The 57,671-nt window shown below is 44.4% G+C and carries 48 protein-coding genes (2 of these 48 only partly in view); 35 read left to right on the top strand and 13 right to left on the bottom strand.

From position 1 onward, the window contains the following. The 6 genes from dnaX to ACTD55_RS02620 all read left to right on the top strand — a co-directional run. A protein-coding gene (dnaX, locus tag ACTD55_RS02645; protein ID WP_438862753.1) for a DNA polymerase III subunit gamma/tau crosses the window boundary here: on the top strand, positions 1–1,472 show its 3' portion. It extends 745 nt beyond the left edge of the window; only the last 1,472 of its 2,217 coding nucleotides appear in the window; its start codon lies beyond the left edge, outside the window; it ends in the stop codon at positions 1,470–1,472. Positions 1,473–1,489: 17 nt separating this feature from the next. Then, on the top strand, positions 1,490–1,816 hold the full coding sequence (locus ACTD55_RS02640; protein ID WP_438862752.1) for a YbaB/EbfC family nucleoid-associated protein: 327 nt from the start codon (positions 1,490–1,492) through the stop codon (positions 1,814–1,816). A gap of 41 nt (positions 1,817–1,857) precedes the next feature. Beyond that, positions 1,858–2,457, top strand: coding sequence for a recombination mediator RecR (gene recR, locus ACTD55_RS02635; protein WP_438862751.1), 600 nt, complete (start codon positions 1,858–1,860; stop codon positions 2,455–2,457). Positions 2,458–2,595: 138 nt separating this feature from the next. Then, complete coding sequence (gene htpG, locus ACTD55_RS02630; protein ID WP_438862750.1) at positions 2,596–4,536, top strand: molecular chaperone HtpG; 1,941 nt, start codon at positions 2,596–2,598, stop codon at positions 4,534–4,536. 205 nt (positions 4,537–4,741) lie between these two features. Then, a complete protein-coding gene (adk, locus tag ACTD55_RS02625; protein ID WP_438862749.1) occupies positions 4,742–5,386 on the top strand; it encodes an adenylate kinase in 645 nt (214 codons plus the stop codon). 110 nt (positions 5,387–5,496) lie between these two features. Then, a complete protein-coding gene (locus ACTD55_RS02620; protein ID WP_438862748.1) occupies positions 5,497–6,282 on the top strand; it encodes an alpha/beta fold hydrolase in 786 nt (261 codons plus the stop codon). On the opposite strand, the gene modF is transcribed toward ACTD55_RS02620, so the two are convergent. After that, on the bottom strand, positions 6,279–7,721 hold the full coding sequence (gene modF, locus ACTD55_RS02615) for a molybdate ABC transporter ATP-binding protein ModF (protein ID WP_438862747.1): 1,443 nt from the start codon (positions 7,719–7,721) through the stop codon (positions 6,279–6,281). The two genes, ACTD55_RS02620 and modF, sit on opposite strands and share 4 nt — an antisense overlap. A 165-nt stretch (positions 7,722–7,886) precedes the next feature. On the opposite strand from modF, the gene ahpC reads away from it, so the two are divergent. Both ahpC and ahpF read left to right on the top strand, forming a co-directional pair. Next, positions 7,887–8,456: an alkyl hydroperoxide reductase subunit C gene (ahpC, locus tag ACTD55_RS02610; RefSeq protein WP_438862746.1), complete on the top strand. Its 570-nt coding sequence runs from the start codon at positions 7,887–7,889 to the stop codon at positions 8,454–8,456. Positions 8,457–8,607: 151 nt separating this feature from the next. Next, a complete protein-coding gene (gene ahpF, locus ACTD55_RS02605; RefSeq protein ID WP_438862745.1) occupies positions 8,608–10,191 on the top strand; it encodes an alkyl hydroperoxide reductase subunit F in 1,584 nt (527 codons plus the stop codon). Positions 10,192–10,296: 105 nt separating this feature from the next. Here the strand turns inward: ahpF and ACTD55_RS02600 are convergent, their stop codons facing one another. Beyond that, positions 10,297–10,590, bottom strand: a complete 294-nt coding sequence (locus ACTD55_RS02600; RefSeq protein ID WP_438862744.1) for an excalibur calcium-binding domain-containing protein — start codon at positions 10,588–10,590, stop codon at positions 10,297–10,299. Positions 10,591–11,031: 441 nt separating this feature from the next. Here ACTD55_RS02600 and ACTD55_RS02595 point away from each other — a divergent pair, with 441 nt between their 5' ends. The 4 genes from ACTD55_RS02595 to ACTD55_RS02580 all read left to right on the top strand — a co-directional run bounded on the left by ACTD55_RS02595 (position 11,032) and on the right by ACTD55_RS02580 (position 15,612). Further along, positions 11,032–12,405, top strand: coding sequence for a hypothetical protein (locus ACTD55_RS02595; protein WP_438862743.1), 1,374 nt, complete (start codon positions 11,032–11,034; stop codon positions 12,403–12,405). 422 nt (positions 12,406–12,827) lie between these two features. Further along, positions 12,828–14,198 carry a hypothetical protein gene (locus ACTD55_RS02590; RefSeq protein ID WP_438862742.1) on the top strand — a complete coding sequence of 457 codons (1,371 nt, stop codon included), beginning with the start codon at positions 12,828–12,830 and terminating at the stop codon, positions 14,196–14,198. Between the two features lie 338 nt (positions 14,199–14,536). After that, positions 14,537–14,929, top strand: a complete 393-nt coding sequence (locus ACTD55_RS02585; RefSeq protein WP_438862741.1) for an MbcA/ParS/Xre antitoxin family protein — start codon at positions 14,537–14,539, stop codon at positions 14,927–14,929. Further along, positions 14,929–15,612: an RES family NAD+ phosphorylase gene (locus ACTD55_RS02580; protein WP_438862740.1), complete on the top strand. Its 684-nt coding sequence runs from the start codon at positions 14,929–14,931 to the stop codon at positions 15,610–15,612. Before ACTD55_RS02585 ends, ACTD55_RS02580 begins: the two co-directional genes overlap by 1 nt. Before the next feature lie 310 nt (positions 15,613–15,922). On the opposite strand, the gene ACTD55_RS02575 is transcribed toward ACTD55_RS02580, so the two are convergent. After that, the gene (locus ACTD55_RS02575; protein ID WP_438862739.1) at positions 15,923–16,366 is read right to left on the bottom strand and encodes an acyl-CoA thioesterase; all 444 of its coding nucleotides are present in this window, start codon (positions 16,364–16,366) and stop codon (positions 15,923–15,925) included. 1 nt (position 16,367) lies between these two features. Further along, positions 16,368–17,264, bottom strand: coding sequence for a DNA-binding transcriptional regulator OxyR (gene oxyR / locus ACTD55_RS02570; RefSeq protein ID WP_438862738.1), 897 nt, complete (start codon positions 17,262–17,264; stop codon positions 16,368–16,370). Between the two features lie 215 nt (positions 17,265–17,479). Here oxyR and ndk point away from each other — a divergent pair, with 215 nt between their 5' ends. From ndk to ACTD55_RS02520, 10 genes are all read left to right on the top strand, one after another. Continuing rightward, a complete protein-coding gene (gene ndk / locus ACTD55_RS02565) occupies positions 17,480–17,911 on the top strand; it encodes a nucleoside-diphosphate kinase (RefSeq protein ID WP_438862737.1) in 432 nt (143 codons plus the stop codon). A gap of 101 nt (positions 17,912–18,012) precedes the next feature. After that, complete coding sequence (locus tag ACTD55_RS02560) at positions 18,013–19,137, top strand: bifunctional tRNA (adenosine(37)-C2)-methyltransferase TrmG/ribosomal RNA large subunit methyltransferase RlmN (protein WP_438862736.1); 1,125 nt, start codon at positions 18,013–18,015, stop codon at positions 19,135–19,137. 25 nt (positions 19,138–19,162) lie between these two features. Next, positions 19,163–20,224: a type IV pilus biogenesis/stability protein PilW gene (gene pilW / locus ACTD55_RS02555; RefSeq protein ID WP_438862735.1), complete on the top strand. Its 1,062-nt coding sequence runs from the start codon at positions 19,163–19,165 to the stop codon at positions 20,222–20,224. Then, positions 20,211–21,230, top strand: coding sequence for a RodZ domain-containing protein (locus ACTD55_RS02550; protein ID WP_438862734.1), 1,020 nt, complete (start codon positions 20,211–20,213; stop codon positions 21,228–21,230). The genes pilW and ACTD55_RS02550 overlap by 14 nt, the downstream gene beginning before the upstream one ends. A 2-nt stretch (positions 21,231–21,232) precedes the next feature. After that, positions 21,233–22,351 (top strand): flavodoxin-dependent (E)-4-hydroxy-3-methylbut-2-enyl-diphosphate synthase, encoded by a 1,119-nt coding sequence (ispG, locus tag ACTD55_RS02545; protein ID WP_438862733.1) that lies wholly within the window; start codon positions 21,233–21,235, stop codon positions 22,349–22,351. Positions 22,352–22,404: 53 nt separating this feature from the next. Further along, positions 22,405–23,679, top strand: a complete 1,275-nt coding sequence (hisS, locus tag ACTD55_RS02540) for a histidine--tRNA ligase (protein WP_438862732.1) — start codon at positions 22,405–22,407, stop codon at positions 23,677–23,679. Between the two features lie 9 nt (positions 23,680–23,688). Beyond that, positions 23,689–24,309, top strand: a complete 621-nt coding sequence (locus ACTD55_RS02535; protein ID WP_438862731.1) for a YfgM family protein — start codon at positions 23,689–23,691, stop codon at positions 24,307–24,309. After that, positions 24,302–25,543 carry an outer membrane protein assembly factor BamB gene (bamB, locus tag ACTD55_RS02530; protein WP_438862730.1) on the top strand — a complete coding sequence of 414 codons (1,242 nt, stop codon included), beginning with the start codon at positions 24,302–24,304 and terminating at the stop codon, positions 25,541–25,543. The genes ACTD55_RS02535 and bamB overlap by 8 nt, the downstream gene beginning before the upstream one ends. Positions 25,544–25,615: 72 nt before the next feature. Next, the gene (der, locus tag ACTD55_RS02525) at positions 25,616–27,076 is read left to right on the top strand and encodes a ribosome biogenesis GTPase Der (protein ID WP_438862729.1); all 1,461 of its coding nucleotides are present in this window, start codon (positions 25,616–25,618) and stop codon (positions 27,074–27,076) included. 198 nt (positions 27,077–27,274) lie between these two features. Beyond that, positions 27,275–28,411 (top strand): SixA phosphatase family protein, encoded by a 1,137-nt coding sequence (locus ACTD55_RS02520; protein ID WP_438862728.1) that lies wholly within the window; start codon positions 27,275–27,277, stop codon positions 28,409–28,411. 12 nt (positions 28,412–28,423) lie between these two features. On the opposite strand, the gene ACTD55_RS02515 is transcribed toward ACTD55_RS02520, so the two are convergent. From ACTD55_RS02515 to ACTD55_RS02495, 5 genes are read right to left on the bottom strand one after another with little or no spacing between them, the layout of a single operon-like run. After that, positions 28,424–29,155, bottom strand: a complete 732-nt coding sequence (locus ACTD55_RS02515) for a sulfite exporter TauE/SafE family protein (RefSeq protein WP_438862727.1) — start codon at positions 29,153–29,155, stop codon at positions 28,424–28,426. Continuing rightward, positions 29,155–29,946, bottom strand: a complete 792-nt coding sequence (locus ACTD55_RS02510; RefSeq protein WP_438862726.1) for an SDR family NAD(P)-dependent oxidoreductase — start codon at positions 29,944–29,946, stop codon at positions 29,155–29,157. The genes ACTD55_RS02515 and ACTD55_RS02510 overlap by 1 nt, the downstream gene beginning before the upstream one ends. Beyond that, positions 29,943–30,875 (bottom strand): SDR family oxidoreductase, encoded by a 933-nt coding sequence (locus tag ACTD55_RS02505; RefSeq protein WP_438862725.1) that lies wholly within the window; start codon positions 30,873–30,875, stop codon positions 29,943–29,945. Before ACTD55_RS02505 ends, ACTD55_RS02510 begins: the two co-directional genes overlap by 4 nt. 1 nt (position 30,876) lies before the next feature. Next, positions 30,877–31,746 carry a bile acid:sodium symporter family protein gene (locus ACTD55_RS02500; protein WP_438862724.1) on the bottom strand — a complete coding sequence of 290 codons (870 nt, stop codon included), beginning with the start codon at positions 31,744–31,746 and terminating at the stop codon, positions 30,877–30,879. Between the two features lies 1 nt (position 31,747). Next, positions 31,748–33,064 (bottom strand): flavin-containing monooxygenase, encoded by a 1,317-nt coding sequence (locus ACTD55_RS02495; protein ID WP_438862723.1) that lies wholly within the window; start codon positions 33,062–33,064, stop codon positions 31,748–31,750. 93 nt (positions 33,065–33,157) lie between these two features. Here ACTD55_RS02495 and ACTD55_RS02490 point away from each other — a divergent pair, with 93 nt between their 5' ends. The 8 genes from ACTD55_RS02490 to ACTD55_RS02455 all read left to right on the top strand — a co-directional run bounded on the left by ACTD55_RS02490 (position 33,158) and on the right by ACTD55_RS02455 (position 44,984). Next, a complete protein-coding gene (locus ACTD55_RS02490; protein ID WP_438862722.1) occupies positions 33,158–34,156 on the top strand; it encodes an AraC family transcriptional regulator in 999 nt (332 codons plus the stop codon). A gap of 84 nt (positions 34,157–34,240) precedes the next feature. Further along, complete coding sequence (locus ACTD55_RS02485; protein ID WP_438862721.1) at positions 34,241–36,184, top strand: methyl-accepting chemotaxis protein; 1,944 nt, start codon at positions 34,241–34,243, stop codon at positions 36,182–36,184. 156 nt (positions 36,185–36,340) lie between these two features. After that, complete coding sequence (gene ppk1 / locus ACTD55_RS02480) at positions 36,341–38,413, top strand: polyphosphate kinase 1 (RefSeq protein WP_438862720.1); 2,073 nt, start codon at positions 36,341–36,343, stop codon at positions 38,411–38,413. Position 38,414: 1 nt separating this feature from the next. Further along, positions 38,415–39,944 (top strand): exopolyphosphatase, encoded by a 1,530-nt coding sequence (gene ppx, locus ACTD55_RS02475; RefSeq protein ID WP_438862719.1) that lies wholly within the window; start codon positions 38,415–38,417, stop codon positions 39,942–39,944. Positions 39,945–40,290: 346 nt separating this feature from the next. Beyond that, a complete protein-coding gene (locus ACTD55_RS02470; RefSeq protein ID WP_438862718.1) occupies positions 40,291–41,175 on the top strand; it encodes a kinase in 885 nt (294 codons plus the stop codon). Continuing rightward, positions 41,168–42,007, top strand: a complete 840-nt coding sequence (locus tag ACTD55_RS02465; RefSeq protein ID WP_438862717.1) for an HAD-IIB family hydrolase — start codon at positions 41,168–41,170, stop codon at positions 42,005–42,007. Before ACTD55_RS02470 ends, ACTD55_RS02465 begins: the two co-directional genes overlap by 8 nt. Next, complete coding sequence (locus tag ACTD55_RS02460; RefSeq protein WP_438862716.1) at positions 42,007–43,230, top strand: glycosyl transferase; 1,224 nt, start codon at positions 42,007–42,009, stop codon at positions 43,228–43,230. Before ACTD55_RS02465 ends, ACTD55_RS02460 begins: the two co-directional genes overlap by 1 nt. After that, the gene (locus tag ACTD55_RS02455; RefSeq protein ID WP_438862715.1) at positions 43,230–44,984 is read left to right on the top strand and encodes a sugar phosphorylase; all 1,755 of its coding nucleotides are present in this window, start codon (positions 43,230–43,232) and stop codon (positions 44,982–44,984) included. The genes ACTD55_RS02460 and ACTD55_RS02455 overlap by 1 nt, the downstream gene beginning before the upstream one ends. A gap of 209 nt (positions 44,985–45,193) precedes the next feature. Here ACTD55_RS02455 and ACTD55_RS02450 read toward each other — a convergent pair whose 3' ends face one another. Further along, positions 45,194–47,257 (bottom strand): M13 family metallopeptidase, encoded by a 2,064-nt coding sequence (locus tag ACTD55_RS02450; protein WP_438862714.1) that lies wholly within the window; start codon positions 47,255–47,257, stop codon positions 45,194–45,196. A gap of 115 nt (positions 47,258–47,372) precedes the next feature. Between ACTD55_RS02450 and ACTD55_RS02445 the strand changes: the two genes are divergently transcribed. Beyond that, entirely contained in the window at positions 47,373–48,002 is a 630-nt protein-coding gene (locus ACTD55_RS02445; protein ID WP_438862713.1) for an NAD-dependent epimerase/dehydratase family protein, read from the top strand. A gap of 65 nt (positions 48,003–48,067) precedes the next feature. Here ACTD55_RS02445 and xseA read toward each other — a convergent pair whose 3' ends face one another. Further along, complete coding sequence (gene xseA, locus ACTD55_RS02440) at positions 48,068–49,393, bottom strand: exodeoxyribonuclease VII large subunit (RefSeq protein ID WP_438862712.1); 1,326 nt, start codon at positions 49,391–49,393, stop codon at positions 48,068–48,070. 244 nt (positions 49,394–49,637) lie between these two features. Between xseA and guaB the strand changes: the two genes are divergently transcribed. After that, entirely contained in the window at positions 49,638–51,107 is a 1,470-nt protein-coding gene (gene guaB, locus ACTD55_RS02435; RefSeq protein ID WP_438862711.1) for an IMP dehydrogenase, read from the top strand. An 86-nt stretch (positions 51,108–51,193) separates the two neighbouring features. Continuing rightward, positions 51,194–52,771 (top strand): glutamine-hydrolyzing GMP synthase, encoded by a 1,578-nt coding sequence (gene guaA, locus ACTD55_RS02430; RefSeq protein WP_438862710.1) that lies wholly within the window; start codon positions 51,194–51,196, stop codon positions 52,769–52,771. Between the two features lie 60 nt (positions 52,772–52,831). Here the strand turns inward: guaA and ACTD55_RS02425 are convergent, their stop codons facing one another. After that, positions 52,832–53,047: a hypothetical protein gene (locus ACTD55_RS02425; RefSeq protein ID WP_438862709.1), complete on the bottom strand. Its 216-nt coding sequence runs from the start codon at positions 53,045–53,047 to the stop codon at positions 52,832–52,834. Positions 53,048–53,236: 189 nt separating this feature from the next. Between ACTD55_RS02425 and tadA the strand changes: the two genes are divergently transcribed. Next, positions 53,237–53,779 carry a tRNA adenosine(34) deaminase TadA gene (gene tadA, locus ACTD55_RS02420; RefSeq protein WP_438862708.1) on the top strand — a complete coding sequence of 181 codons (543 nt, stop codon included), beginning with the start codon at positions 53,237–53,239 and terminating at the stop codon, positions 53,777–53,779. A gap of 142 nt (positions 53,780–53,921) precedes the next feature. On the opposite strand, the gene mltF is transcribed toward tadA, so the two are convergent. Then, the gene (mltF, locus tag ACTD55_RS02415) at positions 53,922–55,397 is read right to left on the bottom strand and encodes a membrane-bound lytic murein transglycosylase MltF (protein ID WP_438862707.1); all 1,476 of its coding nucleotides are present in this window, start codon (positions 55,395–55,397) and stop codon (positions 53,922–53,924) included. A gap of 214 nt (positions 55,398–55,611) precedes the next feature. On the opposite strand from mltF, the gene purL reads away from it, so the two are divergent. After that, positions 55,612–57,671, top strand: partial view of a phosphoribosylformylglycinamidine synthase gene (gene purL, locus ACTD55_RS02410; protein ID WP_438862706.1) — the 5' portion only. It continues 1,819 nt past the right edge of the window; the window shows 2,060 of its 3,879 coding nt (coding positions 1–2,060); its start codon is at positions 55,612–55,614; its stop codon lies beyond the right edge, outside the window.

The raw sequence follows: 57,671 nt of genomic DNA, 5'->3' as shown, positions 1-57,671 counted from the left end.
TATTAAAATTACTCAAGGCGATATTGGAAGGCCAAAGTAAAGAAGTGATGACGCAGTTAGACCATTTGGCTAGCCAATCGGTTGACTATTCGCAATTACTTGCAGAATTACTCAGTTTATTGCACCAAATTGCGCTAACTCAATTAGTGCCCGAAATCTGTAAGTTAGAAACTATCGCTGCCAGAGCTATTTATCATTTGGCTAGTTCCGTACCAGCAGAACAAATTCAGTTGTTATATCAAATCGCGTTACAAGGTCGTAAAGACTTGCCCTATGCAATGGATGGTCGTAGTGGCATGGAAATGACGTTATTACGCATGCTGGCTTTTAATCCGGAGCGTCAATTGAGTTCCGCACAGTTTATTGCTGAACATCAACCTGTGGTTGAGTCCACACCTGAAACCGCGGCTGCAGATGCTACAACCAATCAGTCAATAAATATTGAAACATCAGAAAGACAGGCAGATTCAGTTGATCAGAATAATGTCGAACAACCACCGTTAGTGGATGACGAACAACTCGATGAATATGAGCAACAGTTAAATCAGCAACAAGAACATATTTGGCAACAAGCTGAGCAAATGCAATCCCAAACTGACTCGCCTGCATTAACTTCCTCAACAGAGCAAACTGACGCAGTAGCAAATGAGTCTTCGTCAACTTCCATATTATCGCAAACCGAAAACTTGTTGGCCTTGCGAAGAGGCTTGCGTCAAACGCAGAACGAGGATCCGCAGCCAAAAAAGTCTGATGCGGTAGAACCCGCCGTTGATATTAAACGACCGGGATCCGTTACTGATAGCCGCATAGAGCAGTATTCAGATATGCCTGACGTGGCCAATACTCAACAGATAATAACAGGTAATTCAGAGTTTTCGTCTACTGACGTTGAACAACAGATATTGCCTTCAGCTGTTGATGATATGCCGCAGAATGACATACCACCCTGGGCAGTCTCTGCTAACCAGAAGCCTGCAGTAGTCGAAGATGATCAGGTTGATATTGATGTTCAAGAGCTACTTAATCAGACGGTTGATGTGCCGGTTAATATCGCCATTCCAACGTTTTTGCCCGATGGTCAAAAAGTCACTCATGCACAACAACTTGATCATTGGAGTGAAGTGATTGAACAAACAGGGGTAGGTGGATTAACTAAACAACTGGCATTGCAATCATCAATGCAAAAAAATAATAATCTGTGTCAATTAACTTTACCTGAGCCATTGTTGCATTTAAGTAATGAAACGGCACAGGCACAATTACAAACAGCATTGACTCAGTTGTGGCAGCAGCCGATTGAATTGCAAGTTACTATTGGTAATCCGCAAAATACACCCTTTGCAATACAGCAAAGTATTAATAGCATGCGTCGTCAATACGCACAGGATGTGATTAATAATGATGACAACATTGAATATTTTAAACAGCAATTCGATGCACAGATCGTCGAAAACAGCATCGAACCGCGATAGACAAAAGAGAGAAAGATATGTTTAAAGGTGGAATGGGCAATATCATGAAGCAAGCGCAGCAAATGCAAGAGCGCATGCAGAAAAGCCAGGAAGAATTAGCCAGTGTTGAAGTTGTTGGTGAAGCGGGCGCAGGAATGGTTAAGGTGACGATGACCTGCAATCATAATGTGCGTCATGTGGAGATTGATCCAAGTCTAATGGATGACGATAAAGACATGATTGAAGACCTGGTTGCCGCTGCAATTAATGACGCAGTGCGTCGAGTTCAACAAACCACACAAGAAAAGATGGCTAGTGTCACCGGTGGAATGCAAATGCCACCAGGTTTTAAAATGCCGTTTTAAGCCAAGTCATTATCACCATTATCAGCAACCGATGAGCCCCAATGAAATTTAGTCCACTGATTACTGAATTGATTACCAGTTTAAAATGTTTACCCGGTGTGGGGCAAAAGAGTGCTCAGCGAATGGCTTTTCACTTGCTGGAGCGCAATAGACAAGGCGCATTGACTCTTAGCCAAACATTGCATAATGCCATGGAACATGTGCAGCATTGTCAGCAATGTCGCACATTTACCGAAAGTCGTTTATGCGATATTTGTGTAGACCCGGTGCGGGGGCAAAGTCGTTTTATGTGTATTGTTGAGTCGCCTCAGGACATGTTAGCGATAGAGCAAACCTCAGAATTCAAAGGGCGTTACTTTGTGTTAATGGGGCATTTATCTCCTATTGATGGGATTGGTCCAAATGATATTGGTTTAGACGAACTGGCGACTATTTTGCAACAGCAAGATATTGAAGAAGTGATTCTGGCTACCAATCCGACTGTTGAAGGTGAAGCCACTGCCCATTACATTGCTGATATTTGCCGGGATAATAATGTTGCCGCCAGCCGAATAGCTCATGGTGTGCCATTTGGTGGTGAACTTGAGTTTATCGATGGCAACACTTTAACTCATGCATTTGCCGGTCGAAAAAGCTTTTAAAAAATTGGATTGCTGAGGAGAGCTAATCAGCTTACTCTTTTATCACTATTTTTAGCGCTCCTAGCTTGAAAAAAATTAGCCTGCCCTTATCTCCTAGCTTGTAATTCAATTAAGCAATGCAGCAGGAGAACAATTGCTATGGCTGAAGTAGCCCATCAAGAAACCCATGGTTTTCAGACTGAAGTAAAACAACTTCTACAACTGATGATCCACTCTCTTTATTCTAATAAAGAGATCTTCCTTCGTGAACTCGTGTCCAATGCCGCCGATGCCGCCGATAAGTTGCGTTTTCGTGCTCTTTCCAATGATGCTCTTTACGAAAATGATGGCGAACTACGTGTACGTATTTCGGTGAATAAAGACGCTGGTACTATTACCATTGCTGACAATGGCATCGGAATGACACGTGACGAAGTCATTGAGCATCTCGGTACGATTGCCAAGTCAGGTACTAAAGAATTCTTTGGCCAGTTATCTGGTGATCAAGCCAAAGATTCACAATTGATCGGGCAATTTGGTGTTGGTTTCTATTCTTCATTTATTGTTGCCGATAATGTCACGGTTAGAAGTCGTGCGGCAGGCGCGGATGCTAGCCAAGGGGTTGAATGGACGTCAGCCGGTGAAGGGGAATTCACGGTAGCCGATATTGAAAAGGCGGATCGTGGCACTGAAATTATTTTGCATCTGCGTGAAGAAGAACACGAATTTTTAGACGACTGGCGTTTACGTTCGATTGTGGGGAAATATTCCGACCACATCAGCATTCCGGTACAGATGTACAAAGAAGAAGTCCCAGAGAGAGAGGGGCCTAAGGGACCAGACGGTGAAGAAGGTGAAAAAATACCTGCGGTTCCTGCCCATTGGGAATCGGTCAATAAAGCTACTGCATTGTGGAACCGTGATAAGTCCGAAGTCAGTGATGACGAATATAAAGAATTCTACAAACATATTTCTCATGATTTCGCCGATCCGTTGCATTGGGCACACAATAAAGTGGAAGGTAAAACCGAATACACCAGCTTGTTGTATATTCCTTCTAAAGCCCCTTATGACTTATGGAATCGTGATCAAAAGCATGGATTAAAACTGTTTGTTCAGCGCGTATTTATTATGGATGATGCCGAGCAGTTTATGCCGACCTACTTACGTTTCGTAAAAGGTTTATTGGATTCCAACGATTTACCGCTGAATGTATCTCGTGAAATTTTGCAAGACAACAAAATAACTCAAGCCATGCGTCAAGGCTGTACCAAACGTGTACTGCAAATGTTGGAGCGGATGGCTAAGAATGATGTTGATAAATATCAGGCCTTCTGGAAAGAGTTCGGTAATGTACTTAAAGAAGGTCCGGCCGAAGATTACGCCAACAAAGACAAAATTGCAGCATTATTGCGTTTTGCCTCGACTGATAATGATTCGGCCGAGCAGACTGTTTCATTAGATGATTATATTGGCCGTATGAAAGAAGGTCAGAACAAAATTTACTTCGTTTCTGCTGACAGCCATAGCGCGGCTAAAAATAGTCCTCATCTGGAAGTGTTCCGCAAAAAAGGCATTGAAGTATTATTAATGTCCGATCGTATTGATGAATGGTTAATGCAGCACCTAACGGAATATGCAGAAAAACCATTGCAGTCGATTAGCCGTGGGGATCTGGATCTAGGTGATCTGGACGATGAAGAAAGCAAACAAGCCCAGGAAAAAGCCGAGCAAGAAGTTAAAGGTGTATTGGAGCGTGCAAAAACCGTCTTGGGTGACAAAGTAACGGATGTTAAGTTTACTCACCGTTTAACGGGGTCACCTGCTTGTGTTGTCGTCGATGAACACGGTATGAGTACCCAGATGCTTAAGCTAATGGAAGCCGCAGGACAACCTGTACCTGAAGCTAAATATACCTTGGAGCTGAATCCTGAACATCAACTGGTTAAATTGATGGCTGATGAACAGGATGAAGCGCGTTTTGCTCAATGGAGTGAGGTATTGTTTGAACAAGCCTCATTGTCAGAGCAGGGCAGTCTGAAAGATCCTGCCGCCTTTGTTCAAAAGCTTAACCAGTTATTACTGGATTTGGCCAAATAAACAGTAATAATTAACCAATGTTTCCGAAGGTTATCAGGTGATAACCTTCGGACTTTGATGGCTAAAAAAGCATGGCTTAAGCGCAGTTAACTTTATATGCACAATTTTTGCGCCAATATGGTGCGCAATAATCTTGTAACCTGTTGATTGAGTGTGTAAAGTCCCGTGTTTAAAATAAACAGAGATACGCGAGAGGAAATACGGTATGCGCATCATTCTTCTTGGCGCTCCCGGTGCAGGAAAAGGCACCCAAGCCCAATTTTTAATGGGTAAGTACGGGATCCCACAAATATCAACCGGCGATATGCTGCGAGCCGCTATTAAAGCGGGGACCGAACTTGGTCTGGCAGCAAAAAAAGTGATGGACGAAGGTAAGCTTGTTTCCGACGATCTGATGATCGGTTTGGTTAAAGAGCGTATAGCCCAGCCTGATTGCCAAAATGGTTTTTTACTGGATGGTTTTCCTCGTACAATTCCGCAAGCGGACGCGATGGTGGAAAATGGTGTCAAAGTCGACCACGTCATTGAGTTTGCAGTACCGGATGATGTGATTGTGTCACGCATGAGTGGCCGTCGTGTTCATCCTGCTTCTGGCCGTGTTTATCATATTGAATTTAATCCACCTGCCAATGAAGGCAAAGATGATCAAACCGGTGAAGAACTGGTTATTCGTCCTGATGATCAGGAAGATACAGTGCGCAAGCGTTTAAGTATCTATCATGAACAAACCGAGCCACTGGTCAGTTACTATAAGAATCAGGCAGAACAGGCACAGTGCCAATATCATCGTATTGAAGGGACTAAACCTGTTGAAGAAGTTAGCCAGACCTTGGCCAGCTTATTAGGTTAACAAAACATATTTATAACGATACTAGCCCACATATTGTGGGCTTTTTTATTTTCATTGACGGATTGCCGATATTTTGTCGGCAACAATTTTAGTTATAAGGCAAGTCAACCATGCAGCAAAATGTGCACACTATTTTCGATGGTGTTCAAGTCAGTGGTACTGGGCAGCCATTGGTTTTATTGCATAGCTCTATGAGTAGTGCAAAACAGTGGGCAAAACTGGTAGAACAGTTAGTTGGATTTCGTCAAATTATTAATATTGACTTGCTAGGTTATGGTAAGGCTCCGCGGCCGGATTTGTCCTGTCCCTTTTCCCTTCAACAGGAAACTCAGCGAATAGAGGCGATTTTAGCCGAACTTAACATTGATCAATTTGATTTGGTCGGCCATTCCTATGGTGGGGCTACCGCATTAAAACTGACCTATGAGCATCCTGAAAAAGTGAACCGACTAGTGATCTTTGAGCCTGTGGCATTCCATTTGTTATCCGCCGATGATCCCGGCCGGCAAGAAGTGGTAAGCCTGGGTAATTCGATGCGTCATATGTCAGATTTTGCGGCCGCAGAATCGTTTCTGGATTATTGGAATGGGGCAGGTTATTTCGCCAGTATTCCCCAACCAATTCAACAACAATTACTCACTCGCGTATATAAAGGTGTGCTTGATTTTACCGCTTTGCTTGGGGAATCCTATCAGTTAAAAGATTATGCCCGGATATCGCAGCCAACATTAATACTGAATGGCGAGCAGACGCGTCATAGCGCAGAGGCTGTTGTGCATGCATTAATGAATACGTTGCCGAATGGACAACGACAACTCACCTCTGGTGGACACATGGCGCCCATAAGTCATAGCCAGGAAGTGAATCAGCATATCATCCGTTTTTTAGCCGACTAATTGTAGTGGCTCATCTCAAGGTGATGATCTATTCCGGCAATCTTATCTTCAGCATGATGGTTAACATATAGCACCGTGGTTTGCTCGGCGGTGCATATATGCTCAATCAGTGCCAACACACGCTGGCGATTGATATCATCCAGCCCTAAACAAGGTTCATCCAAAATCAATAATGTAGGATGTTTGATCATCGCTCGTGCAATCAGAATAAGACGCTGATCACCAAAGGACATTTGCTGAAAACTGTGGTTGGCATAGTGGCTTAAGCCGAGCAATTCAAGCCATTGTTCAGCAATCTGTATTTGCTGCCTTGTGGGCGTATTGTACAAACCAATACTGTCATAAAAGCCTGAAATAATGCTGTGTTTAACGCTACTATTCACCCGATATTGCAAATGTAGTGAATTGGAAATAAAGCCAATATATTGCTTGATCTGCCAAATGCTTTCACCACTGCCACGCTGAAATCCAAACACAAAAATATCATTGGAATAGCATTGTGGATGATCGCCAGTAATCATATTCAATAAACAGGTTTTACCCGAGCCATTCGGCCCACTCAGTTGCCAATGTTGACCGGCATGGATTGTCCAGTCCAGTTTTTCGAAGATAGTTTGTTCACCATAACGCACCGCGATATTTTTCATTCGTACCAGTGGCAGCTCAGGATCAAGTGCTGCTGGACGTTGTGTACTGTTATCCATTGACGGAAGTGCCAAATCGGTGGTTTTCAGATGGAGTAATTGATAAAGGTGTTCGAATTGTTGTTGTTCCTGCCGTTCTATTTGCAAACGCAATGTGCCGTGCTGCATGTAAGCAAAATGGCTAATAAAATCGGGTATTTCATCAAAGCGGTTAAATATCAGTACGAATGTAATTTGACTACTCATTTTTTGTAGTAAGTCAGCCAGTTTTATACTGGTGGTGCTATCCAACCCGTCATAGGGTTCATCGATGATGAGTAACTCGGGGCGATTAATTAGGGCTCTTATTAGCAATAGTTTGCGTGTTTCACCGGTGGATAACGCGGTAAAGCTTCGTTCCAGCAAATGGTTAAAGTTAAACAGTTCAATAAGTTGTTCAAACAGTTCTGCATTAGCTGGGGTCGCCGGGGTTTCTGCATTAAAGATAAGTTCTCTAACAGTCGTTCCTACCGGTATAACGTCCAGTATATCCGCATCGTCTTTTTTGCGTTCTTGTTCAAGTAACGCTTTTAGTGATTCGCTAGAAACGATAGCGGTGCTATCCAAGCTAAGTGAAACCTCGCCTTCTATTACTTCACCGGCTCCCGCCATTAATGCGGCTAATGCAGATTTACCACTACCGTTGGCTCCTACAATGGCCCAGTGCTGGCCGGATGTAATCTGCCAATTTATATCTTTGAGCATAAAGTGCTGATTGAATTGGGCGGAGACTTCGTTAAAACAAACTTGCGTCATGCGCAGACACCTTTGAACTGTGTGGAAATGCTATGGGTTATTTTTAATAGGTAATAACTATCAATGTTATATAAACAATCAATTATACGAATCGCGGTCAGGTCATTAATATGGGTTCCAACGTAAGACGTAAACTTTAAATCAACCCATAAAAGGAAAATTAAAATGAATCAATCCATTATTAATAGCAAAATACTTCCGTTTAACGCAACCGCTTTTCATAACGGTGAGTTTATTGAAGTCTCTGATGCCGATTTGGCTGGCAAGTGGTCAGTGGTGATGTTCTATCCTGCCGATTTCACCTTTGTTTGCCCAACTGAATTAGGTGATATGGCTGACTACTATGAGCAACTAAAAGGGATGGGAGTAGAGGTCTATTCAGTATCAACCGATACTCACTTTACTCACAAGGCATGGCATGATTCTTCAGACACTATCGGTAAGATCCAATTTCCGATGATTGGTGACCCAACCGGCAAAATTACCCGTAATTTCGGGGTCATGATTGAAGAAGACGGTTTGGCATTGCGCGGTACTTTTGTGATTAACCCTGAAGGTGAAATCAAAGTCGCTGAAATTCATGACTTGGGGATTGGCCGCAGTGCGAAAGAATTAGTACGTAAAATTCAGGCTGCTCAATATGTTGCCGAACACGACGGTGAAGTTTGCCCGGCCGCATGGCAGCCAGGTGAAGATACCTTAGCGCCATCACTGGATTTAGTCGGTAAAATCTAACCCATACCGCGACAGATATTGCCCTCACTGTTGAGGGCAATAACAACCCTTTTACAATCATATTCATGCAAAGCCGGATAGGGCGTTATTGCAGGGTTCGTTGCGCGTAAAAAACGAAATAAACATTGTCATCAAGCAACAGGAAAACGTTATGTTAGACCAAAATTTAAAAACACAATTACAGACTTACTTACAGAATTTGAAGACGCCTGTTGAACTGGTCAAATTTGTTGACGACAGCGCAAAATCAACAGAACTGAATGAACTGGTTGAACAAATTACTCAACTGTCACCACTGATTACGTCCACAGCTGGCGAAGGCAAAAACGAACGGGTTCCGTCGATGTTGATCCGTTCAGTGCAGAACAACACCGAAATTCGTTTTGCCGGTGTGCCGCTGGGACACGAATTTACCTCATTGGTATTAGCGTTATTGCACAGTGGCGGTCATCCGATGAAAATTGATGCCGACCTGATCGAACAAGTGCGTCAATTGGAAGGTCAATATCAGTTTGAAACCTATGTCTCATTGAGCTGCCAGAATTGTCCGGATGTGATTCAGGCGCTGAATATGATGGCAGCGATTAATCCGAACATTACCAATGTGATGATTGACGGTGCGCTGTTTCAGCCAGAAGTCGACGAGCGCAAAATCATGGCAGTGCCTTCGGTATTCTTAAACGGAAAATCCTTCGCTCAGGGGCGTATTAGCCTGAAGGAAATTCTCAAAAAGGTAGACAGTAATGCCGCCAAACGGGAAGCCAAAGCATTAGGCAATAAACCTCCTTTCGACTTGCTAGTAGTGGGAGGTGGTCCAGCGGGGGCATCTTCAGCGATTTACAGTGCCCGTAAAGGTATTCGCACCGGTATCGTCGCAGAGCGCTTCGGTGGTCAGGTGATGGATACCATGGCGATTGAAAATTTTATTTCGGTTAAAGCGACCGATGGCCCTAAATTGGTCAGTGGACTGGAACAACACGTACGGGATTACGATGTGGATATTATGGATAGCCAGAGAGCCAAGCGCATTAATCGTGATGAACATAACGGCCTGATTGAAGTCGAGCTGGAAAATGGCGCCCTATTGCACAGTAAAACCCTGATGCTAGCCACCGGAGCCCGCTGGCGTGAAATGAACGTACCCGGTGAACAGGAATATCGTGGTAAAGGTGTGGCTTACTGTCCACATTGCGATGGCCCTTTGTTTAAAGGCAAACCTGTTGCTGTGATTGGTGGGGGAAACTCCGGTATCGAAGCGGCAATTGACTTAGCCGGACTTGTCAGCCATGTCACCGTACTGGAATTCGATACAAAATTACGTGCCGACGAGGTATTGGTGCGTAAAGCCAAATCGATGCCGAATATCGACATTATTGTTAATGCGCAAACCACTGAGGTGACTGGTAACGGCGAAAAAGTGACTGGATTAAACTTTACCGACCGTGTATCAGGTGAAACACAGCATGTGGAGCTAGCCGGGATATTCGTCCAAATCGGTTTAGTGCCGAATACGGAATTTCTGAAAGGCACCGTGGATTTAACCAACCGTGGCGAAATTATTGTTGGTGCGAATGGTGAAACCTCGTTACCGGGTGTATTTGCTGCCGGTGATGTGACAAACGTACCGTACAAGCAAATTATCATTGCCATGGGCAGTGGTGCTAATGCCGCACTGGGCGCCTTTGACTATCTGATTCGATTACCGGTAGAAGATAAGCAAGAGCAGGCGGCCTAGTTGTTACTCGTAATATAACAATCATCTCCATTGCCTGTTGATCAGCGCTGCGCTGGCAACAGGCTTTTTTAATGAGTGTTATCGAAATTGCCTAAGTTATCCTGCTTAAAACCGTGAATCATTTTCGCAAGGGATACCATCATGATCACCGTCCATTTTGGTCTTAGGGCAATGTTTAATGAAATATACGGCCTCTGCGCGGGAAGTCATCTGACTGCAATATTGACGACCATCACAGGTGAAATTTTGTTTGGGTGGAGTGGGAACGGTTTGTTTTACAACAGGTTTAACATAGGCCACAGGCTTATGCTGTACTTCAACCGGCTTGTTAGTTGATTGATTGACGTACTTCCAGCCAACAAACAAAACCAGTGCGATAATCAGTAATTTCTTTAACATAAATATCCTTATTTAAATGTTTTATCGTTGTTATGGATACTAGCTCGTTCAATTTATATTTGCTACGCCAAAACTTTGCATAATCTTAAAATTCAATATAATCATTAGCTTAACTGTTTTTCATTGGTTGACATGATCTTAAATCAACAGCAAAGTGTCGAAATAGAAAACCAGACTATCAGTGTATTAATAAGTCGTTATGCTTGGAGCCAAATTTGTTTAAGAAAATATTGCTGATTGCGTCGGTTATTCGTTAGTTGACTTACCAACTAATCAGTCAGCTTTGTGCCAGAAGCAGACGTTCGAAACTTCAAATTACCCATATTCTTGATTAATCTTCACGTGGAGGATAATGCCGTCATATTTATTTCTGAAAAGTAAATTTCAATATTAGAAAAGTTGTATGCTACGCATTCAAAATAGAACATTGGAGGTTAACTAATGACAACGGTTTCAAAAGAGGAACTTTTACGTAAAGGTGACTTAGTTATTCATTGTGTGGATGTTGAAATTTTTCAGACTGAAAGTGACGGCTTGCGACTGAAAGGTCACGGTAGTATTAAGGTCAATAAAGTCGGTACTCTTTATTTAGAATTCATCAGTGTTGAAGCCGACAAAGTTCCACGAGCCTTTTTCGCAGAGCGTATACCAAAAGATTCATTGGATGAAAAGGAGATACTGCATCTGAAAGCTAAATCAATCAATGGCGATATGTATGAATCCCAAGGTTTTTCAATAGAAGTAAATTTTAATACAAACAACCAGCCAACCCTCCTATACGTGTTTCTCTCATCCTTAACATGCCGATCTCAGACTAAGGATTACGAGCCATTCGATAATCAATATTTATACTTTGAATTTTCAGAGAGATTTGACATCCCTGCAAACAAATCAAACTCGGAAACTTCTACTCTAGGGAATGAATCTCATACATGGAACCAAACACTCATTAATGTTGAAAATTTTAATGTGTCTATGGTTAAACATAAAACCTACACTGAAGTCAGAGTGGAAGGCCAATTTGACATAGCCGAAGTTAAAACTTGTTTACTGTTCTATATTGGCTTTACCAGTGCATCAATGCCGCAACTGGTTTTAACGGTTGAACGTGATGGGAAGAGTAAAACTGAAATTATATCTAGCGTTAGAAATTCTCAAAAATTACAGAGTTCAACAAGTCCGATTGCTTCGAATGTATCAACCACCAAAGGTGATAGACAGCAATACCACTACAATCTTTTTTCAAACATTTTGGCGCTATACAGGTCTCAACGCGGTCGATTTGATAGCATCTACTCTCAATGGGAGCGTGTTTGGTATGCATTTCAATCACAAAACAGCATACTGATGCTTACACTTTCAGTCGGGATAGAGGGACTTCTGAACGATATCTACATACCTCGAATCAAGAAGAAAAATGACAACTCTGCACTTAAGGCACAAATTCGAAAAATAAATAAAGAAATTAAAAAACTTGAGCTGACTAAGGGACAAAAGGAAAGGTTGTGCAATAGTGTTGGGTATTGGGGCAATGTGACTGCACTGAATGCGTTGGATCATCTAATCGAACACAATGTAATCACAAAAGAGGACAAAGATCGTTGGAAAGAATTGAGAAACGAGAGTGCTCATCCTAGGGTTAAAGTTGACAGTTTGAGCTGTGAAATTGAAGAAAGAGAAAAGGTCCTCTCATGCCTTAATACTTTCCATAAGTTAATTCTAAACACATTAAGCTACTCTGGACCTGTTGCACTCCTCAATGGGAATAAAGACCATGATCTTATAGAGGTTATCTTTCAAAATATCCTTGATTGATTTTTTAAAGAGGGGAACATTTTCTTATCCGTATCAACTGACAAAAGCACAAAAATTCACGTAAATATTAAAGGTAAGGAAACTCAAAGTTGCGTTTTTGTGCAATTATTATCCTAGCGGTTATGTCCACAATTCGCTCATTCCGGTAGGTGCCATAAGGAGAGCATCAGAAACCTGCGGCTGAACGATCACTTTGTACGTAAAGCCGCCGTTGGGCGCATTGATAGAAAAGCGCAAAAGGAGACATACGAGGGCAGCCAAAATTAGGCAACAAATCCAGTTGCGAATGTTTTTAGATTTCTGCATACAATCACTGACAGGGAAGCCATTAATACTCGCCGAACAAAAACATACCTATTAACATCACCGCCGTATCTTTTTGATGCGTATGTTTGCTTTTTAAGCTTCAAAAAATAGAGTGAATGAACACAATTGATATGAATCTGTCACAACCAAATAAATTAATCGAAGAAGCTGTGAATGAGTTTGCTCGTTTCAAAGAGACTGTTGATATAGTTGAGTTGTTTAAGACCAAGGAAGCTCTTTACGAGCCTTCTATTCCAGATCCTATCAAAGGTGGTTCTGTATTTTGCGGTAAAAAAGCTTTTTCTTACATCGAAGCGTTAGCGCTTCATGTTGTTGAAAAAGACGGGTTGGAACGTTCGATATATAAAAGAGACGCGATAGAGGAATCGAGGCGGTTATTCGGAAAAGCGATATTTGATAACAGTTTTGTGGTTGAAGATGGGGATGATTTTGTAGATAAGCTAAGCCAAAAGATTGCTAGTGAACTGAGAAACTTTACAATCTATATTCCTTGTCATGTGGCTCACGGCTGTATTGAGCCGGAAACCCTTCAAATTGGCAATCTACGATTAATCAATAGGTTGTATTTCAAACAAATAACGAGCGGCTTGGGCGAAGACGAAGAAGAGGACTTCCTTAGAAAAATGTGGGTAGATGTCCTTGAGAGATATCAGCGCTTTTTTTGGTTCATGGAAGTGCCAATATTAGGAGTATACAACCTTAATTTGGCAAAGGAGATAGCATCTGTGTTAGCTCAACATGCCATCAATCTCATGCATCTTGTGATCTCATCCTCGCATTCTGACAAAATGATGGTTGGCTATGATATTCCAGCCGAACTTCATAATCACCTTCTTTATAAAACGAATAATGGCGACTTCTCTTATGAGCACAGTGGGGGAGCAAAAGGCAACGTTGGGCTTCCAAAAAAGTTTACCGATATTTTTGAGAGTGAGAGGCCAAAAGAGCTGCTGAATGTGCTGGGGCATTGTCTCAATCTTGAACTCGATCTTAAAAATGACTATCCAATGGTTCGCCGGTTGTTGGAAGCAACCTATTGGTATGGTGATGCAGTAAGAGAAACAAATCGGTCCGTCAAAATTGTTAAATTTGCTAGTGCGCTTGAAAGATTGCTAATTTTTGGTGAGACCAGAGGATATACGCAAATCATCCCTAAACGGGCGGCCTCTTTGATGAAAAATGTCTGGGCTATGCCCGACGATGAGATAAGAAAGTACATGGATACGATAAAGAAAGGATATGACTTAAGATCAAAAATACTGCATGGCTCCATTTCTCCTATATCGCCAAAGATTGATTTTTCCGTGTATCATTTTGAACATGTATGTAGTTTAACGCTTGAAGCGTTTATTCATAATCTTGGTTCTTACCTTACAGATCAACAAGATGAGAAGGTACTTAGAGATTGGATAAAGTCGTTGGTTCTACAGTTTTTTCCTATTAAGAATAAATCGGATGGAGCGTAAAATTATTTGTTGGCTGGCCCTTGACCTCTCACTTACCGCTTTTTGTCTATTGGTGACCGTAAAGGCACTCCGTAGGTCAGCACCGTACGTGAAGCGGACAATCTAAGTGCTTAAAGACACCTTAACACTGTGATGATTCAGAAGCCTGCAAGACACCGAAAATACCTTTTAAAGAATTGGATAATCCAGAATCCTTTGTCGCCCTGTCCTATTAGACATGTTGACTAGCGTTGATAATATTATCTCTACAATGATTCCATATGGAATTTATTTGAATTTTACATTCTGTATAGAATTAGTTACAATGAGTACATGGTCAGTCACACGTTAGGTGTTTTATGAAAGCACAAGCTTCAACAACAGACAAAGGGCAGTTTGCCCATGTTGCTAGTGCAATTCACAAATTGTTTGAAAAGTGGCAGTTAAATCAAAAGCAGCGTATGCAGCTGCTTGGCTTTACATCGACATCCATGCTGCACAGATTTGAAAATGAGCCTGAGAAGGTATCTGTGCGCCCTGATTTGGAAACGCGATTAGGTTTACTACTGAATATTCATCAAGCCTTGAGAATGCTTTTTAGCAACCCTGATAACGTGTATGGGTATCTGTCTATGGACAATAACAATGCCCCTTTTAACGGTCAGAAACCAATTGAGATAGCCTGTCGCGACTTTATGGGCTTAGTTCGCGTACATGACACCCTTGATGGAATGCGAGGAGGATTGTGGTAGTGCGCTGGCACCGATTGATTAACAGCAAATACCCTACGATTGATATTTTTGACGATATTGCTTCGCCAGAAGCCTTTGACGCGATTTACGCTATGCAAGCGAAGGTAAACCCACGCTTAAGGCTACTCAATACAGGGGAAGGTGCGATCAGTACCAGCGAAATACCCATGGGCGCTCAGCAAGTGCACTCAGCCATTGCGCCATTTGTGCATATACCTGTGACGCCCTCTCGATTTAGCGCAGGCGGATACGGTGTGCTTTACGGTGCAAGCACTGTCCATGCTGGATTAGATGAAGTGCGTCACCATATTTTGAAGCACCTGTCTCAAGTGGATGGCTTTGCCTTTGAAAACATTCAGCTAAGGGAATATGTGTTTAATTACACTGCCCCGTTAGAAGATGCAACGGGTGTGGAAGAATATCACCTGCCAGATGACTACAGCGCCCCACAAGCGTTTGGCGCAAATATGTGGGCGGCTACACGCGACAAGGTGAGTAAAGGACTGACAAAGAAAGATACAGTCGGTGCAAAGTATCGATCGGTGCGAAGTGCCAATGCAGAGTGTATTGCGCTGTTCTCGCCAAAATTCATTGAAGGCATGAAGCAATCGCGTCACTACGATATGAACTACGATCCTAAAACTAAAACGCTCTCGCCAGCGAATGAGATTAAGGTCGCTTGATGTTACTAATCATGCCAAGTACGTTATAAAAAATATAAAAAGCGATGATTCAGTTGATTGGGAACGTAAAGAAAAGCGAATATAACAATGCAAGCAAAGGATACGCGCTAAAACGCTACTCTTCTCGCAGCTTTGAACTTCCGCTTTTTGTCTGTAGCAGACTATCACTGATGAGCGAACCCATGTCCGCTATTCGCTCTTAGCTGCCTGTCAGGTTAAATCTTAATTTTTATAACTAATCTGATTTTTGTGGCATTTGAACTTTTGTTTTACCCTGAGCTTGTCGAAGGGCAGCCGAGTGGATTTTTAATCACTCCTGCGTTATCACCGCTTTGCTATACACATCAATAAATTCTGCGGGTAGGCGTTTTATTTTGCCGGTGGAGATTTCAATACATACTAGATGCCATCTGGCGGTTAAAATGACTTTATGATCAGACTGGCGGATTACGTAAAACTCGCGAGTCATTTTTGAACCGGCTGAATGGCTTAACCAGGTGCCGAAAATCAGTTTGTCATTCAGTACTGCGGGGGCGAGATAATGGTATTCGGCCTGCCGCACCGCCATGCCGCGATTAAGTGTCTGGTAATCTTTAATTCCCAAGCCTAATGTTTGTGAATGATCCCATGCAGCCTGTTCACACCACTTGACGTAACTACCATTATTGGCGTGGTTCAAACCGTCAATCTCGTTTGCGCTCACTTCGATTAGACATTGATGGATTGGCTCAACTGGCCATCTTAACGTTGTCATTCTAAACCGCCTCCTTAACCGAGTTGCGGATTGAAGTTGCAATGGCGCGAATACTTTCCATCCTCGAGTAATTGGGTCTGATGACTAATGATATTTTTCGCACCGGTTGCGGCTGTTTAAACGGGATATAGCGGATATTGTTGGTGGCAGTCACATTGAGTGTGGCTAGCTTGGGTAACAGGGTAATACCGCGGCTACTGGCTACCATATGACGCAAGGTTTCCAGACTGGTAGCCTGAAAGCGATGATCTTCATTGGCTCCGGCCGTAAAACAGTAATCCATGGCTTGATCACGTAAACAATGCCCATCTTCCAGCGTGAGAATTTTTTGCCCTTCCAATACGCTGATAGCAACGTGTTTATGTTCTGCGAGCGGGTGACTGGGATGTACCGCCAGTAAGAGAGGCTCGTCAAACAGATCATAGCGTTCAAACTTTTCCATTTCATCCAGCCACGGTAATACCAATAGATCCAGTTTGCCGCTGTTTAGCTCTTGGAGCAGCACTTCGGTCTTATTTTCATGCAAATAAAAGTTGATGCGTGGAAGTTGGTTATTCAGATTTTCCACAATTAATGGCAATAGGTAAGGCGCCAACGTCGGAATAAGGCCAATATGCATATCCCCGGCGAGCGGGTCGAGCAAGGTTCGAGCGGATTCCTCAAATTCTTTGGCTGCTTGTAACACTTTTCGTGCGTCTTTTATCAACTGTTCACCCGCTGGTGTGAGCATGACGTTGCGGCGATGTCGCTCAATCAATTGCAAGCCAAGCTGTTCTTCCAGCTTCATTAGTTGTCCACTTAAGGTGGGTTGACTGACATGACAGGCTTCAGCCGCTTTACCAAAGTGCTTGTAACGGACAATGGCGTCGAGATATTCCAGTTCGCGCAGTTTTATCATAGGAAAATTCTATCAAATTGGTCTTTATGATAAGTAATATTTCGATAATAGGCTGACAAAACCGCTCTTTGCAAGTAGATTCCGGCAAGAATGAGACTGTTGAATGAATATTTAGTGAACATTGGCAATATCGCCTGGAAAAATTAGTTATTTGTTGGCTTTTTACGTATAATCCGCGCGAAATTTTTATGTACCCTATTTTTTGGAGTTTTACCATGGCGTTAGAACGCACTTTTTCAATTATCAAGCCAGATGCCGTTGCCAAGAACGTGATTGGCGCTATCTACAATCGTTTTGAGTCAGCGGGCTTACGCATTGTTGCATCTAAAATGTTGCACCTTAGCCAAGAGCAAGCGGAAGGTTTCTATGCCGAGCATAAAGAGCGTCCTTTCTTTGCTGCATTAGTTAGCTTTATGACTTCTGGCCCGGTAATGGTACAGGTATTAGAAGGCGAAAATGCGGTATTAAAAAACCGTGAAATTATGGGCGCAACTAACCCAGCTGACGCTTTAGCCGGCACATTACGCGCGGACTATGCGAATTCAATTGATGAAAATGCGGTTCACGGCTCTGATGCACCAGAATCGGCAGCTCGTGAAATTGCTTATTTTTTCTCTGATGAAGAAGTGTGCTCACGTACTCGTTAAGATTACCTAAGCAGTATACAAAAGGGGCTGCGGCCCCTTTTTATTTATTGATGTAAAGGCGTACAATACGCATCGTTATAGTTAATTAATTTGAGAGTCTCATGTCAGAATCCAAAGTAAATCTGTTGAATTTTAACCGGCAGGGAATGCGCAACTATTTTGCCTCTATTGGTGAAAAGCCGTTTCGTGCAGATCAGCTGATGAAATGGATTTATCACCATGGTTGTGATGACTTTGAGCAAATGAGCAATCTGAATAAGAATTTGCGGGCTAAATTAATCGCTAATTGTGAAATTCGCGCCCCGGAAATATCAGTCCAGCAACAGGCTAGCGACGGCACGATTAAATTCGCCTTACGACTTGATGGCGGCCAGGAAGTGGAAACTGTCTGGATCCCGGATGGCGATAGGGCTACGCTGTGCGTGTCTTCACAGGTGGGATGTGCATTGGAATGTACATTCTGTTCTACAGCCCAGCAGGGTTTTAACCGTAATTTATCGGTCGCTGAAATTATCGGTCAAGTATGGCGAGTCGCCACCACTATTGGTCTGTCCAATGACAGTAAAAAGCGACCTATTACCAATGTGGTAATGATGGGTATGGGCGAGCCATTATTAAACTTGAAAAACGTGGTGCCAGCCATGGATTTAATGATGGATGATTTTGCCTTTAGTTTATCCAAACGCCGCGTGACGTTAAGTACTTCAGGGGTCGTGCCGGCATTAGATATGTTAGGTGACCAAATCGATGTGGCATTGGCCATCTCGTTACACGCGCCAACCAATGAGTTGCGCGATGAGATTGTCCCGGTCAATAAAAAGTATCCTATTGAAGAATTTTTAGCCGGTGTCAGACGCTATTTGGCCAAGTCAAATGCCAATCAAGGCAAAGTAACGGTTGAGTACGTTATGCTTAACGGAATTAACGATAGTACCGATCAAGCTCATCAATTAGCTAAAGTTTTGCGTGAAACGCCAAGCAAAATAAATTTAATTCCATTTAATCCTTATCCCGGTTCACCTTATACCTGTTCGAGTAATTCACGCATCGACAGATTCGCTAAAGTCCTTATGGAGTATGGCTTTACGGTCGTTGTCCGTCGAACTCGTGGCGACGATATTGACGCCGCATGTGGCCAATTAGTCGGTGATGTGGTGGACAGAACGAAACGAATGTTGAAAAAACAGATGAAGGGAGAGGCAATTTCAGTAAAAATGGCACATTAAAATAACATTTGGATGTCCAAGACCTATGCGTAAGTTTTTAATCATCAATGTTTTATGTGTGTTATGTGCCTGTTCCAGTCAACCGACTCAAACAGAATTACAACAGCAGCAGGGCTTCGATCCGGTCGAAGCCGCCAAAACCCGAATTTCTTTGGGCTTGACCTATCTTAAAAATGATAACTATAAACAGGCCAAGTTTAATTTGGATAAAGCTTTACAGTTCGCTCCAGAGCTGGCAGATGTTCATTTAGGGTTGGGCTATTATTATCAGCATGTTGGAGACAACCTGCTTGCTAACAAATCCTATCAAACCGCGATTAATCTTAAGCCTAATGATGCCAATATTGCCAATAGTTATGGCGCATTTTTATGTCAGACTGGCGACTATCCGAGGGCTAAAAAATATTTCTTGCAGGCTATCGCTAGTCCCAATTATATTCGCGCGGCAGAAACCTATGAAAATCTGGCCTTGTGCAGTCAAAATGAAGGGTTGCGTGAGGAATCAATTCGATATTTAGAGCAAGCGTTGCAACATGATCCACGGCGCTCTAAAAGTATGGTGATGTTGATTCAACTGCTAATTGAAGATAAAAACTGGGTCAAGGCTAAACAACGTTTAATGACTTTTGAAAAAGCCGGTACGGTGTCGGCTGATACTATCTGGTTTTGGGTACAAATTGAAAAAGGACTGGGGCAGGAAGAGCGTTCACAAGCCTATGGGCAAATGTTGATACAAATGTATCCAACCCATCCGAACACTAAAAAGTTTCTGGCCATGCTTAAGCAACAGTCAACTCCAGTTCGAGAGCCAAAGCCTTTTACCGATGTGATTGAGCAGCAATCGCAAACACAGCCTGAGCCGGCTGTTGGTCAGTCGATTGCTGATGAGAGCGAGAGTATTAATAAATCAGAACCTACAGCAGAAGATGAGGGAGCTAAATATCATACGGTGAAAGCCGGTGAAAACCTTTATCGCATCTCACTAAAATACAATGTGCGGATGGCAAAATTGCTGGAGTGGAACCATTTAACAGATGCCGGAGCCATTTATTCCGGTATGAAATTGCGCGTTAATGCGCCTAAGTAGCGAAGAAGTGTCGGTAATGAGTGAAGAACAACAAGTAGAGCAACCCGTTATTCAGGGTCCAGGACAACTATTACAAGCAGCGCGTAAGGCGATGAATCTCAGTGCAGAGCAAGTCGCTCAGCGTCTGAACCTGCGTGAATATATGATTAATGATCTGGAAAGCGATAATTATGACACCACTATTTCGTTAACTTTTACCAAAGGCTATCTAAAAAGTTATGCAAAGTTGGTCAAAGTATCAGAACAACAGGTATTGGAAGCCTTTGATCAAATTAATCGGGCTAGTAAAGAGCCAGCCAAACTACAGAGCTTTTCTCGCCGCGTAGCACGTCAGGCTAGCGATGACCGCCTAATGATGGTGACTTATGTTATTTTAGCCATTTTAATCGCATTATCGGTAATGTGGTGGTTACAACAATCCGGTGAAGACGAGCTTACCGAGCGTACTTATCCGAATACCCAAACCGAAAAGAACCTGCAAAAAGATAGCGTGGCCAATCAAGTCGAACCAGCTAATAACACCAGTGACGCTGTGCAATCTGCAGTGAATGATGATGCATTGGTTGAACCATCAGCGCTAGAGCAAGATAGTCCTGACTCGTCAGACGACTCGGTTACAGACACAGTCGTTAACGATAATGCTGTTGATAATGTGTCCGAGTCAGCTGATTTGGCAAATGAAAGTCTGGAGCAACAGTCAAATGAATCGGTTGTTGATCAGGTCGCAGAGGACGTCACGCCAACGCAAGATTTGGCCGACCCGGTAGAACTGGTTTTTGAATTTTCTGAAGACTGCTGGATTAATATTATTGATGCAACAGGTGAGGCTATCGCTTACGGAATTAAAGTCTCCGGACGGGTCATGCCGGTCACCGGTATACCGCCGTTTCAAGTTACTGTTGCGGTACCGGAGTCAGTAAAAGTGTCGTATGCGGGTGAACAGTTTGATATGTCGCAATTTCCGGCCGGTCGTACCGCCAGATTTACCCTGCCTTTACAGGAATAGTCATGTTTGCAGAATCTCCAATAAAACGTCGTAAATCCACTCGCATTAACGTGGGGAACGTGCCAATTGGTGATGGTGCACCAATCGCGGTGCAATCCATGACCAATACACTCACTACCGATGTGGCTGCCACGGTCGCGCAAATTAAGCGTATTCAAGCCGTTGGAGGCGAAATAGTAAGGGTTTCTGTTCCCACTATGGATGCGGCGGAAGCCTTTAAGCTCATCAAGCAGCAAGTGGATATACCGTTAATTGCCGATATTCATTTTGATTACCGTATTGCCTTAAAAGTTGCTGAATACGGGGTGGACTGTTTACGTATTAATCCCGGAAACATTGGTAATCTTGAGCGGATTAAGTCGGTAGTCGACTGTGCTCGGGATAAAAACATCCCGATTCGTATTGGGGTTAACGGTGGCTCACTGGAGCGGGATTTACAGGAAAAATATGGTGAACCCACGCCGGAGGCGCTAATGGAATCAGCCATGCGGCATGTGGACATTCTGGATAAGCTCAATTTTGACCAGTTTAAAGTCAGTGTGAAAGCCTCTGACGTGTTTTTGGCCGTAGGCGCCTATCGATTATTAGCCCAAAAAATTGATCAGCCACTGCATTTGGGGATCACCGAAGCCGGAGGCTTGCGTGCCGGTGCAGTGAAAAGCTCAGTTGGATTAGGCATGCTACTGGCCGAAGGTATTGGCGATACGATTCGTATCTCCTTAGCGGCTGATCCGGTGGAAGAAATTAAAGTCGGCTTTGATATTCTAAAGTCGTTACGTATTCGTTCCCGTGGGATCAACTTTATCGCTTGCCCAAGCTGCTCACGCCAGGAGTTTGATGTAATCAATACGGTGAATCAGCTGGAACAACGTTTAGAAGATGTATTAACGCCGATGGATGTATCTATTATTGGCTGTGTCGTCAACGGGCCGGGCGAGGCCGAAGTGTCGGATCTAGGGTTAACCGGTGCTCGTAATATGAGTGGTTATTACGTGGATGGACAACGGCAGAAAGAGCGTTTAAGCAATGATGATTTAGTTGAGCAATTAGAAAAACGCATTCGTGCCAAAGCCGCTAAGCTGGATGAGCAAAACCAGATTGCAATCAACACTATTGATTAATCGCTAATGAGTATATAATCCTGCGCTTTAAAATTTTCAAAGATGGATAGTGAGTGAGTAAGCAAATTCAGGCCATTCGGGGGATGAATGATTGCCTGCCAAGCCAGTCTGGCGTATGGCAATATCTAGAGTCAGCGCTTCGTGAATTGGTGGCCCAATATGGCTATCAGGAAATTCGTATGCCGATCGTGGAAAGTACCGATTTGTTTAAACGGTCTATCGGTGAAGTGACGGACATCGTTGAAAAAGAAATGTATACCTTTGATGATCGTAACGGTGACAGTTTGACGTTGCGGCCAGAAGGTACCGCCAGTTGTGTTCGTGCCGGTAATCAGCACGGTTTGCTTTACAATCAGCAGCAGCGTCTATGGTATATGGGGCCGATGTTTCGTCATGAACGTCCACAAAAAGGCCGTTACCGTCAATTTCATCAGTTCGGTGTCGAAGTCTTTGGTCTCAACGGCCCTGATATTGATGCTGAAATCATTATGCTGACGGCCCGTTTATGGAAAAAGCTGGGATTGGCGGAACATGTTACCCTTGAATTAAATTCTCTGGGCTCCAATCAGGCGCGTGCCAAATATAAAGAAGCCTTGGTCGTTTATTTAACTGAACGCCAGGAGCAGCTCGATGAAGACAGCAAAAAACGTCTGCATGCCAATCCGTTAAGGGTATTGGACAGTAAAAAACCGGATGTACAAAAGGCGATTAGCGATGCACCGAGTTTATTGGATTATTTGGATGAAGAATCTGATCAACATTTTTCTGCATTGTGTGAACGATTAGATCAATTAGGCATCCAATACCGGGTTAATTCTCGTTTAGTACGTGGATTAGATTACTATAATCGTACTGTTTTTGAGTGGGTGACTGACAGTTTAGGCGCTCAGGGAACGGTTTGTGCCGGTGGCCGTTATGACGGCTTAGTTGAGCAGTTAGGTGGTAAAGCGACTCCCGGTGTCGGTTTTGCAATGGGCTTAGAACGTTTAGTATTAATGCTCGAAGCACTCAACTTAACTGATGCAGTGGCTGCACCCGTGGATATTTATGTGACTGCGATGGGCGATTTAGCCGAGAGTTATGCCATGCAAGTGGCAGAACAGTTGCGAGATCAGTTAGAGGGTTACCGTATAATGACCCATTGTGGTGGCGGTAATTTTAAAAAACAAATGAAACGTGCCGATGCCAGTGGCGCTGAGTTTGCCTTGCTAATCGGTGAAGATGAAGCGGCATCCAAGCAATTAACATTGAAATATTTGCGCGAAGATAAACAACAAATCAGGGTTACCACAGACGAATTTGTTTCGCTGTTGGCCAATAAGAAGTAAGAGGAAAAAATGGAATCATTCAGCACAGAAGAACAACAAGTAGAAGCAATTAAACGATTCTGGAAAGAAAATGGCACTGCCATTATTTTAGGTGCCGTTATTGGTTTAGGCGGCCTGTGGGGATGGCGTCATTATAACGAGCAACAAATTGCCGAGCGTGAAGCAGCGTCCAGTCAATATGAACAATTAATGGGCGAGTTGGAAAGCGGTGATAAAGGCTTTACCCAGGCAGCTGAGTTTATTAAACAGAATCCGGATAACAGCTATGCGCTGTTAACTGCATTACAACTAGCCAAAAAAGCGGTTGATAGTAAAGATTATGCTGAAGCCGAAAAACAGTTGCAGTGGGCGACCGGGCATGCTGAAAACGCGGCCATTAAAGGCACCGTGCAAATACGTTTAGCCCGAGTACAGTTGCAACTTGAAAAATTCGATGATGCGTTAGCTACCTTGGCGGGTATTGAGCTCCCAGCGTTTGCGGCAACGGCCGATGAAGTAAAAGGTGATGTGTTGGTTAAACAGGGCAAAATCGATCAAGCTCGCGCAGCTTACAGCCAGTCTTTGGAACTGAATGCTAACAATCCGCTGTTACAATTGAAGTTGGATAATCTGGCAGCCGCAAGTGAGTAAGGGGATCGCCGTGAGACGGATTGTATTAGCAGTAGTTTTATTGGCGACTTTGGGTGGCTGTACCACTATTTCCAATTGGTTTGCTGATGAAGAAGAACTAAAAATTCGTCAGTTAAAGCCGATTAAAGCGCTGTTTGAACCTAAAGTGGTTTGGCAGCATGAAGTGGGAGATGGAGTGAGTGATTATTTCTCCCGTTTAACGCCTGTAGTGGGGTACGGCAAGGTTTTTGCCGCTAATCGTCATGGGTTAGTCAAAGCTTTTGAAAAACAAAGTGGCAAACAGTTGTGGGAAAAGAACCTGTCTGAATTCAAAGATGATGGCATGTTTTCCGGTGTCACTAAGTTGTGGAACGATGGCGAATCGGCCCGGATTGCGGGTGGCTTGGTAGTCGCCTACGAAAAAGTCTTTATGGGCACTGAAAACGGATCGGTTATCGCCTTAGACGAAAAAACCGGTGATGTGGTTTGGCAAGTTCATGTTAACGGCGAAGTCATTGCTTCTCCTGCTGTGGATACGGGCTTAGTGGTGGTCAATACCACCGCCGGGATCATGTTTGCATTAGATGCCGAAAACGGTGAAGAAAAATGGCGTTACGAATCTGAAGTCCCCCCATTGTCATTGCGCGGTGTGTCGACACCAACCTTGGCTGGTGGTGGCGCAATCGTCGGTACCGCAATGGGTAAATTAGCGGTGGTTTTAGCCGAATCCGGGCAAGTGGCCTGGGAACAAGTCATCGCGTCGCCAACCGGTTCAACCGAACTGGATCGGATTGCAGATATTGATGTACAACCGTTGATATTAGGTGGTATCGCTTATGTGGTCTCTTTTGATGGTACCTTGGCTGCCGTAGAATTACGCAGTGGCCGGATTATCTGGAAACGTGAGTATAAGTCCTACCGCAATATTGTTATTGAGGGTAATTCATTATTCGTAGTGGATAATGACAGTGTCGTTTATGCACTGGATCGTCGAACTGGTGTGGAGTTATGGAGTCAGGGCGGATTGCGCTCTCGGTTGCTAACTGGCGCAGCTCCAGTTTCATCTTATCTGGCGATAGGTGATAAATATGGTTTTGTGCACTGGCTTAATCAAGCTGATGGCAACATTGTTGCACGCATAGATTTAGGCGATGATGATGAAGATGAAAGCATTTACACCACCCCGGTAGTAGATGGCCGAATCATCTATACTCAAACCCGTGGTGGCGATATATTTGCGGTAGAAACACCTTAATATAGCCGTATAAAGTATGTTATTTGACGGCTCGAAGTTTGCTCCGAGCCGTTTTTGTTTTTGGGAAAAGTTATGTTACCTGTAGTTGCTCTGGTTGGTCGCCCTAATGTGGGTAAATCGACATTATTTAATCGTCTGACGCGTAGCCGAGACGCACTGGTAGCGGATTTTCCGGGACTGACTCGTGATCGTAAATACGGTCAGGCCAAGTATGAAGGCTTGCAGTTTATCGTAGTTGATACCGGCGGTATTAGCGGTGACGAAGAAGGCATCGACGCTAAAATGGCCGGACAATCATTAATGGCCATTGATGAAGCCGACGTGGTGTTATTCTTGGTAGATGCGCGCGCGGGGATTACCGTGTCGGATCAAGCGATTGCCAATCATTTGCGTCAGCAAAACAAACAAGTTTTTCTGGTCGCCAATAAAGTTGATGGGATTGACGGTGACAGCGAAAGTGCTGAGTTTTATGCGCTGGCATTAGGTGATGTGTATCAAATCGCAGCGGCTCACGGACGGGGTGTATTGCAATTACTACAATCCTGTTTAGCGCCATTGGCTGATGAATTTCCGGATATGCAGGTTGTAGAAGAGCCCGATACGCTGGATGAACAAGATGCCGAAAAGCAGCTTGAGCGTTTGCAAGCATCACCGATTAAATTGGCCATTGTGGGTAAACCCAATGTGGGTAAATCAACCTTAACGAACCGAATTTTAGGTGAAGACAGGGTGGTTGTATTTGATCAACCCGGTACTACTCGCGACAGTATTTATATTCCGATGGAGCGGGATGAACGAGAATATATTCTGATTGATACCGCAGGAGTAAGGCGCCGCCGAAATGTGTCAGAAGCGGTAGAAAAATTCTCGATTATCAAAACCTTACAAGCAATCGAAGAAGCCAATGTGGTGTTGCTGGTGATTGATGCCCGTGAGGGGGTCACTGATCAGGATTTGAGCCTATTAGGCTTTGTGCTTAATGCCGGACGCTCGTTGGTATTGGCCGTGAATAAATGGGATGGTCTGGATAAGGATGTTAAAGATGATGTAAAGCGCGAGTTGGATCGACGACTTGGCTTTATTGATTTTGCCCGCTTACATTTTATTTCTGCTTTACATGGTACCGGTGTCGGACATTTGTTCGAGTCGGTACAAGAAGCCTACGCCTCTGCCACTAATCGAGCCGGTACTGCAATGTTAACCCGAATTATGGAAATGGCTCAGGCTGATCACCAGCCGCCAATGGTGCGTGGACGTCGGGTTAAAATGAAATATGCTCATGCTGGTGGTTATAACCCGCCGGTTATTGTTATCCACGGTAATCAAGTCAAAGACTTATCAGATTCGTATAAACGCTTTTTAATGAACTATTATCGTCGTTCCCTGAAAACCATGGGCACACCGATAAAAATTGAATTCCGTGAAGGGGCGAATCCTTTTGAAGGGAAGAAAAACGAAATGAGTTTAACTCAAATTCGTAATCGCCGGCGTTTAATGAGCCACCATAAAAAGAAATTTGGCGGACGTTCATAAGTTAAAAAAGGGCATTTATGCCCTTTTTAAATGGCGGTGTATAGCAGGTACCACCGGACTATAAATTGCAGTGCCTTGTTGTTAAATCAGAAAAGCGCGTGATCAAAGAGGTGGCTTATCCAGCCCACCGTTTATATAGGTTTACCAAAACTGATTATTCCATTAAGATTTTCCTTCGGGAAATCATGAGGGATGAACATGCGACTATTTATCAGTCTGTTTTGTATTATGGTGTTTAATGTTGCTAGCGCCGCTGATTTCACCCTGTATTTCACCCGCCATGCTGAAAAACTTGAATCTGCAACATCCGATCCGGCCCTGAGTCCAAAAGGGCTAAAACGGGCAAAAAACCTCGCCAAGTTCTTGCAAGACAAGAATATTAAAGCCGTTTATAGCACCGACTACAAACGTACAGAACAAACGGCTAAACCTACCGCCGAGCAATTTGAATTGCCGATAATTGTGTACAAGGCTAATGAACTGCCGACGGTGGCAGCGATGCTTAATGAACAGCAGCAAAACGCATTAATCGTCGGACACAGTAATACCACACCAATGCTGGTCCATTTGTCCGGTGGGGAAGCACAAAGTATCGACGAATCCCGTTATGGTGATGTTTATGCGGTGACATATAGCCAACAGGGGCCGAGTACTGAAAAGCTGATGATTGAACCTCAGACTGCTATTAATGTTACGCCATTACCGTTTGAACATGAAAAATTGACCAGTGGTAAAACCAAATTCCGTATCATGCAGCAAGGTCAGGAAGCCGGTTATGCCATTCAGGATTTAATTGTTAAAAAGGAGCAGGTTGAGATAACGGAAATCAACATGCTGGAACAGCAAAATATTAATACTATTGTAAAAGTATGGGCCGATGCCGATACGCTTAAGCCGCTGCAAATGCGCATGAGCGGTGCGATCAATAAACCGGTGGATATTCAACTTAACTTTGCCGATAACCATGTTACCGGCCATTCGGATATGGCCCGTCGACCTTTTCATCAGCAGGGTAAACTGACCATCGATCGTTGGTTACCGGCATTCAGTTATGAACGTGCAAGTGTACTGGGAGTGATTCAGGCAATTAATTACTCCAACAAACCACTGTATTTTAACTGGTTCAATGGTCAGGATGAAGAAGTCAAAGTGATCTCAGTACAGAAAACTGGAGAGGCACAAATTACTGTCCCCGCCGGTCAATATGATTGTGATGTGGTATCCGTTACCGGAGGGGCACCGTCGTTAATTTATTATATTAGTAAAGCGGATTCCAGTGTGGTTAAGATCCACATCCCGGCACTTAACCGGGAATATGAAAAAGTTGAAATCTGATTTACCAGAAGTTCAACCGATAAGGTTAATGATGGACGTTACCGTAAGCAGTAAACCCACGAGTAGCAATAAGCCAAACACTAAACGTAAAAATACTCCTTCCTGAACCTTGTGATGCAATGCATTACCGAGCAGGGCACCAATTAATACACAGGGTGCCAGCATGAGTAAGCGTTCCAATTGATTGCTTAACTCACCATGCCAGATAAACCAGCCAGTCAGCAAACCATTTAAGCTTAACCAGACACACAGTAAGGTGGCGCGAAATTCCACTTTGCCTAACTGGCTGCGTGCCAGAGCATAAACCAGTAATGGTCCCCCTGAGGCGAATAATCCATGGGTAATGCCGGCGGCAGTCATGGTTAAATTACGTTTTTTCTCATTTAACGGTGGTGGGGTTTTACGTAATAAGGCGCGGGCAGAAAACCAGATAATTAATATTGCAAATAGCAGTTTTGCCAATGCAGCAGGGATATATGGGGTCAGTAACACACCTATCAATGTGCCCAATACCATGCAAGGTAATACCCGAGTCAGTAATAATGTAAACTGAATATGTTGTCGATAACGATAAGTTAGCGGAGCGGTCATTAGAATATTCAGTGGAACCAATAGTGGCACCAATGTAGGTATATCCATTACCAATGCCCCCAGCGATAATGCCAGAACAATACTGCCAAAGCCGGTCATGGCTTCGATCCCGAAGGCAAAAATAATACAACAGCCAATCCAAATCCAAGCCATTAGTGTTCCTCAAATTCTGATGCAAAACGTTTACTCATCATACGGATATAGAGCGATGGCCAAAGGCGATAAAGCAAACTTGAAAAATAGGTAAACTTATCTGGAAATAACCGTTCGTCGCCACGATTAATCGCCTTGACAATTTGAGCCACCGTCCAATGACTAGAACGCATCTTACCCACTGTAGAACGAGCATGACGAGTACTTCCACCACTGCCGCTTAGGGCATTTTGTTCAATTGGGGTGTCCACGAAGCTCGGATAGACCATTAACACCTTGACACCTTGTGGGGTCATTTCAGCCCGAAAAGTCTCGAAATATTGATGCAGTGCCGATTTGGCGGCGCAATAACCGGCACGCGCTATAACAGGCATCCACCCCGCCATGGAGCTGATATTAACCACCTTCGTCTGGGCATCAATTAACAGTGGTAATAGCCCTTGAGTGAGTTGTACGGGGGCAAAATAGTCCACCCGCATGACTTTCTCAATAACCTGCTGCTTCGTTATCTTAGCTAATGAACGATGGGTTATTCCGGCATTATTGATTAGCAACGCAATATCGGGCGTTAAGGCGTTAATGTCTTGTATTAGTTGCTCAATTGCCTGTGAACTGGCCAGATCGCAGGCAAAATAACGACTATTGGCGGATATTTCGCCGCAGTATTGTTCCAGGCGGGGCAAATCGAGGTCAATTAAATATAACTGATGGCTGGAGGCTAACTGCCGTGCCATCTCAAGCCCCAGCCCAGATGCTGCACCGGTAATAATTGCAACGCGTTTATCGGTCATTCAATCAATCCCTGATGGCGAGCATAAAACTCAAAGACCTGTTCTGAAGTCATATTCGGTGTGAAACCAAATTGTTCTTTCAGAGCGGTATTATCCAGTACGGGGCGATAGCGCAGAAAATCAATTTGATCGGCACCGTAACGGGTCAGGCCGAGTTTATTACCGAGCCAAAGCGCTGCTTGCAGTAAACCGGCTGGCAAAGTCAGGTTGGACTTACCTAATGTACTCGCAATTTGTTGAATGCTCATGGCACCATCACCCGCCAGATTGTAAATACCACTTTTGCTAGTCAAAACACCCCGTTTAATTACTTCCACTACATCTTCATCCCAAATAAAGACAAAGGGGGATTTGCTGCCGCGTATCGCCAATAGTCGTTTTTTATGAAACAGGTTAGTGATTAGGTTGTTGGTATTTTTGCCCAAGATAGTGCCGGGACGCAGGATCAGTTGCGCAATTTGTGGGTGAGTCTGACTAAATTCAGCCAGCATTTCTTCCACCAAGCGTTTGTGATAACTGTAGGCAAAATGGTAATTACCCCGAATTTTATCCGTTTCCCGCAGCCATGGCGGATTATCGGCATAATAGCCGTAAGCAGCGCCACTACTGGTCACGGTAATATGTTGCACCGAGGACTGGGCGCAGGCGTCAAGTAAATTCCGGGTACCATTAACGTCAATATCAAAATCTCGTTGACGATCGTTGCCAGGTTGCACAATGGAGGCCAGGTGAACCACGTGACTAATGCGTTCTTGCTGGATCAACTCCGCCACGTCAGGGGAGCGAATATCCATTTTTTTATATTGGTAAGCCGTCGTATCGCTATCGACGATATCAATGCCATATACGTCAGCAAAATCTGTTAATAAGGCGCAAAGCTTTTGACCTAAATAGCCTTGGCTGCCGGTAATCAATACTTTCATACGCATATTATGCTTCCTGTTTTCTGTGCCAATACCAGGTTAGGCTCAGCCCACTGATTAGATGCCATATACCCCACGACGCAGCAATTATTGCCATACCGGATAATTGGCTGAAAAAAGTAAAAATAATCCCCAGCCCCAGCCCCGAGTTCTGAATACCTAACTCTAGGGTGACAGCGCGGGTATCTGGGGTATTTAGCCCCATAAAATATGAGGTTAAACGGCCAATCCCTAATGCCATCCCGTTATGCAGAATCACTACTGCCATAAAAATATTGGCGCCCGCCGAAAATTTTTGCCAATTCTGGCTAAGTGCCGCAATCACAAAGCCAATTAAGGTGAGCAACGAGATAATCTTAAAAGCACCTTGGCTGCGTTCGGCAAAACGGGGCGCATAGTAGGCGGTGATCAGCCCAAGCAATAAAGGCAAGGCCAAGACTAATAACACGATCATCAATACACTTTGGATTGGTACATGAATACTTTTTAGTAGCGCAGCGGTTTCAGGGTTTAAGCTGCTATACAATACAAAGTTAAACGGCGTCATCACTGCGGCAGCTAAACTGGATAGTGCAGTAATGCTTACCGATAATGCGGTGTTGCCCTTGCTCAAATAAGTCATGATGTTGGAAAAACTTCCCCCCGGACAACAACCTACCAGAATCACCCCTAGGGCAACTTCGGCCGGCAGTGGCAGCAGGATGGTTAACAACCAACTACTGGCGGGTAACAGAACAAATTGGGCTACGATGGCGGTCAATGGGGCTTTGGGTTGGCTAAAAACCCGTTTGAAGTCTTCAACTTTCAGGCTTAAGGCAATTCCGAACATCATCAGAGCCAGAATCAGATTAAGCGCGAGCAAACTCGAATCAGACATACTAATGACCTTGTTTGAGTTGTTGTTGGGCGTTTGCCAGAGCCGCTAAATAATCGCCTTTATGCACGTAATAGGCCATACGTTCGACATTCAAATAGTTCATGCCACCATCGATACGTTGATTGGCTAACTTTTTGACTGTTTGGGTAAACTTGTCGGCTACCGCTTTATTATTTTGTTGTGCCAAAATAAATTGGCTCACCAGTTTGGCCTGTTCATCGCGACCTTGCCAACCTAAGCCGGAAGCTTCCACCATCCCCATTACAAACAGGTTGTTGTGTTGTGGAGTAAAGATGTTCAGGTATAAACGTGGCGCATCGCCCTGCCAATTAAGATGTTGCGGCTCAATAAAGGGGTAGTGCAGCTTGTAACCGGTGGCTTCAAGGATTAAATCATAGTCACCCTGCTGACCATCGACGAACGTGGCACCATGTGCCGTCAATTTATCAATGGAAGGACGCACTTTAATATCACCATGGCCGATGTGATGTAAAAACATCGAATTGACCACCGGATGAGATTCATACATTTTGTAGTCAGGATCGGGTAAACCAAAACTACTGGGTTTGCCGGAAATTAGTCGCACTAACGTACCATCGACAATTTGCTTGAGTTTATTGGGTAATTTGATCTTGCCGCCGAGTGTATCGGTAGGCTTACCACCGACAAATTTGGGCAAAAAATAATAACCACGGCGTACTACCATATCCACCGATTTGGCACGGTGAACCGCATCGACTGCGATATCACAACCGCTATTACCACAGCCCACCAACAATACCCGTTTATCGGCAAATATATCGGCATGCCGGTATTCGCTACTATGGATCCGTTGACCCTCAAATTCACCGGCAAAGTCCGCCCGCTTAGGATGATGCAAAGTGCCATTGGCCAGCAATACACCGGCACATTCAATGGTTTCACTTTGTTCATTATGGCTAACGGTGACCTGCCAGATATCGCCTTTTGGCTCCAGTTTTTCGACTTTGGTATTAAAACGATAATGGCGATACAAATCGAAATGTTTGGCATAGTCCTGAAAATAGCGACGTAACTGGTCATGGCGAGGGTAAGTGGCGACATCGTCATCCATTGGAAAATCAGCGAACTCGGTCATTCGCTTGGACGAGATTAAATGAGCCGATTGGTACATGGTACTGGTGGGGCTATCGATGTCCCATAAACCACCTACATCGTGGTTGATCTCAAAACCGATAACCGGTAAACCCGCTTCCGCCAGGCGGCGAACGGTACAAAGTCCCATCGGGCCAGAACCAATGACTGCATAAGGTAACATCGACAATTTACTCAACTTCAAGTTTTTGTTAAGGCCATGTTAACCAATTTATTTTCGCTATGCTCTAGCCTGTTGGGACACAAACTAGTTAATATGGGACAAAGGAGGTCGTTTATGACCATGACAACCGTCACGCCCAGTTTCAGCAAAGCAATTTTAGGCCTATTGCCAGGCCTGGGAGTGCAATTGCCGCAATCCATTATTCAGCGGGTTAATCAGATCAACGCTGAGGAACGATTGCCCATGGTTGAGCAGGATAGGTTTTGGCAAGCTATCGAACAGCAATCGAAGGATCCACATATTGGGTTAACAATTGGTCGTGCGTTACAGCCGGCTAATTACGATATGGTGGGATTTTTATTGTTAAGCAGCCCTAATTTGGCCACGGCAGTAGAAGGTTTGGTGACCTACTCGGCATTAATTGGTGAAGGTGGAACGTTCCGCTATTCCAGTAGTGGCAGCATGCGTAAATTAAGTTATCAGGCCCAGTTTAATGTTGCCCGCCGTACCCGAATTGAGGCGATTTTATCCAGCGTGGTAGTTGGTGCCAGATGGCTGGTGGGGGACGAATTTGCGCCTCAGGAGGTGGGGTTTGAACATGCACAAGTCGGTGAATTACAGACTTATCAAGACATATTTGGCTGCGATAAAATTGTGTTCAATCAGTCTGATAATTATGTCAAATTATCCGAACAATATTGGCGTCAGCCGTTAACTAGCGGGAGTCAGGCGGTGCAACAGCATATGCATCGTTTGGCGCAGGAACAACTCAAACGTTTGCAACCACAAACCATAAAGGACCAAATCGTTGCATTATTGCAGCAACAACCACGTTTAAGTCGTACTCAAGTAGCGGCGGTGTTGGCGATAAGTGAACGTCATTTAAACCGCAAACTGGCAGATTATCAGACCTCTTTTCGAGCCATCGCTGAGCAGGTGCGTAAAAAACGTGCGATAGAGCTGTTAGCGGAACAACGCCATACCCAAGCGGATATTGCGGCATTATTAGGCTATTCCGATGACAGTGCTTTTGCTAAAGCATTCAAGCGTTGGATGGGGGTTGGAGTCAGGGAATATCGTCAACAACTATCCAATACTGAATTGAAAGCTTAGTAATTGTTTTTCCTTTAATTATTACCTCATTGCGACGATAAGTATTAAGCTTAACGTGTTTATACTGCTGAGACCTTCCAAATTATGTTTAGTTTACGCAAACTCCAGATCAGAACCGCTGTCGCAGGAGCAATGGCGCTAGCGTTGTTCTTTACTACGTTATTTTCATCGTTAATCAATATTAGCCAGTTTTCCTCGATGTTTTACGATGTCACCGAAAATGAACATCTGCCCAATACGCTTAATCGAGTCAAAGAACAGATTATGGCCGAGTTACAGGTACCGATTACCCTGTCACAGGGAATTGCGCAAAATAATCTGGTGCAACAGTGGATAGAGTCTGGAGAAAACACTCAGCAACTGGATGATATTAAAAGCTATTTCAATCGTTTTGTGCAGGAAAATGGAGCCTTACAGGTTTTTTGGGTCTCTGCGAATAGTAATAATTACTATACCAATGATGGTTTGTTTAAAACCGTTTCAAAAACGGTTGAACGGGATAGCTGGTTTTTTGATGTCCTGCGCAAGCGCGAGGATTTGGGACTTGCCATTGACGTTGATGAGCAAAATAACAAATTGACCTTGTTCGTAAATGTTTTAGCTAAAACCCAAAGTGGAAAAGTGCTTGGTGTTGCGGGATTAGGCTATGACGTTTCCAGTATCACCAGTATGGTCAAGCAAACGCGGGTAGGGGAAAATGGCTACATGTTTTTGGTTGACCGTGACGGCTTGATCACGGCGCATCGTGATAGCCAATTACTCGACCAAAAGCTAAGTCAAATAGGAACTTACCGTAATGTCGCGGCACAAATTAGTCGTGCCAGTGGTGATTTTAATCTGTTTGAAAGTGATATCGCGGGAGACGATGTTTATTTAGCCGTGGCTGATTTGCCCCAAATTGGTTGGAAGTTGGTAACTATCCTGCCTAAAGCGGAGATCGACGATAAGGTCAATGGTGTAGTGTGGTTATCCATTGGCGTCAGCATCTTGATTGCAATCGGTTTTATTGGTTTATCTTTTATTGTTGCTCGCCAGGTCAGTGGGTCGGTGCAAGACGTTGGGGATAAATTACTGAAGATGTCTGGTGATGGTGGTGACTTGACCAAGCGACTGGATGATACCTTTGATAATGAGGTGGGTCACTTGGCCACCGGTTTTAACGCCATCATGCAGCGTTTTAGCAGTTTAGTGGTGGAAATTAAAACGGCAGAAAATGCTATCAATCAAGGTGTTGAGCATTTGAATAACTTTTCTAACCTGTCGGTGCAATATGCTCAGGATCAACGAGGTCAAACTGAACAGGTTGCGACTGCAATGAACGAAATGGGGCATACCATCGCCGAAGTGTCCTCAGTCGCGCATAAAACCGCCACCGAAACGGAGTTGGCCGTCACCGACATCCACGAAACCAACGCAGTTATTGAGCAAGTTTCCAATACGATGAACCAATTAGCCGAGTCTATGGGGCAAACCGAAACCGCTATCGCCAATCTGGCCAGTCAGGCTGAATCAATTAACTCAGTGGTTGAAGCCATTAGCAGTATTTCTGAGCAAACTAATTTGTTGGCACTTAATGCAGCCATTGAAGCGGCCCGTGCTGGTGAGCAAGGGCGTGGTTTTGCGGTGGTCGCTGATGAAGTGCGAACGCTTGCCAGTCGGACGCAGGATTCTACCACCGAGATCCGTAGTCAAATCGAACAATTGCAAAGTGCCGCTTCACACTCGCTGAGCGCTATTCGTCAGGGGGCTCAAAGCAGTATTGATTTAGCCAAACGGGCGCAGGACGCCACTCAATCACTGGCGTCGATTAAATCCAAGTTTGACAGTATTAGTGATGGTAATCATCAGGTGGCCTCGGCAACAGAAGAGCAATCGTCAGTGGTGGAGCATATTAATGAATCGGCACAAATTATTGCCGATACCGCCGCCAGTATTCATGAAAATGCCGAAAATGAGCAGCTGGAAATCAAGCAGCTCAAACAGCGTGCCGATCATATGAAAAAGATCGTTAGCCAATTTAAAGTTTAATTCAGTGCAGGTGATCTCGCCCTTATTCCATCATTCAGTTGGGATAAGGGTTTTAACTGTCATTTAATTGCAATATTTCTGTCACCTGTCATAAAAAAGACATAGATTATTGTCAGGATAACGGTAATTTTTGTTGTATCAGAATCGGTTAATACTATGACATTGCATGCATCGCCTTACTTTCCAATGGAATTAAGCTGGCTCGCCTTTAATCAGCGAGTCTTGCAAGAAGCAAGTGATGTGAACAATCCTATTATTGAGCGGATCCGTTTTTTGGGGATTTATTCCAATAATCTGGATGAGTTTTATCGCGTGCGTTTTGCCGAAGTAAAGCGCCAACTGCTGATCCAGTCGAACAATGGTGAACATCACGCTGCCCAGCAAACCAAAAACTTAATGCTGCAAATACAACGCAAGGTGGTGCAGCTCACCGAAGAGTTTGACCATATCTACAAAGACGTCATTGCCAAACTCAAGCGTTACAACATTTATGTCATAACCCATCAGGAATTAAATGAATATCAAAGTAATTGGTTAAGAGATTACTTTAAAAACAAAGTGTTGCGCCATATTTCACCGGTATTGTTACACCGTAAGGTGGATCTGGTTAAACGTCTGAATGGTTCCAGTACTTACTTATTTGTGGCGATCCATCGTAAAAATCGTTCAACTAAATACGCGACGGTGGAGGTACCCAGTCAGGCATTGTCTCGCTTTATTGTCATTCCCCCTCAACAGAGCAAAAAGCGTAAACATATTATTTTGCTCGATGACATTATAAAACTGTGTCTGGAAGATGTATTACGGGGCTTTGTTAGTTTTGATTCCTTGCAAGCCTATTCGTTTAAAATGACTCGGGATGCGGAGTATTCCATCAATGATGAAATTGATGAGAGCTTTGTCGATAAAATGTCCGACAGTATGAAACAACGCTTAAGCGCTGAGCCGGTGCGGGTTAATTACGATAGTGCGATGCCGCTGGACATGCTCACGTATCTGAAGAAAAGCTTGGCCATAGGCTCGAATGAGGGGCTGATTGGTGGTGGACCTTATCGTAATTTTAAAGATTTTATCGGCTTTCCTAATACTGGCAGAGCCTATTTAACCAATCCGAAAATGCCAGCGATTAGCACCAACGAGTTTAATCGCTTTGATACGGTATTTGATGCTATCAGCCACGGTGATATTTTATTGTATTACCCTTATCACCGTTTTCTGCACTTTACTGAATTCGTGCGTCAGGCGTCTTTTGATCCTAATGTGCGGCATATCCGCCTCAATATTTATCGGGTAGCGAATAAATCGCGGATCATCGATTCGCTGATTGATGCGGTGGATAACGGTAAAACCGTAACGGTTATCGTGGAATTACGCGCTCGCTTTGATGAACAGGCCAATATTGAATGGTCAAAGACCATGACCGATGCCGGTATCCGCGTGGTGTTGGGGATCCCTACTTTAAAAGTACACTGTAAATTGTGTGTGGTAACCCGTGAAGAAAAAGGCGAACTGGTACAATACGCGCATTTTGGTACTGGTAATTTCAACGAAAAAACCGCCAAAATTTATACCGATTACAGTCTGTTTACCCGCAATCCCGAATTGACTCAGGAAGCTGTTAATGTGTTCGATATTATTCAGGCACCTTATCGTCGGCATAAATTCCAGCACTTACAGGTTTCGCCACTGAACAGTCGAGCCAAAATTTTAGCCTTGATCCGCGAAGAAATTCAAAACAGTCGTGAAGGTAAAAGTGCCAGTATTACCCTAAAATTAAATAATCTGGTCGATCAGCAGCTTATTGATGAGTTGTATAAAGCCAGTCAGGTTGGGGTGAAAATTCGCGCCATTGTACGAGGCATGTGTTCTTTATTGCCTGCCGTGCAGGGCTTAAGTGATAATATTTTTGTAATTAGCATTGTCGATCGATTTTTGGAGCATCCACGGGTACAAGTATTTGAGAATGGCGGAGAGCATAAAATATTCATTTCTTCCGCAGACTGGATGACGCGTAATATGGATCATCGGGTGGAAGTGGCCTGTCCGGTGTATGATGAAAAACTCAAACAGCGTATTTTGCATATGCTTGAAATAGAATTTCAGGATACGCTTAAGGCTCGTGTTATTGATAAAGAACAGTCCAATCGTTATGTTCCCCGCGGTAACCGTAAGAAGTTGCGTGCCCAACAGGAAATCTATACTTACTTGAAATCACTGGAACAGGAATAATATGCCGGCCCCAGAGAGCGCGTTTACTGATATAGAAAACCGTGAATCAACCAAAGTCGCTGCACTGGATCTAGGTTCGAATAGTTTTCATCTGGTTGTGGCCCGGATAGTCGCTGATTCCGTACAAATACTGCATACCATTAAACAAAAAGTCAGATTGGCAGAAGGGCTGGACGATAATGATGTGTTATCTGATGAAGCGATTAGCCGAGGGTTGGATATTCTTGCGCTAATGGCTCAAAGCCTGACCGGGTTTAGCCCTGATAGTGTCAGGATTGTCGCAACACATACTCTGCGCAAGGCTAAAAACGCCAAAGTCTTTATCAAAGCGGCTCGTAAAATCATGCCCTATCCGGTGGAAATTATTTCTGGTATCGAAGAGGCGCGACTGATTTATTCGGGTGTCGCGCATACCAGTTATGATGATGGGCAACGACTGGTGGTAGATATTGGTGGTGGCTCAACCGAGTGTATCATCGGTGAAGGATTGGAACCCTTATTACTGCGTAGCGTGAAAATGGGCTGTGTGAGCTATACCCAACGGTTTTTTGCCAACGGTGATGTGAGTAAGAAAAGGTTTAATCGCGCGGTTACTGCGGCTCAGCAGGAATTGGAATTACTGGATAAAAAATACCGTAAATTGGGATGGCAATGCTGTATTGGCACCTCCGGTACCATTCGAACTATTCTCGATGTGGCGGCCAAATTATCCGCCAATCCGCAAAAAAGCACGATTGATCTGGCGGATTTAGCGCAAATTAGTGAACTGTGCTGCAAAGCGGATCGGGTTGAGGATATTCAGCTTGATGGCTTGGGCGAAGATCGCCAGCCTGTTTTTGTGGCGGGATTAGCAATCTTAACCGCCGTATTTAAAAGTTTTGATATTGCAGAAATGGCCTATTCCACCAGTGCGTTGCGGGAAGGCGTGATCTATGAAATGGAAGACGGTCTCGCCCGTAATGATATTCGTCAGCGCAGTGCCGAGAGTCTCGCAACTCGTTACGATGTGGATACCGAGCAGGCCCGTCGTGTGCTGGCCACCACCATGCAATTGTATGATGCATGTCAGTCTGGGTGGCAACTCGATAATAACGAATTGAAAAGCATGCTCGGTTGGGCTGCGTTGTTACATGAAGTGGGGTTGCAGATTAATTCCCGCGCAGTACAGCGTCATTCAGCTTACATATTGCAACAAGTGGAATTACCCGGTTTTAATCAGGAGCAGCAGGAGTTGCTTGCGATGCTGGCGGGAGTCCATCGTAAAAAAATTCGGCTGGCTGAATTACCAGAGCTGGATCAATATGACACAGGGCAAGTGTATAAATTGATTGCTTTACTGCGTTTAGCGGTGTTGTTAAATATCCAGCGTCAGGATGACAGCGTGCCAAAGCTTGATGTACAAAGTAAAAATTCAGTTATTAGCCTCACTTTTGCGGATCAATGGCTAGATGAACAACCCTTATTAGCCGCCGATTTAGCGCGGGAAGCCGAACAAATTCACACCCTGAAAATTGAATTGCAGTTTGAATGATTATTGCGACCGACTTGGGGCGATGATAGGTAATCTGAAACAATTGGCTCGCTAAACAACAAGCATTGCTGGCAATCGTTTGACCGCTTCATTTCTAGTGCAAACCCTCCAGTTGTTGTTACTTATTAAATAAATCAGTCATTTCATCAAGGTCAATTAGCGTAATTCGTTTGATTGGCCTTTTATATTTATACCAATTAATCGGCCTGTTGTTGTGACAGGGCATTCTGCTGTGGGGGCTTTTATCTTCTAAAGTTAAGGGGCTGGCACAAATGTTGAAACAGTCGGTATGGATGCGTTAACACAATAATAAAAAATACCCTTTAATTTACTGGAGAACCCGCAAATGTTTGCCGAATTTATCACTAAACACAGGCTAAATGATGATTTTATTGATACAGCCAAGCAGTGGTATGTCCCATTGGCTGAACAACTTGTCGTGCACCATGAAGGTGCAAAACGACCCTTTTATGTGGGACTAAATGGTTGCCAGGGCTCGGGCAAGTCCACCCTCGCTGATTTCATCCAGCAATATTTGGCCGAGAATCACGCTCTGAAAGTGGTGGTACTATCGCTGGATGACTTTTATTTAAGTCGCCAGCAACGCGCTGAATTGGCAATGAAAGTGCATCCATTGCTACAAACCCGTGGCGTACCCGGTACCCATGATATAGCAATGGCAAAACTGGTTCTTGGTCATTTAGCTGAAACCGGAACTGAAGTGGCGCTACCTAAATTTAGTAAGGCGATGGATAACCCGTTGTCGTCAATGTATTGGCCTGTGGTAAAAACACCGGTAGATATTGTCATATTCGAAGGCTGGTGTTGGGGCGTGACGGCGCAGTCTGCCAGTGAGCTTGAACAGTCGGTTAATAGTCTTGAATCAGAACAGGATGAGCGGCGTTTATGGCGCCACTATGTCAACCAGCAACTTAAGACTCATTATGAGCCGCTTTACGAGATGATGGATTACTGGTTGATGTTGCAGGCGCCTAGTTTTGATCACGTTTTTCAGTGGCGGCTGGAACAGGAGAAGAAGCTTGCCGCCAGTACTGACCCCGCAGCGCAAAGTCATATTATGACGACCCGACAAATTTGTGATTTTATCCAGCATTATCAGCGTTTGACTGAACATGGTTTGCAAACCTTGCCGGCCCGGTGTGATCAGGTGTTTAAACTGGATAAAAATCGTCAGATTATCTCACTCAATAGTAAGGAAGCTTATGCTTGAAAACCGTTATATTATTTTTACTGATTTGGACGGTTCGTTACTGGATCACGACACTTACAGCCATCAAGCTGCTGACGCTACGTTAGCTAGACTACATCAACTTAATGTACCGGTGGTACCCAATACCAGTAAAACCGCAGCTGAATTAGACGAATTGCATCAAGAACTCACCTTGGACGCGCCCTTTATTGTTGAGAATGGCGCAGCCGTGTTTATCCCACAAGGGTATTTTCCCCAGCAACCCGATAATACTGAAAGCTATCAACAGTATTGGGTTAAAACCTTTAGTAAAGAGCGACAGCACTGGTTAACGCTGTTAGCGAAAGTGGAATCTGATTTTGCCGGCTTATTTGAACATTTTGCCACCATGAGTGTGCAGCGTATTTGTGACACCACCGGCTTATCGGTTCAACAAGCTGAGCAGGCGGCAGAACGTCATTTTAGTGAGCCGGTGTTATGGCATGGCGATGAACAACAGCGTGAAGCGTTTATCGATGCCTTAGTGGCATTAGGCGCCGATCCGTTGCAGGGCGGACGCTTTATTCATGTTTCTGGTGAATGTAATAAAGGCATAGCCATGCAGTGGTTGGTAGAGGAGTTTAGCCGTCAGGGTGAAGGCGATGTGCAGTATAAATCCATTGCCATCGGGGATAGCCATAACGATATTGCCATGTTGGAGATGGCCAATATCGCAGTAAGAATACTCTCTCCAGTACAACCACTCCCTCAGTTGGCTCGAATACAACACCTTTTTACCAGCACATTACCCGGCCCTGAGGGCTGGAGTGAGTGTATCGAAATTATTATGCAGCAATATTTTAGGAGTAAATAATGGCGGATTTTTATCAAAATGGGGTGGTAACCACCTTACATAATCTGGCCGAACGGCCGGTCGCAGAGTTGGAACAGGAATTGGTTCAGTTTGCTGAGAAACGTCCGATGGCATTGATCTTACCGTCGTTATTTTCCGAGTTGGAAGGTGAGGCGCTACCCAATATTGTAAATCATTTATGTGATGTGCCTTATCTGTCGCAGATTGTGGTGGGATTGGATCGAGCCAGTGAAGATCAGTACCGGCATGCCCTGAAGTTTTTTGACAAATTTCCGCAGGAACATCGTATTTTGTGGAATGACGGCCCACGTTTAAAAGCGCTGGATGCCGAGCTTGCCGATTTGGAATTGGCGCCCAGAGAACTAGGGAAGGGGCGTAATGTGTGGTATTGCATGGGCTATATTTTGGCTTCCGGTAAAGCGGAATCAGTGGCCTTACACGATTGTGACATTTTGACCTATAACCGTGAATTATTAGCCAGACTGATTTACCCGGTTGCGCACCCCAATTTTAACTATGAGTTTTGTAAAGGTTTCTACGCGCGGGTGGCCGATGGCAAGATGAATGGTCGCGTATCACGTTTGCTGGTCACGCCATTACTTAGAGCGCTGAAATCTATTGTTGGTCACAGCCCTTATCTGGAATTTATGGACAGTTTTCGTTATCCATTGGCGGGTGAGTTTTCCTTTCGACGTGATGTACTAAATGACATTCGTATTCCCAGTGATTGGGGACTGGAAATCGGGGTTCTGTCGGAAATGTACCGTAACTATGCCAGTAACCGTTTGTGTCAGGTGGATATTGCTAAAACTTACGATCACAAGCATCAGGAATTGTCTTTGGATGATCAGGCAGCCGGCTTATCCAAAATGTCGATTGATATTACCAAGGCGTTGTTACGCAAACTGGCAACTCAGGGACAAACCTTTAGTAGTGAAACTTTCCGCTCACTCAAGGCAACGTACTTTCGCATTGCATTGGACTTTGTTGAAACTTATCACAACGATGCGGTGATGAACGGGTTAAAACTGGATATTCATAATGAAGAAAAAGCGGTTGAAATGTTTGCCCGAAATATTATGACTGCCGGGCAAAATTTTTTGGAAAACCCGATGGATCGTCCTTTTATTCCTAGTTGGAATAGGGTGGTAAGTGCGATGCCGGACGTTCTTGAACGACTTAAAGAAGCCGTTGAACTGGATTACCAACAATATAAGGAATAATGATGGAGCCGCTCGTTCAGTTACAGGAAAGTGTATTGCATCATTTAGCAGTGATTTATGCCGGTGTGGAAACGGCGGAATCGCTGGAGCAGATTGGAACTAAATTACTGGCCGAAATGAGGTTGGATTCTGCCCAATCTTTGCGGCCAATTGTGCCTCATCAAAACCACTGGGATCAGCATGACGTCGTATTGATTACCTATGGTGACAGTATTGAACAAGATGGCGAGAAACCGTTACAAACCTTACATCGTTTTATGAATGAGCGCTGTAAAGCGGTGATCAATAGCGTGCATATCTTACCGTTTTTTCCTTATAGTTCCGATGATGGTTTTTCGGTGATTGATTATTCCAGTGTGAATGAGGCTTTAGGGAACTGGCAGCATATTGGCGCGATTGCTGATGACTACCGATTAATGTCGGATTTGGTGATTAACCATTGTTCATCGCGCAGTGCCTGGTTTGATAACTTTATTAAAGGTGAAGGTCAGGGCAGTGATTTTTTCTATACCGCGTCACCGGATGATGATTTGTCCACCGTGGTCAGACCGAGAACTTCAGCGTTATTGCGTGAAACGCCTACATCCAAAGGTGTACAGCATGTATGGTGTACTTTTAGTCATGATCAGGTGGATTTTGATTTCCGTAATCCGCAAGTGCTGCTGACGTTTGTATCAATTATTCGTCAATATCTGGATAACGGCGTGCGTTTGTTTCGGCTCGATGCGGTGGCGTTTTTATGGAAGCAACTAGGTACGCCCTGTATCAATCTGGAACAAACTCATGAAGTGGTACGTTTGTTACGTACCTTAATTGAGCATGCCCAGCCGGACGCGGTCATTATTACCGAAACCAATATTCCCAATCGTGAAAATCTGGCTTATTTCGGTAATGCCAATGAAGCTCATGCCATCTATAACTTTTCGTTACCGCCATTGCTGCTTAACACCTTGATTACCGGCAATTGCCAGTATTTAAAAAATTGGATGATGAGTATGCCTCCGGCACAAAATGGCACGACCTATTTCAATTTTATTGCCTCACATGATGGTATTGGATTGCGACCCGCGGAAGGGTTACTGGATGAGCTGGAACTTAATACCTTGCTAACCACCATGCAGCAGTTTGGTGGTCGGGTATCCTGGCGGGTGGCGGATAATGGGCAGCAAAAGCCTTATGAGATCAACATCGCACTATTTGATGCCCTACAGGGAACCGTAAAAGGCACCGATAAGTGGGGACTGGATCGCTTTGTTTGTGCTCATGCCATTATGTTTGGGCTGGAAGGTATTCCTGGATTGTATATTCATAGTTTACTTGGCACCGGTAACGATCTCGAACGGGTGAACAATACTAATCAGAACCGTTCTATTAACCGCCATCGCTGGGATTATAATTTGCTTGATGAGGAGCTGGATTCGCCACATAGCCAGCATCATAAGGTGCATCAGCGGTTATCAGCATTACTGGAATTACGGATTAAGCAACCAGCATTTCATCCTAACGCCACCCAGTTTACCTTGCAGTTAGGCGAACAGCTATTTGGTTATTGGCGGCAAAGTATTGACCGCCGTCAGAGTATCTTTTGTATTAGCAATATTACCGATACGCCGCAGTTGCTGAGATTGTCAGATGTAAACTTGATTGGTACCGACCATTGGATGGACTTGATTAGCGGGTTGGAATTTAATGATTCGATGATGGAGCTGGAAGTGCAGCCTTATCAAACGTTATGGATCACCAATATCAAATAGGATCATTATGGAAGTGTTTAAGGTTGTGCAAAATAATGTCCCGATAACCTTAAACGCTTATTCCATCAATGAGGCTAAAATTCATCCAGGTGCCGGATCGGGAAAAGCCTATTTATCGCATTGGTGGGATAAAATGAAACACTATTAAATTGAATTGGATGTATGGGGATAACCCAGCGATTATTGTTAATACTGATAGTTATTTTACTTTACCAGATTTTGACTCTGTTTTCTGGCGCTATCCACATCCCATCGCCTTCTTTCACGCCGAATGCTAAATAGAATTCGGGAATATTGCGGTAAACGCCATTGACCCGATATTTTAGCGGTGCATGGGGATCGGAGGTGAGTTGGCTGACAGTAGATTCATGTTTATATTTGCCCTTACGCGACATCGCATAACCCAAGAAAAAGCGTTGCGGTCCGGTAAAACCATCGATTATGGGCGGAAGCTGGTTGTTTAAACTGCGCAGATAGGCTTTATAAGCGATTGCTACACCGGATAAGTCACCAATATTTTCACCCAAAGTGAGCTGACCATTGACCTGCATTCCTTCCAATGGCGAGTATTGATTATATTGCTTAACCAATTGGGCGGTGCGCTGTTCAAAAGCTTGCTTATCTTCAGCGGTCCACCAATCCCGCAAATTACCATTGGCATCGTATTGACTACCAGCGTCATCAAAGGCGTGGCTGATTTCATGACCTATCACCGACCCGATGGCCCCATAGTTAATGGCATCGTCAGCATCGGGTTGAAATAGCGGCGGTTGCAATCGCGCGGCAGGAAATACGATTTCATTTTGGGTTGGATCATAGTAGGCGTTGACGGTTTGGGGGGTCATAAACCATTCATTCTTATCTATTTGTTTACCTATTTTATTGATCTCACGATTATATTCGAATGCCCTAATGCGCTTGATATTGCCCAGATGATCGTCTTTAACAATGATTAGCTCGGAATAGTCACGCCAATGTTCGGGATAGCCAATTTTACTGGTGAGCTTGGCTAATTTGAGCTTTGCCGATACTTTGGTTTGCTCATTCATCCATTCCAGTTGATCGATACTGGTATAAAATGACGCCAGTATATTGCTGACGAGTTGTTGCATTTCTTTTTTAGCCGTGACGGGAAAGCGTTGTTCCACATAAAGTTTACCGACCACTTCACCTAACGCGCTGTTGACCAGATTAATACCCCGCTTCCAGCGAGGCTGTTGCTTGTTTTGCCCATACAGTTTGTTACCCATAAAATTAAAATTGCTGTCATCGATGGCTTGAGGCAGATAAGGCGCATAGCTGCGGATTAGGTTATAAATCAGGTAATCTTTCCAGACATTCAGATCGGTATCGCTAATCAGCTTATCGATGGCTTGAAAATAACTGGGTTGGGTGACAATGACCTGTTCGATATTGACCAGACCAAGCGCGTTAAATAAGCTTGGCCAATCAATATTGTGGCCTATTTCGGATAATTGACTGAGGGTATAGGTGTTATAGGTTTTGGCATTATTGCGATTATCCACTTTGCTCCAATGGGATGTGGCGATAGATAGCTCTAACTGATAAACCGCTTGAGCCCTTTGTGCCGTCATAGTTGGCTCAACAAAGGTATTCATGGTTTGAATAAATTGGGGTAGGGCCTCGCGTATTGCAGCAAAAGTCGGATTGGTTTGATTGATGTAGTAATCCCTGTCAGGCAAGGTTAATCCATCTTGGCTCAAATAAACCGCATATTCAGTGTTATTTTTAAGATTGGGATGGATATAAAAGCCAAAAGGAACGTCGATGCGATTGCGGATAAATTCGGCCCACATAGCCAGCAGTTGAGCTTGATTGCTAATTTGCCTAATGCGCTCAATATCTTGTTGTAACGGTTGTAATCCGCGTTCTTCGATGGCTTTTTTATCCATCCACGAGTTAAATAAATCGGCCACTTTCTGGGTTTCGGTACCGCTTATATTGTCCGATTTAGCCGCCTGTTCAATAATATTACGCAGGGTTTTTTCCGCTTCATCATACACTTCGTTATAAATGGTATAGCCAGAACTGGCGTCGGGGATGGTGGTTTTGTTTAACCAGTTGCCGTTGGCAAACTGATAAAAGTCATCTTGCGGACGGGTATCGCGATCAATGGCGTTTAGATCCACTCCTGAACGAGCGGGCACAGGCGCTATCACCTGTGCTGGAACGGCTTGTTGGGCATTGATACCCGCAGCAAATATGCTCACCAAAAGGGCTGATAATAGTCCAGTACTACGTATATTGATCAATCGCTATTTATCCAGAATGACTTAAAACTGCGTAATATAGCAAGTGATTGCTTGCGGTTTCCGCTGTAATATCCAAAGTAGATATTAAGCCAATGACGTTAGTATGACAAACAACATGATAACAGACCATCAAGCGCTGGTATTGGGAGCCTCTGGCTTGGTTGGACAGCAGCTAGTGCAGCAATTGTTACTTGATCCTCGTTATACTCAGGTAACGTGTTTGGTTCGACAAACTATTACTAAAGCAACGTGGCAAGACCCGCGTCAGTGTTTACAGCAGAAAGAAATTGATTTTACCCAACTTGCGGATTGTTGCGAGTTATTCGAGCATCGACATATCTACGTGTGTTTAGGGACCACGATCAAACAGGCTAAAACTCGCCAGGCATTTCGTCAGGTTGATTTTGATTATGTCTACCAGTCAGCGCAAATCGCGGCACAAGCTAACGCAGTCAGTTTTGTATGGATTTCATCAGTGGGAGCCAATGCCAGTAGTCATAATTTCTATTTGCGGGTCAAAGGTGAGCTGGAACAGGCAATTGCCCAGATAGAAGGACTGACGGTGGCCAATTACGTTCGTCCTTCCTTGCTATTGGGGCATCGACCAACCACCCGTTTATTGGAAAGTCTCGGTATTGCCGTGTTCAGGATGTTGTCAGTGCTGATGTTGGGACCCCTTGCCAAGTATAGGCCAATACCAGCGGCCGACGTGGCCAGCCAAATGATAATGCTGCAAAAGTTTTAATCATTAAGCAGCGCGCGACGCGTTTCGCGCTGCAACAATCTGATTGAGATTACTCGCTGTGGAATTTACTCCACCGTACTAATGACTTCACCATCAACAAAACGGCTGGTGAGTTTGTCTCCACTTTTCAGGGTTTCTTTACTTTTCACTACATGCCCCTCATGCAAACTTATACTGTAACCACGGGCTAAGGTGGTTAACGGACTTAAGGTGTTGAGCAAGTGACTGGATTCTGCCAGAGCTTGCTTTTTATTGTGTACTAATTGACGCAATGTGCCGTGTAAACTTTGTTGAGCGTGGGTTAACTGGCGCTTTGCCAACTCCAGATGATGAGCTGGGGATTGGCGATGGAGCTCACTTTGCGCCTGTTGAAAGCGAACTGATTTTTGATGCACGAGCTTTTCCATTACATTAATCAAATTTAATTGCAGATGATCAACTCGCTGCGCCTGTTGTTTAAGCTTATTACTGGGGTGGTGGCGTTGCAGGTTATGATTTAAAAGTTGTAATTGATGATGTTTGGTCTTTAATTGCTGTTGCAGATTTCGCAGTAGCTGAGCTAACCCTCGATCAATTTTCTGTGCTAGTTGTCGTTGATCCTGACTGATCAATTCTGCGGCCGCAGAGGGGGTTGCTGCTCGTAAGTCGGCCACAAAATCGGCAATCGTGACATCTACTTCATGACCGACGGCACTGATTACCGGCAAATATGAGGCAAAAATCGCTCGGGCAACGGCTTCTTCATTAAAGCACCATAGATCTTCCAGTGAGCCACCACCCCGACCAACCAGTAAAACATCGACTTCTTGACGCTGATTGGCTGTTTGAATGGCTTGTACAATTTGTTGAGTGGCAGACTGCCCCTGAACCTGACTGGGATAGATAATCACTTCGGTCAGAGGGCTACGACGTTTGAGTACGGTCAAAATATCGTGAAGTGCCGCGCCAGAGGACGAGGTAATCACGCCCACCCGTTTGATAGAATCTGGCAACGCTTGTTTATATTGTTGGGCAAAAAGACCTTCTGCTGCCAAGCGATTTTTTAACTGTTCAAATTGTTGTTTAAGTTGACCTTCACCGCCCAGCTCCATATGTTCCACGATCAGTTGATAATCACCGCGAGGTTCATACAAGCTGATATTGGCGCGTACGAGTACTTGCTCGCCTTCTTTGGGAATCATTTTAATATAGCGATTATTCCCCTTAAACATGGCAGCGCGGATCTGCGCTTTAGGATCCTTTAAGGTGAAGTACCAATGACCTGAACTGGCTTTAACAAAATTGGATATTTCAGCGGCAACCCAGATAGTGCCGATCTCACTTTCAAGAATGGTGCGAGAGAGTCGATTAAGCTTACTGATGGTAAAAATATTCTGTTGGGGAGCTGCCATTGAGTCAATCGCCTGTTTTAATGACTATATCCTTCATCCTTGAAATTGCACGTTTGTTGGTTGCACTCATTCACCCCAATCTCTTAGTAAACTAAGCCGATCAGCGCTCATTCATTTGCCGTTGTCGCGCACTTCCAATTATTTTGGGTATAAATCGTTGGATAATGATGATTTAAGTTTACCTGAATCGCTAAACCCGCTACAATCCCGCCGCAACAAATTCCCCATTCAGAGATGTCGTTGCATGTTGCGAATAGCCAAAGAAGCCCTTACTTTTGATGATGTATTGTTAGTGCCAGGTCACTCTACAATACTACCCCATACCGCCAATTTAAAAACCCGCATAACTCGTAAAGTTGAGCTTAATTTGCCTATGGTATCCGCGGCAATGGATACTGTGACAGAAGCCCGTTTAGCGATTGCCTTAGCCCAAGAAGGTGGCATGGGCTTTATCCATAAAAATATGACAGCCCAGCAACAAGCCGAGCATGTGCGACAGGTTAAAAAATACGAAACCGGTGTTGTATCTGATCCGGTCACGGTTTTTCCAGAAGCGACAATTGGTGAAGTGAATGCATTAAGCCAGCGTCTAGGCTATTCCGGTTTTCCGGTGGTTAATAAAGATAATGATTTGGTTGGTATTGTTACCGGTCGTGATTTGCGTTTTGAAAACAAAAAAGATTTACCGGTCACCAAAGTGATGACACATATTGATGATCTGGTCACCGTAAAAGAAGGGGCACCTTCCGAGCAAGTCATGGAGTTAATGCACGAAAATCGGATTGAAAAAATCCTGGTGGTGGACGACAGCTTTAAATTAAAAGGTTTAATTACCGTCAAAGACTTTAAAAAAGCCGAAAGCAAACCGAATGCCTGTAAAGATGAATTAGGTCGCTTACGTGTTGGTGCTGCGGTTGGCGTTGGCGCGGGTACTGATGAGCGGATTAAGCTATTAGTTGAAGCGGGTGTTGATGTGTTGCTGGTCGATACTTCTCATGGCCACTCTCAAGGCGTGATTGACCGGGTTAAATGGGTTCGCCAAAACTTCCCTGATGTTCAATTAATTGCCGGTAACGTTGCCACTGGTGAAGGGGCTTTAGCCTTGGCTGATGCCGGTGTGGATGCCGTTAAAGTGGGGATAGGTCCCGGTTCTATTTGTACCACCCGTATCGTAACAGGTTGTGGTGTGCCACAAATCACGGCTATTTCGGATGCTGTTGAAGCATTAAAAGACCGTGATATCCCCGTAATTGCTGATGGGGGTATTCGCTTCTCCGGTGATATTTCCAAAGCGTTGGCTGCCGGTGCGAGCTGCGTGATGGTTGGCAGTATGTTAGCCGGTACCGAAGAAGCGCCCGGTGAAGTGGAATTGTTTCAAGGCCGCTATTATAAATCTTATCGTGGTATGGGATCGTTGGGCGCCATGAATCAAAGTCATGGTTCGTCTGATCGCTATTTCCAGGACAGCAATGATGCCGAAAAACTGGTGCCGGAAGGAATTGAAGGGCGAGTAGCGTATAAAGGCCCTATTGCCAATATTATTCATCAGCAAGTCGGTGGTATTCGCTCTGCAATGGGGTTAACCGGTTGTGCCACTATTGACGAAATGCGCACTAAACCGCAGTTTGTTAAAGTGACCTCAGCGGGGATGGGGGAATCCCATGTGCACGATGTGACGATTACTAAAGAAGCGCCTAATTACCGTTTAGGTTGATCGCTAAGCCAGTTTTGGCGGTAAATATTATTATTCGAGGCTGGTCTGCACCAGCCTTTTATTTTTAAGTTCATCTGGATACTGACATGACCACAAATATTCATGCTCAACGCATACTTATACTTGATTTTGGCTCTCAATATACCCAACTGATCGCACGTCGCGTGCGGGAAATTGGCGTTTATTGTGAATTATGGGCATGGGATGTGACCGAAGCGCAAATTCGTGAATTTAATCCTGACGGGATTATCTTGTCGGGTGGTCCTGAGTCAGTGACTGAAGCAGGTTCACCACGCGCACCTGAATATGTATTTAACGCTGGCGTACCGGTATTGGGCGTTTGCTATGGTATGCAAACCATGGCGGAGCAATTGGGGGGTAAGGTTCAAGGTTCAGATATGCGCGAGTTTGGTTATGCCAAAGTCGAAGTTGTTGAACCGGTTACCCTGTTTGAAAATATTGAAGATCATATTGGCCAAAATGGTAATGCATTGCTTGATGTATGGATGAGCCATGGTGATAAAGTGATCGAAATTCCCGAAGGTTTTACCACTGTGGCTAAAACCGATAGTTGTCCTCATGCCGCTATGGTTAATTTGGATAAACGCTTTTACGGTATTCAATTTCATCCTGAAGTGACTCATACCCGTCAGGGCATGCGTATGTTGTCGCATTTTGTGATGGATATATGTGGCTGTGAGAAGTTATGGACGCCAGCATCGATTATTGAAGATGCGATTGAAAAAATTAAAGCCAAAGTGGGCAGTGATGAAGTTATCCTTGGTTTATCCGGTGGGGTAGATTCATCTGTGGTGGCGATGTTATTGCATCGGGCCATCGGTACTCAGCTGACTTGTGTATTTGTGGACAATGGCTTGCTGCGATTGAATGAAGGCCAGCAGGTAATGGATATGTTTGGCGATCACTTTGGTTTGAATATTATCAAAGTGGATGCTGAACAGCGTTTTCTTGATGCACTTGCCGGTGAAGCGGATCCCGAAGCAAAACGTAAAATAATCGGTCGTGTATTTGTAGAAGTGTTTGATGAAGAATCGAAAAAACTGGCTAATGCCAAATGGCTGGCGCAAGGCACGATTTACCCGGATGTAATTGAGTCGGCGGGCTCCGCGACCGGGAAAGCTCACGTGATTAAATCTCATCATAATGTGGGCGGTTTGCCAGAAGATATGCTGATGGGGTTAGTTGAACCGTTGCGTGAACTGTTTAAAGACGAAGTGCGGAAAATTGGTCTGGAGCTGGGGTTACCTTACGATATGCTTTATCGTCATCCGTTCCCGGGACCAGGCCTTGGTGTGCGTGTGCTGGGCGAAGTGAAAAAAGAATATTGTGACTTGCTACGTCGCGCAGATGCCATTTTTATTGAAGAACTCCACGCCGCTGATTTATATCATAAAGTGAGTCAGGCCTTTACCGTATTCTTGCCGGTGCGTTCGGTAGGGGTAATGGGCGATGCACGCAAATATGATTGGGTTGTCAGCCTGCGTGCAGTGGAAACCATTGATTTCATGACTGCCATCTGGGCACATTTACCCTATGAATTTTTGGGCAAGGTCTCAAATCGCATTATCAACGAAATCGACGGAATCTCTCGCGTCGTTTACGATATTTCCGGTAAGCCACCCGCAACCATTGAGTGGGAATAAATAGCCGCTTGTGGTAACGAATAAAGGCGCTGTTTAGCGCCTTCATTTTTTGATTGGAGATTAATCTTTTAAGGTATCAAACTGCTTTTTTAGATCATAATTTTCATCAGTAACTATTTTTTCCAGCGTTTCGACACGCTCTTTTAATGCATTAATTTGTTGTTCAAGCCCATCGTTGGGTTGGCTACTTGAGGGATTTTTCTTTTTAGCCTGTTTGATAATTTCGGCCACACCGAAAAAGACGATGGCGACGATAGCAATAGCGGTTAAATTCATGTTTGTTCCTTTTAAATTTATTATTTGTTGATGATATTAAGATAAGCAATAAATCGACCAATATATATTTTTTATATAAAACAATCAGTTAGTTTGTTTTTGTGTGTTTTTATTCATTTATAGATAGTTATTTTTACCAATATTTTGTGTAATTCACCAATAAATATTAATCAGGTAGGCGAGTAGGATATGACTGAGACGTCACAGAGGATTAGCGACCGTGACTGGATGCAATATGCGCTAACGTTAGCCAATAAAGCGGCAGGACAGGGGGAAATTCCAGTTGGCGCGATTGTCGTTAAGGACAATCAGATCATTGGCGAGGGCTGGAATCAGTCCATTGATCAGCACGACCCGTCTGCGCATGCCGAAATGCAGGCTATTCGGCAGGCAGGGCAAGCGCTGCAAAATTACCGAATGCCGGGTACCACCTTATATGTCACGTTGGAGCCTTGCCCAATGTGTGCCGGGTTATTGGTGCATAGCCGAATTGAGCGTTTAGTCTTTGGTGCTGCAGATGCCAAAACAGGCTGTGCCGGCAGTATTATGGATTTGCTTAGGCATGAGAAATTGAATCATCAGGTTGAGGTAACCGCAGGAGTATTGGCGACAGAATGCGGAGAAATGTTATCAGCCTTTTTTCGTCAGCGGCGGGCGGAGAAAAAGGCCGCTAAAAAAGATCAATTGTCAGTTGATTTGTCCTGCTCAGACGACAATTCCTCTGCGGACTGAGCAGATTGACTAAAAAATTCGCGGTTATGAAAAAATTGTCGGCGTAAATTGATTTTTCGATGTGCCCGCTTTAACGCTAGTCTGCGGTGATTATTTGATTTGAATCGTCGTACCATCGTATTTAAACCTCGGGATAAATGACTTAATCCGCGCTAGCAACGGGCAAACTGTCCGGTTGCGCTGCGTCGTCTTGTTGTGGCAATTGTTCTTGTTGTTCCTGCTGCTTTTTTAGTGCCTGTTCAGCAAGGCGCTGTTCTTCCAGCCATACCAGCGTATCATAATAACGCCGGATGTTTGCCACATAGTTGGTTGCTTCATTGCCCCGCGCGTAGCCGTATTTAGTGGTTTTATAATATTTTTTCTGGCGCAGTAACGGTAGGCGTTGTTTTACATCCACCCATAAATCCGGATTGCCACCTTGTTTTTCGGTTAAGATCCTTGCATCTTCAACATGCCCCCAACCAACATTGTATGCGGCTAATGCAAACCAGGTGCGATCTGGCTCCTGAATCCGTTGCGGGATACGATCAATCAGATGTTGAACGTATTTGGCCCCCCCCTGAATACTCTGCTTTGGATCGAGTCGAGATTTGATGCCTAAATCCTGTGCGGTCGCCAACGTCAGCATCATTAAGCCACGAACCCCAGTGGCTGAGCGGGCTCGTTTATTCCAGTGACTTTCCTGATAGCTCATCGCAGCTAATAATCGCCAGTCAATATTGCCCGAGTACTGCTCAAACCAGTCTCGATATTGGGGTAACGTGTCTTCCACCGCACTGATAAACATACGGGTATCCACATAGTTAAATTGCTGTACATGACCATAATATTTGTCTTCTAGGGCGACTAAGCGACCATCGGACTGGATCTGGCCGAAATAATCTATCATCGCGGCAATCAGCGAATCATCAACACTTTGGCTTAATAGCCAGGCAATTTGCTGTTCCTCTCCCAGGGTAAAGGCAATACTCAGCTCCGGGTGACGGCGTCGGATGACCGATAATATATTGGAATCAGCGACGGTGTAGTCCAGTTGTCCATCCAGCACCAGTTCTAGCAACTCGGCTTCGTCATTTTCATTGGTTTCTTGCCATTGTAAATCGGGATGTTCAGCCTTTTCCTGTTGCAATATTTCGGCATGACTACTGCTGGCCACGACACTGAGGGTACCATCGAGTTCATCAATGCTTTTCGGCCATTTCTGCCCCTGTTTGAATACCAGTTTTTGACTAATATGCTGATAAGCTGGGCCAAAGCGGAAATGTTCAGCACGATTAGGGGTAATAGCTAACCCTGCTGCGACTAAATCGAGGTGACGCGATTGTAATTTAGGGAATAACTCGTCCAAATTGTAATAAGGGAATACTTCCAGCTGCACGCCTAAATAGTCGGCAAAGCCAGCTACCAGTTCATATTCAAATCCCTGTGGGCCCTCGGCACCGTGATAATAAGTGGTTTGGCCATAACGAGTACCGACTTTCAGCACGCCTTGTTGCAGAATTTTTTGTACAGTATTGGGTTCTGTTTTGGGCTGACAGGAAAATAGCAGTGTTAAAGCACAGATAAACAGCGCTTTGTTAGCCCAATGTTTATAGGGGAGGTGACGGTTGATTCCCATTATTACTCAATTAATCCTGACATCTGATAGCCATTGTGACGTGAATGGCTGATAACTTCCAGCCAATTTATCATAGGCATAATTCAAATTAATAGGGAAATAATGCTGCATATTGAGGTTATTCGGAGTGCTCATGAGCTGGCACTGAGGCACGCTTTAAGTGTATAATTCCGCGCAAATTTATTCCCGATATCTAACTTTTGGTAAATTCCTTATGTTGACTCTCCGTGGTGCGCCAGCGCTGTCTGATTTTCGTGTTAAAAAACTACTTAAACAATTTGCTGAGCAAGGTTTGTCAATTAGTGACATCTATGCAGAGTATCGTCATTTTCTTGATCTAAAGCAGTCATTAACAGATTCAGAACTGGAGGTGGTCAATAAATTATTGACTTACGGTCCGACGATCGCTTCACATCAGCCTGAAGGTCAGTTGTTATTGGTGATCCCCCGATTAGGTACCATTTCGCCCTGGGCATCTAAAGCAACAGACATCGCGCATAATTGCGGGTTAGACAGCATTATCCGTATGGAGCGCGGGTGCGCTTATTATGTAACCAGCCCAGAGACGTTATCGGCCGCTCAATTACAGCAAGTGGCAGCACTTTTACACGATCGCATGACTGAAACGGTATTACAGGATCTGGAACAAGCCGAATCATTATTCCGCCACGACCAGCCAGCGCCTTTGGCTGAAGTCAATGTGTTAGAGCAGGGAAAACAGGCGTTAATTGATGCCAACATTAAATTGGGTTTAGCATTAGCCGACGATGAAATTGATTATCTGTATGACAGTTTTATTAAGCTGAATCGTAATCCTCACGATATCGAACTGTATATGTTTGCTCAGGCCAACTCGGAGCATTGCCGTCACAAGATATTTAATGCTGACTGGACAATTGACGGTCAACAACAGCCCAAGTCGCTGTTTAAAATGATCAAAAATACCTATGAATTGCATCCGGATTTTGTCCATTCAGCTTATTCGGATAATGCAGCGGTAATGGAAGGCTCCTATGCTGGACGATTCTTCCCGGACTACACCAGTGGTGAATACGGCTACCATCATGAAGATATTGATATTTTGATGAAGGTGGAAACTCATAATCATCCTACTGCGATTGCGCCCTTTGCCGGAGCTGCAACCGGTTCGGGTGGTGAAATCCGTGATGAAGGTGCCACCGGGCGTGGTTCCAAACCCAAAGCCGGTTTGGTGGGCTTTTCGGTCTCTAACTTACGTATTCCCGGTTACGAGCAGCCTTGGGAGACTGACTTTGGCAAGCCTGCCCGTATTGTATCGGCTTTCGATATTATGATTGACGGTCCTTTGGGAGGCGCAGCATTTAATAACGAATTTGGTCGTCCGGCTATTTTGGGTTATTTCCGTACCTACGAAGAACAAGTAGTAAGCCACAACGGTGAAGAAATCCGCGGTTATCACAAACCCATTATGTTGGCTGGTGGCTTGGGTAATATTCGTAAATCCCATACGCAGAAGGGTGAGATTACTCCAGGTGCCAAGCTGATTGCATTGGGTGGACCGGCGATGAATATTGGTCTTGGCGGTGGTGCAGCCTCGTCCATGGCATCGGGTCAGTCTAACGAAGATCTGGATTTTGCATCGGTACAGCGGGACAACCCGGAAATGGAACGCCGTTGTCAGGAAGTGATCGACAAATGCTGGCAAATGGGTGATGCCAACCCCATCCAGTTTATTCATGATGTGGGTGCCGGTGGGTTATCCAACGCTTTTCCGGAACTGGTCAACGATGGCGGCCGCGGTGGTCATTTTGAGCTGCGCAATGTTAATAACGATGAAATGGGCATGTCACCACTGGAAATCTGGTGTAACGAATCTCAGGAACGTTATGTGCTGTCTGTTGCGCCAGAAAATATGCCGTTGTTTGAACAAATTTGTGCCCGTGAACGTGCCCCTTATGCCGTTGTAGGGGAAGCCACAGTTGAGCCGCATTTAACCCTGACTGACCAGCATTTCGACAATAAACCGATCGATTTACCTTTGGATGTCCTATTAGGCAAGCCGCCTAAAATGCATCGTGATGTACAGTCTCAGCAAGCCAGTGGTCAGGCCCTGGATTATTCAGCGGTGACCTTGCAAGAGGCAGCCGATCGTATTTTGCGTTTACCGACGGTGGCCGAGAAAACCTTTTTGATTACCATTGGTGATCGTTCCGTGACCGGTTTAGTGACTCGTGATCAGATGGTCGGTCCCTGGCAGGTGCCGGTATCGGATGTGGCAGTGACGGCTGCGGCCTT

Origin of the sequence: Neptunicella sp. (genome assembly GCF_048268085.1) — a bacterium.
In the GTDB taxonomy this organism is placed as follows: domain Bacteria; phylum Pseudomonadota; class Gammaproteobacteria; order Enterobacterales; family Alteromonadaceae; genus Neptunicella.
Note: the sequence above shows the minus strand (reverse complement) of the source record. Positions and strands in the feature narration are given on the sequence as shown.

Coding starts and splice junctions, on each gene's coding strand:
- ACTD55_RS02640 (WP_438862752.1), top strand. CDS start 1,490: ATGTTTAAAGGTGGAATGGGCAATATCATGAAGCAAGCGCAGCAAATG.
- recR (WP_438862751.1), top strand. CDS start 1,858: ATGAAATTTAGTCCACTGATTACTGAATTGATTACCAGTTTAAAATGT.
- htpG (WP_438862750.1), top strand. CDS start 2,596: ATGGCTGAAGTAGCCCATCAAGAAACCCATGGTTTTCAGACTGAAGTA.
- adk (WP_438862749.1), top strand. CDS start 4,742: ATGCGCATCATTCTTCTTGGCGCTCCCGGTGCAGGAAAAGGCACCCAA.
- ACTD55_RS02620 (WP_438862748.1), top strand. CDS start 5,497: ATGCAGCAAAATGTGCACACTATTTTCGATGGTGTTCAAGTCAGTGGT.
- modF (WP_438862747.1), bottom strand. CDS start 7,721: ATGACGCAAGTTTGTTTTAACGAAGTCTCCGCCCAATTCAATCAGCAC.
- ahpC (WP_438862746.1), top strand. CDS start 7,887: ATGAATCAATCCATTATTAATAGCAAAATACTTCCGTTTAACGCAACC.
- ahpF (WP_438862745.1), top strand. CDS start 8,608: ATGTTAGACCAAAATTTAAAAACACAATTACAGACTTACTTACAGAAT.
- ACTD55_RS02600 (WP_438862744.1), bottom strand. CDS start 10,590: ATGTTAAAGAAATTACTGATTATCGCACTGGTTTTGTTTGTTGGCTGG.
- ACTD55_RS02595 (WP_438862743.1), top strand. CDS start 11,032: ATGACAACGGTTTCAAAAGAGGAACTTTTACGTAAAGGTGACTTAGTT.
- ACTD55_RS02590 (WP_438862742.1), top strand. CDS start 12,828: ATGAACACAATTGATATGAATCTGTCACAACCAAATAAATTAATCGAA.
- ACTD55_RS02585 (WP_438862741.1), top strand. CDS start 14,537: ATGAAAGCACAAGCTTCAACAACAGACAAAGGGCAGTTTGCCCATGTT.
- ACTD55_RS02575 (WP_438862739.1), bottom strand. CDS start 16,366: ATGACAACGTTAAGATGGCCAGTTGAGCCAATCCATCAATGTCTAATC.
- oxyR (WP_438862738.1), bottom strand. CDS start 17,264: ATGATAAAACTGCGCGAACTGGAATATCTCGACGCCATTGTCCGTTAC.
- ndk (WP_438862737.1), top strand. CDS start 17,480: ATGGCGTTAGAACGCACTTTTTCAATTATCAAGCCAGATGCCGTTGCC.
- ACTD55_RS02560 (WP_438862736.1), top strand. CDS start 18,013: ATGTCAGAATCCAAAGTAAATCTGTTGAATTTTAACCGGCAGGGAATG.
- pilW (WP_438862735.1), top strand. CDS start 19,163: ATGCGTAAGTTTTTAATCATCAATGTTTTATGTGTGTTATGTGCCTGT.
- ACTD55_RS02550 (WP_438862734.1), top strand. CDS start 20,211: ATGCGCCTAAGTAGCGAAGAAGTGTCGGTAATGAGTGAAGAACAACAA.
- ispG (WP_438862733.1), top strand. CDS start 21,233: ATGTTTGCAGAATCTCCAATAAAACGTCGTAAATCCACTCGCATTAAC.
- ACTD55_RS02535 (WP_438862731.1), top strand. CDS start 23,689: ATGGAATCATTCAGCACAGAAGAACAACAAGTAGAAGCAATTAAACGA.
- der (WP_438862729.1), top strand. CDS start 25,616: ATGTTACCTGTAGTTGCTCTGGTTGGTCGCCCTAATGTGGGTAAATCG.
- ACTD55_RS02520 (WP_438862728.1), top strand. CDS start 27,275: ATGCGACTATTTATCAGTCTGTTTTGTATTATGGTGTTTAATGTTGCT.
- ACTD55_RS02515 (WP_438862727.1), bottom strand. CDS start 29,155: ATGGCTTGGATTTGGATTGGCTGTTGTATTATTTTTGCCTTCGGGATC.
- ACTD55_RS02510 (WP_438862726.1), bottom strand. CDS start 29,946: ATGACCGATAAACGCGTTGCAATTATTACCGGTGCAGCATCTGGGCTG.
- ACTD55_RS02505 (WP_438862725.1), bottom strand. CDS start 30,875: ATGCGTATGAAAGTATTGATTACCGGCAGCCAAGGCTATTTAGGTCAA.
- ACTD55_RS02500 (WP_438862724.1), bottom strand. CDS start 31,746: ATGTCTGATTCGAGTTTGCTCGCGCTTAATCTGATTCTGGCTCTGATG.
- ACTD55_RS02490 (WP_438862722.1), top strand. CDS start 33,158: ATGACCATGACAACCGTCACGCCCAGTTTCAGCAAAGCAATTTTAGGC.
- ACTD55_RS02485 (WP_438862721.1), top strand. CDS start 34,241: ATGTTTAGTTTACGCAAACTCCAGATCAGAACCGCTGTCGCAGGAGCA.
- ppk1 (WP_438862720.1), top strand. CDS start 36,341: ATGACATTGCATGCATCGCCTTACTTTCCAATGGAATTAAGCTGGCTC.
- ppx (WP_438862719.1), top strand. CDS start 38,415: ATGCCGGCCCCAGAGAGCGCGTTTACTGATATAGAAAACCGTGAATCA.
- ACTD55_RS02470 (WP_438862718.1), top strand. CDS start 40,291: ATGTTTGCCGAATTTATCACTAAACACAGGCTAAATGATGATTTTATT.
- ACTD55_RS02465 (WP_438862717.1), top strand. CDS start 41,168: ATGCTTGAAAACCGTTATATTATTTTTACTGATTTGGACGGTTCGTTA.
- ACTD55_RS02460 (WP_438862716.1), top strand. CDS start 42,007: ATGGCGGATTTTTATCAAAATGGGGTGGTAACCACCTTACATAATCTG.
- ACTD55_RS02455 (WP_438862715.1), top strand. CDS start 43,230: ATGATGGAGCCGCTCGTTCAGTTACAGGAAAGTGTATTGCATCATTTA.
- ACTD55_RS02445 (WP_438862713.1), top strand. CDS start 47,373: ATGATAACAGACCATCAAGCGCTGGTATTGGGAGCCTCTGGCTTGGTT.
- xseA (WP_438862712.1), bottom strand. CDS start 49,393: ATGGCAGCTCCCCAACAGAATATTTTTACCATCAGTAAGCTTAATCGA.
- guaB (WP_438862711.1), top strand. CDS start 49,638: ATGTTGCGAATAGCCAAAGAAGCCCTTACTTTTGATGATGTATTGTTA.
- guaA (WP_438862710.1), top strand. CDS start 51,194: ATGACCACAAATATTCATGCTCAACGCATACTTATACTTGATTTTGGC.
- ACTD55_RS02425 (WP_438862709.1), bottom strand. CDS start 53,047: ATGAATTTAACCGCTATTGCTATCGTCGCCATCGTCTTTTTCGGTGTG.
- tadA (WP_438862708.1), top strand. CDS start 53,237: ATGACTGAGACGTCACAGAGGATTAGCGACCGTGACTGGATGCAATAT.
- mltF (WP_438862707.1), bottom strand. CDS start 55,397: ATGGGAATCAACCGTCACCTCCCCTATAAACATTGGGCTAACAAAGCG.